Raw genomic sequence first — 56,607 nt, 5'->3', positions numbered from 1 at the left:
GACGATGGTCAGCGCGCCGAGCGGCTGGACGAGACTGAGCGGACCGTACGCCAGGGCCACGACATGGAGCACCGCCCCCACCCCGTTCAGGGTCACCGCCGCCCACCAGATGCGGTTGCGGACGAGTGCGAGAGCGCGGTCCTCACCGGCCGTGGCCACGTGCTCCTGGACGATCGCCCCGGCCGCGTAGGCGACCGCCGAGACCAGCGAGAGGAGCACGGACAGCGCAAGGGAACTCATGTGCCCCACGATGTCTCCTCGCGGCCGCCCCGTCGTCGTCCCTGAGTCGTCGATCTTCCGTACTGCCGAGGTAGTACGGGTGTGATACCCGGGGTCCGTCTTCCGAACGACCAGGAACGCACGAGTCCGAAGAGGATACGGTGAACCCCGGGCATGGGACCGGCGGCCGCACGGGGCGGCCGGCGACCGTACGGGCACGGACGACGCCCGGCGAAGCGGAGGAACACGGAACGATGGACGAGTCCGCGACGGTCGACCTCGGCGGTTTCTTCGCGTTGCGCACCACCGCCCCGCCCGAGGGGGAGCACCGCCCGCTGGCACGACTGTACGCGGGGGACACGGCACCGCTCACGGCCCGGATCGACGCGGTCGCCGCCCGGCACCGCACCCACGAGCGCAGGGTCGCCGCCTCCATCGCGCAGTTGGGGCTCGCCGCCCGGCTCTGGTCGATCGCCCTCGGACCGGCCGTGCTGACCGGACGGTTTCCCGAGCTCCGGCCCGGCGCCGTGCACTGGGACCCGCGGGCCTCCACCCCCGACGACCTGTGGCTGGACACCACGGACACGCTGCCCGCCACCGCCGACCGGATCCGTGAGGTCGTCCAGTACGGCCATCTGGCGCCCCTCGCCGAGGCGGTGCACCGGGACGGCCCGCTGTCGGACCGGCTGATGTGGGGAAACGCCGGGTCCGCGCTCGCGGGTGCCCTGAGCCAAATAGTCGACTGGTGCCGTACGCACAACCGCCCCGACGCGGCGGCACGGGCTCGGGCACTGACTGCCGAACTCTTCGACCATCCGGACCTGCGGGACACCGGCGCCCCGCACGACACCGCGTTCCGTCGCCGCAGCTGCTGCCTCTACTACCGCTGTCCCGCCGGAGGGCTGTGCGGCGACTGCGTCTTCGTGAGGTCCTGACACGCGGCGTCTTCGCGAGGTTCTGACGCGCGGCCGGGGACCGGAGGAGGCGACGTGAGCCGGTGCACGCCCCCGGACCGCGCAACGGCCGCCGCTCGCGGAGACGACGCAACCGGTGAACGGATCGGCTCCGTCGCCGGTCGCGCCCGCTGCCGCCGACGGCTCCCGGCCGTCTGGTCGTGGGGCGGGCGGCGTCCCGCCCGCCCCACAGCTCAGCCGCTGAGCTCGAACTCGGCGCGGACGCGTTTGCCCACCGGCACCCGTTCGGCGGTCAGGCGGTCGCACAGTGCCACGACGATCTCCATCCCATGGCCGGCGGGCCGGGCCGGGTCGGGGGGGCAGAACAACGGGAGCGCCGTGCTGCTGTCGTACACCGTCACGCTGATGCGTTCCGCGGTGCCCTCCAGCTCCAGCAGATACGGGCCCTGGCTGTACCGGTCCGCGTTGGTGACCAGCTCACTCACGGCCAGCATCAGATCGCCGCGGGTGCGCTCACCGAACACGGCGAGCCACTCGGCGGCCAACCGCATCAGAAAGCGGTCGGCCAGCGCCCGGGCCCTGGCGATGCAGCCGGGCTCGCCGTCGAACACCTCGGCGCTGTGCAGCACCTCCGTGTGGCGCTCCGGACAGGGGTGGTCGGCCGGTCGCGAGGTGACCTGTTCGTTCATGTGCTCCAGCCAGGGCGACGCAGGGGTGTCGGGTGACAGCTTCCGGACGTTCGCCTACCCGCGACGAACGGTCCCACACCGGGAAGAATCCCGCGGCTCCCGGACGTGGCCGGGCCGCCCCCGACACGTCCGCGACGGGCCCGTCCGCCGGCTCCCCGGCGAGTCCGCGCGGGCGGCGTCACGCGAACGGAGCAGCCCCCGGTGCATGGCAGACTTGACCGGGGCGTTCTGCCCGGCAGCAGGCACGGCGGTCTTCGCCACGAGCGACGAGTGACAGACGAGTGACAGAGGAATGGCAGTGACGGTGACAGAGGACGGTCCGGAGCTCGCTCCCGGTACCGAGGAGTTGGGCCCCGGCATCGACCCGGAGCGGCTGGCCGTCTGCCTGAGCGTGCTGGCGGAGCTCGACACCATCGAGGTGGACCACCCCGACGCCATCGCGGTGCGTCGTGCCACGGCGGGGATCTACCGGACGGTGAAGCAGCGCCGCCGTCAGGAGCGACGCGCCGCCAAGACCGCCCACGACAAGGCCGTCACCGAGGCCACCGCGACCGGCTCGGCCGACCGGATCGACGACGAGACCAATGGCGTCCTGCCGTCGTCCTCCGCCACGTCCGAGATCGCGGGAGTGCTCCAGCGCCCCCGGTCCTGCTACATCTGCAAGACCCGGTACGTCGAGGTCGACGCCTTCTACCACCAGCTCTGCCAGTCCTGCGCCAGGGAGAACCGGATGCGCCGCGACGCGCGCACCGACCTCACCGGGCGGCGGGCGCTGCTCACCGGCGGCCGCGCGAAGATCGGCATGTACATCGCGCTGCGGCTGCTGCGGGACGGCGCGCACACCACCATCACCACGCGTTTCCCCAACGACGCGATCCGCCGCTTCAAGGCCATGCCGGACAGCGACGAGTGGATCCACCGGCTGAAGATCGTCGGCATAGACCTGCGCGATCCCGGTCAGGTCGTCGCCCTCGCCGACTCCGTCGCCGCCGAGGGCCCGTTGGACATCCTGATCAACAACGCGGCGCAGACCGTGCGCCGGTCCGCCAACGCGTACAGCGAACTGGTCCACGCCGAGTCCGCGCCGCTCCCGGCGGGCGAGCTGCCCTCCGCCGAGGTCATCGGTACCTTCGGCAGTGGCACCGTCGATCGCGTGGCGGCACTGCCGGCCGCCCGCAAGGACGGCCTGACCGCCCAGGACGTCACCGAGCTCGCCCTGGTGACCGGGTCCGCCTCGCTGGAGCGGATCGCCGCCGGCCGGGCGATCGACGCGGGCGGTCTGGTGCCCGATCTGCACGACACCAACAGCTGGATCCAGACGGTCGACGAGGTCGGTCCGATCGAGCTGCTGGAGGTCCAGCTCTGCAACTCCACTGCCCCGTTCATTCTCATCAGCAGGCTCCGCCCGGCGATGGCGGCCGCCGCGGCCGGACGCGCCTACGTGGTCAACGTCTCCGCCATGGAGGGGGTCTTCAGCCGGGGCTACAAGGGCGCGGGGCACCCGCACACGAACATGGCCAAGGCCGCGCTGAACATGCTCACCCGCACCAGCGCCCAGGAGATGTTCCAGAAGGACGGCATTCTCATGACGGCCGTCGACACCGGATGGATCACCGACGAGCGCCCGCACCCCGACAAGATCCGCCTCGCCGAGGAGGGCTTCCACGCCCCGCTCGACCTGATCGACGGCGCGGCCCGCGTCTATGACCCGATCGTGCGCGGCGAAGCGGGCGAGGACCTGTACGGCTGCTTCCTCAAGGACTACGCGCCTGCCAACTGGTGAGTACGGGGCGCCGCGGATCCGCGGCGTCGTGGACCCGGTCGGGAGGGCACTCCCGGCCGGGTCTTTTTCGTTACCGGTGGCCGAAAGTGACCTATGGCACACGTTCTATCGAGCGGGAACGCGCTCATGTGGTTACTCTGATGCGAGCGGACGTCATCGGAGAGTTCACAAACCTTCCCCGACCGTCCTGGGACAGGCTCGCCAACCGGGCCGCCGTCCCACCCCGCATCCGGCGCCACCGCGACCGAAACGTTTCCTTTCCCTGCCCCTCACGGGTGGCCGACTCCCGGTGCGAGGCCGGAAACAGTCGGCGCCCCGGGCCACGCGACACGAAGGAGTGCGCGGTGACGACACCAGAACTGACGAAGCATGAGAAGCGACCGGCCGGGCAGTACGGCGAGCGGTCCCGGCAGCCCGAGAAGCTCCGGAACATCGAGGTCTGGGCCAGGTCCGCACCCATCAGGCTGGCCGGCTACGAGGACGACCTCGCCGAGCCGCACATCCTGCCGGGCATCGACTGATCGCATCGCACCGACGCTCGGGGCCCATTCCTCGCAGGGGCGGGCCCGGAGTGCCGTGCCCGGGGCATGACCTCGCGCCGGCACCGTACGGCGGACGGCGGTCCGAGGGCACGGCCGCGCGTGACGGGTGCGCTCAGACCCGTCCGGCGCGGTAGGGGCCGAGCGAGACCGGTGGCATGAAGTCTCGCACGTAGGTCCGGTGCCACCAGCGTCCGGTGGCCCGCAGCTCGCGCCAGGTCGTGTACCGGTAGCGGTACAGCCGCGCGCGGACATGCGTGGGCGGGGCGTGCGGGAACGGGTTGTGACGCAGTAGCCGCAGGGTGTCCCGGTCGTTCTCCAGCAGCCGTTCCACGAACGGGCCGAACCAGGGACCGGCATAGGCGGGGGAGAGCGCCGCGAACCACATCAGCCAGTCGAGCCGCAGATGGTAGGGGGCGAACTGCCGGGGCAGCCGGCGCGGATCGCCGGGCTTGCCGCGGAACCCGTACTCCCGCCAGACCGTTCCCTCCCGGAGCGTGGGTTCGTCCGTCCCCTCGACCACGACCTCCAGCCGGACCCGGCTGATGCTGCCGAACGCCCCATAGGTGTTGACCAGGTGCAGCGGATCGAACGACCGGTTCATCACCTGGCGCCGGGAGACCAGATTGCGGGCCGGGCGGTAGCTGAGGAACACCACCAGCGCGGCGACCGCGATCACGACGATCTCGTACCAGAGCGGCGGCGCGGCCTGCGCCGGGGGCTCGGAGAACAACGACCAGTCGACGGCGGACAGGGCGAGCGTGATCGTCAGCCAGTTCAGCCAGGCGAAGTTTCCGGAGGCGACCAGCCACAACTGGGTGACGATCATCAGGCCCGCGGCAGCGCTCGCCACCGGTTGCGGGGTGAGGAGCAGCACCGGCACCAGGAGCTGGGTGACGTGGTTGGCCGCCACCTCGGCCCGGTGCACGGGCTTCGGCAGGCGGTGGAAGAACCAGCTCAGCGGTCCCGGCATCGGTTGGGTCTCGTGGTGGAAGTACAGGCAGGTCAGCTTGCGCCAGCACGCGTCGCCGCGGATCTTGATCAGCCCGGCACCGAATTCCACCCGGAAGAGCACCCAGCGCAGCAGCCAGAGCACCAGGACCGGCGGAGCCGTGGTCGCGTTGCCGAGGAACACCGCGAGAAAACCCGTCTCCAGCAGCAAGGACTCCCAGCCGAAGCTGTACCAGGTCTGGCCGACCTGGACGATCGACAGGTACAGCGCCCAGGGCAGCGCCCAGAGGATCATCGCGGCCCAGAGCGGAACATGAGAGTCCGCGCCCGCGAGGAGGGCCGCGGCCAGCGCGCAGCCGGTCCAGGAGACCAGGGCGAAGAAGTGGTCGGAGTAGTGGAGCCGGAACAGGCCGGGCGCGTCGCGCCAGTCCGTGCGTCGCAGGAAGTCGGGAACGGGCAGCATGCCCCGTTCGCCGATCAGTGCCCGGAACTGGAGCGCGGAGGTGAGGAAGGCGAAGAGATAGACACCGGCGAGCGCGCGTTGGAAGATCAGCCGGCTGAGCCAGTACCCGTCTGCGGTGAACCAGTCCATCCCTTTCAGTATCGGCCCGTCGGCCGGGCCCCACAGTTCCGACCGGCCGCCGCCCCACCCGCCTCGTGAGTGTGCGTGCGTGCGGTCGTCGCAGGGAGCGGAGATCCCCGGCCGCCGGGGCGCAGGGCGGGGGCCGGTGTTCGTCCGTGGTTCACGGATCGTCTTTGGTCCAGACCTCTTGACGACAGGTCTGGACCAACTTACGGTGTGCGCATCGTGGCGCGGAGCTCGCGATCGGCGCCTGTCGACATTGTCAGGATCATGGCAATGCTGCCATCGTTGTTCGATTTCGTCCGGAAGGGAACGGAACATGATCGGTCGGACATCGCGCCTGCTGGGGCTGGGCCTCGCGGCGGCGTGCGCCGTGCAGATGCTGGTGGGTGCCACCTCGGGTGCCGCGCAGGAGAAGCCGGGTGCCGTGCAGGACAAGCCGGGCATCGCGCAGGAGGACACGTGCGCGGTGAAGTCGAAGCCCGCAGGCAAGGTGCTCCAGGGGTACTGGGAGAACTGGGACGGCGCCTCCAATGGCGTGCACCCGCCCCTCGGCTGGATTCCGATCACCGACAGCCGCATCACGGCGCACGGCTACAACGTGATCAACGCCGCCTTCCCCGTCATCCTCTCGGACGGCACCGTGCTGTGGGAGGACGGCATGGATGCGACGGTCAAGGTCCCCACGCCCGCCGAGATGTGCCAGGCGAAGGCGTCCGGGCTCACCACCCTGATGTCCATCGGCGGCGCCGCGGCCGGTATCGACCTCAGCTCCAGCGCCGTCGCCGACCGGTTCGTCGAGACGGTGGTGCCGATCCTGAAGAAGTACAACTTCGACGGCATCGACATCGACATCGAGACCGGCCTGTCGAGCAGCGGCAGCATCAACACGCTGTCCCCGTCGCAGGCCAACCTCATCCGCATCATCGACGGCGTGCTCGCGCAGATGCCGTCGAACTTCGGCCTGACGATGGCTCCGGAGACCGCCTATGTGACCGGCGGGAGCGTCGTCTACGGGTCGATCTGGGGTGCCTACCTGCCCATCATCAAGAAGTACGCGGACAACGGCCGCCTGTGGTGGCTGAACATGCAGTACTACAACGGCAGCATGTATGGATGTTCCGGGGACTCGTACTCGGCGGGCACCGTCGAGGGATTCACCGCCCAGACGGACTGCCTGGACAAGGGACTTGTCGTCCAGGGCACCACCATCAAGGTGCCCTACGACAAGCAGGTGCCCGGACTTCCGGCCCAGCCGGGCGCCGGTGGCGGTCACATGACGCCGAGTCAGGTGTCGCAGGCGTGGAGCCACTACGGGAACGGCCTCAAGGGTCTGATGACCTGGTCCCTCAACTGGGACGGTTCCAGGAACTGGACCTTCGGTGACAACGTCAAGGCGCTCCAGGGCCGTTGAGCGCACCATGAGCCGGGCGGCTCCGCCGAGGTGGGCGGAGCCGCCCTTCGTCGTGTCCGCGCCGCCGCGGTCCGTACGGCCCGCGGCGGCGTACGGAGGCGTCAGGCGCGGGGCTCGGAGGCGTCCAGCATGGCCTCCCGCTCCACCACCTTGATCCGCTCGCGGCCCTGCTGCGCGCCCAGCGCCTGCTCGTGCGCGTCCAGGCGGTGCCATCCCTCGCGGGTGGTGAAGCGGACGCCGCGCTCCTCCAGGAAGGCGGTGACGGCGTCCGGCTCCGGCAGGGCCGGGGCGGGCAGTCGGCCCGCGGCGTGGTCCTCCAGCAGGCAGGCGACCGTCTCGTTGGCATCGCCCTTGGTGTGGCCGATCAGGCCGACCGGGCCACGCTTGATCCACCCGGTGACGTACACCGAGGTCATCGGCTCCCCGCCCTCGACGACGCGGCCCGCGGCGTGCGGCACGGTGCCGGAGACCACGTCGAACGGGAGCTTGGGCAGTTCTCGCGAGTAGTAGCCCACGGCGCGGTAGACGCTCCGCACGTCCCAGTCGGTGAACTGCCCGGTGCCCCGGACGTTCCCGGTGCCGTCCAGCTCGGTCCGCTCGGTGCGCAGACCGACCACCCGGCCGTCCTCACCGAGGATCTCCGCCGGGGACTCGAAGAAGTGCAGGAAGAGCTTGTGCGGGCGGTCGCCCACATCGCGGATGGCCCAGTTCTCCAGCGTGGAAGCCACCATGTTGGCCTGCTTGTTGTTGCGCCGGGTCTCGATCGAGCCCTTGTCGTACTCGATGTCCTCGGGATTGACGATGACCTCGATGTTCGGCGAGTGGTCCAGCTCGCGCAGCTCCATCGGGCTGAACTTGGCCTGCGCCGGGCCGCGACGGCCGAAGACGTGTACCTCAAGGGCCTTGTTGGCCTTGAGACCGTCGTAGACGTTCGCGGGGATCTCGGTCGGCAGCAGTTCGTCCGCCGTCTTGGCGAGGATGCGCGCCACGTCCAGGGCCACGTTGCCCACCCCGAGCACGGCGACCTTCTCGGCCTCCAGGGGCCAGGTCCGCGGCACGTCCGGGTGGCCGTCGTACCAGGAGACGAAGTCGGCGGCGCCGTGGGAGCCGTCCAGGTCGCCGCCGGGGATGTCGAGCGCCCGGTCCGCGTCGGCGCCGGTGGAGAAGATCACGGCGTCGTAGAACGACCGCAGGTCGTCCAGGCCGATGTCGGAGGGGTAGTCGACATTGCCGAACAGGCGCAGCTGGGGCTTGTCGAGCACCTGGTGCAGTGCCTGCACGATGCCCTTGATCCGCGGATGGTCGGGGGCGACCCCGTAGCGGATCAGGCCGAAGGGTGCGGGCATCCGTTCGAACAGGTCGATCGAAACACCCGGGTCCTGTGCGGCCTCGGATTTCAGCAGCGCGTCGGCTGCGTAGATTCCGGCGGGGCCGGCTCCGACTATGGCGACGCGGACGGGGCGGGTCATGGGGTGCAGGTCCTTAGAACGGGCTGATGCGGGCAGTGCGGGCGCAGGGAAGAAGTAAGGCTTGACTTACCGAGCTCCATAAGACACGGTAACCGCTCCTGACCTGCGCCCTCCGGGCGGGCGGCGCTCCGCGCCGTCCGGCGCGCCGCCGGGGCGCGGTTTCCGGACACCCGTGCCGGCAGGTCCGGCCGGCGGCGGGCTCACTCGAAGAATCGGACAAATGATGGCAGAGTGATCCGCATGGATGATCGGGTAGCGGGTGCCCTGTCACTCCCGGACGACTGGCCCGCCCACCCGGATCTCAGTCTCGCCCTGAACCGTATGGGCTGTTTCGACTGGGACCTCGACCGTGGCCTCATGCACATGGACCGGCCCGCGCTCGACGTGTTCGATCTGCGGGCCCAGGAGTACGACGAACGGCCGGAGTCGCTCGGGGTGCGGGTGCCGCCGGACGAGGCGGCGCGCCTGGACGCCATGGTCGCCCGGGCGCTCAAGAGCGGGGAGAGCAACTACGGCGCGTACTTCAGGGTGCTCAGGCGTGACGGGAGCCTGCGCTGGACCCATACGCAGGGCTTCATCCGGCGCGACGGGGACGGCCGTCCGCGGCGCATCATCGGCATCGTCCGGGACGCCACCCGGGAGCTGGCCGACGCCACCGCCCGCCAGGACCTGGACCGCAGGCGCCGACGGCGCACCAGCCTCGTGGACGGCACCGCGGCCGCGCTGGCCCACGCCCGGACGGTCGGGGACGTCATCGAGGTGCTGCGGAACTCGCAGGGGCTGGCGCACCTCGGCGCCACCAGCCTGGTCGTGGGACTGATCGAGGCGGGACGCATCCACCTGGTGGCGGACGGCCCGGAGGGCTCGTTCGTCCCGGGCACCCGGTACACCCGGACGGATGAGCCGTACCCGATGAGTGAGGTGGTGAGCACGCTCGCGCCCCGTTTCATCGAATCGGCCGCGGACTTCGCCGCCTCCTACCCGATCCTGTGGCCCCACATCAGTCATCTGGGCATCACATCGGCGGCCTATCTGCCGCTGATCGCCCAGGCCCGGCCCATCGGTGCCCTCGGGCTGCTCTACAGCGACAAGGACGGCTTCACCGACGACGAGCGCAATCTGCTCGTCGCGCTCGGCAGCTCCATCGCCCAGAGTCTCCAGCGGGCCATGCTCTACGAGCAGGAGCACGATCTCGCCGAGGGCCTCCAGCAGGCCATGCTGCCGCGCCGGATTCCCGAGGTGCCGGGTGCGCAGATCGCGGTGCGCTACCGGTCGGCCCGGCTGGGCCGCGACATCGGGGGCGACTGGTACGACGTCATTCCGTTGCCCGGCGGCCGGGTCGGGGCGGTCATCGGGGATGTGCAGGGCCACGACACGCACGCGGCGGCCGTGATGGGGCAGCTGCGCATCGTGCTGAGGGCCTATGCGGCCGAGGGGCACAGCCCCGCGACGGTGATGGCCAGGGCCTCCGTCTTCCTCCACGAACTGGACACGGACCGTTTCGCGACCTGTACCTACGCCGAGGTGGACCTGACGACCGGGGTGGTGCAGGTGGTCCGGGCCGGTCACGTCGATCCGCTGGTGCGTGACGTCGACGGCGACTGCCGCAGACTTCCCGTCGAGGGCGGGCTGCCGCTGGGACTCTCCGCCGAGTTCGGGCGCCTCGAGTATCCGGTCGGCACGGTGGAGCTGGACCCCGGACAGACCCTGGTGCTGTTCACCGACGGTCTGGTGGAGCTGCCCGGCGCCGATCTCGACGAGGGCATGCAGCTGCTGACGTCGTCGGTGCGCACGGGGCCCCGGGATCTCCAGAAGCTCGCCGACCGGCTTTGCGAGGAGGTCGACGACCGCGGCGGCGAGGACGACGTCGCGGTCCTGCTGCTCGGCCGCAAGGTGGCCCACGCGCCCCAGCCCGGCGGCCGGCTCCAGCAGCACGTCGCCCAGGGGGAGCCGGAGGCGCTGAGTGCCGCGCGCCACTTGATCCGGGCGGCGGTGCGGGCCTGGGGCGCCGGGACGCGCGCCGACGAGATCGAGCTGGCCGCCGACGAGCTGATCACGAACGCGCTCATGCACACGGACGGCGGGGCGATCGTCACGATCCGGGCGCTCACCGGTCCCGAGCGGCGCCTGCGGGTCGATGTCGAGGACCGTTCCAGTGCGCTGCCGCGCCGCCGGGACGCGGGGGAGACCGGGGTCTCCGGACGGGGGCTGATGCTGGTGGACCGGCTCGCGGATCTCTGGGGAGTGGAGTCGCGCGGCACCGGAAAGTGCGTGTGGAGCGAGTTCGTCATCCCGGAACGGGACTGAGTCCCTGGACGCGATGGTCCCGGGGTGCGGCCGGGTCCCGGAGGCGAGTGGGCCACGGACCGTGACCGCCGCGCGGAACGCGACCGACCCCGGATCACCGTTATGCCCCGGGTGCGGCGGCCCCACCCTGCACCTCGCAATCATGACAGAATGTGATATGTCAGTGCTTGACCGTAATTGACCGAAAGCGATTGACTCCGAGTCGGCGGGTCCGTCCGCCGTGTCGGTGATCGTGCTTCCATCGGCGATTGCTTTCACCTTCGTCCGTCGATGACAGGGGACCCGTTGGGCACCGAACTCCTGACACCTCTGGATCTCGCCTTCTGGCACCTCGAATCCGACGCCCACCCCATGCACCTCGGCGCGCTCGCCGTCTTCTCGCCGCTCGCCGGTCCGGCGGGCGGCATGGGCGCCGAGGGCGTCGCGGCCCTGCTGGCAGCCCGTGCCGAGGCGATCCCCCGGTTGCGGATGCGGGTCAGGGACGTCCTGCTGCCGGTCGGCGGCGCGGCCTGGTCCGCGGACAAGGACTTCGACGTGCGCCACCACATCGAGCGGGTGACGACCGACCGGACCCGGGGGCGGTGCGACGGCACCGGATTCCTCGCGGACGCCGGCCGGCTCGCGGGCGAGCTGATGGAACGGCCGCTGGAACGGGGCCGGCCCCCCTGGCAGATGTACGTGATCGACGGCCCGGAGGGCGGCTCGTTCGCCGTGCTGGTCAAGCTCCATCACGCGCTCGCCGACGGCATGCGCGCGGTCGCCATCGGCGCCGGGATCTTCGACGAGATCGCCCCGCTCGGCGACCGCCCCCGGGCAGGCACCGCGGCGGCCCGGACACGGGCCGTCCCGCCCCGCTCCTGGATGCCGGGCCCGCGCCAGGTGGCGGGCCTGGCGCTGGGCCGGATCGAGGATCTCGGGCGGGCGTTCGGCGTGGGCGCGTCCATGGTCCGCGCCAGCAGGCTGGACCCGCGGGGCGTGCCCGCGCTCACCGCGCGATCCAGCGGCACCCGGCGGCTGGCCACCGCCGATCTGGACCTCGCCGCCGTCCGGCTGATCCGCCGGGCCGCGGGGGGCACGGTCAACGACGTCCTGCTCGGTGTCGTCGCCGGGGCGCTGCGCCGCTGGATGCTGGAGCGGGGGGAGCCGCTGCCCGCCGACGCCCCGCGCGCACTCGTTCCGGTCTCGCGCCGCCGCCCGGGCCGGGCCGCCGCGACCGGGAACAGGCTCTCCGGCTACCTGCTCGAACTGCCCGTCCGTGAACCCGACCCCTGGAGACGGCTCGGACGAGTCCGTGCCGCCATGGGCCGGAACAAGGCCGCGGGGCCCCTCCGCGGGGCCGGTGCGGTCGCCGTGCTCGCCGACCAACTTCCCTCGCTCGCCCATCGCTTCGGGGCGCCGATCGCCGGCGGCGCGGCCCGGCTGCTCTTCGACATCCTGGTCACCAGCGTGCCGCTGCCGCGCTCGGCACTCTCGCTCGGCGGCTGCCCGCTGCGCGCGGTCTACCCGATGGCGCCGCTGGCGCGCGGTCAGGCGCTGGCCGTCGCGCTGTCCACGTACGGCGGACAGGTGCACGTCGGACTGGTGGCCGACGGCAGGGCGCTGCCGGACCTGGAACGGTTGGCGGTCTGCGTCCACGACGAAGTGGCGGAACTGCTCAGCCTGTCGCCGCCCGGGTGAGCGGTCGGGCGACCGGCCCACGCATCCGGCAGTCTGGAACCATGCCCGAACTGCCGGAGGTCGAAGCGCTGCGGACCTTCCTCGCCGACCGCCTGGTCGGCCGGGAGATCGACCGCGTCCTGCCACTCGCCGTCAGCGTCCTCAAGACATACGATCCGCCCCTGACCGCCCTGCACGGGGCCGAGGTCACCGGCGTCGCCCGGCACGGCAAGTTCCTGGACGTCGAGGCCGGGCCGTTGCACCTGATCACCCACCTCGCCCGGGCCGGTCGGCTGCGGTGGAAGGACAGCTTCCCCGCCACCCCGCCCCGCCCCGGCAAGGGGCCCCTGGCACTGCGCACCGTGCTCACCGGCGGCGACGGCTTCGACCTCACCGAGGCGGGCACCACCAAACGCCTCGCCGTGCACCTGGTGCACGACCCGGCCGAGGTTCCCGGCATCGCCAGCCTGGGCCCCGACCCGCTCGACGACTCCTTCGACCGCGACGTCCTCGCCGCCCTGCTGGCCCGCGACAACCGCCGGATCAAGGGCGCCCTGCGCGACCAGTCCCTGATCGCGGGCATCGGCAACGCCTACAGCGACGAGATCCTGCACGCCGCCAAGATGTCCCCGTACAAACTCACCACGAGCCTCACCGACGACGAGATCACCCTCCTCCACACCGCTGTGCGCGCCACCCTCCGCGACGCGGTCGCCCGCTCCGGCCGACTGACGGCCGGGCAGCTCAAGGCCGAGAAGCGGAGCGCGATGCGCGTCCACGGGCGCGCCGGTGAGGCATGCTCCATGTGCGGGGACACCATCCGCGAGGTGTCGTTCGACGACTCCGCACTCCAGTACTGTCCGACCTGCCAGACCGGCGGCAGACCGCTGGCGGACCGCAGGCTCTCCCGGCTCCTCAAATGACCCGGCCCGGCCACCTGCTTTGCCCCCTCGGGGTCCCGACGGCCGCCGTCTCCCGCGGCCCGGCGCACGGCCCGGTCCGGCACCCCCACACACGTTCTACACTCCGCCCATGCTGCGCGTACTCGCCGTCGACGACGAAGAACCCGCACTGGAGGAACTCCTCTACCTCCTGCGCGCCGATCCCCGCATCCGCAGCGCCGAGGGCGCCTCGGGAGCCACCGAGGCGCTGCGCCGGATCGGCGGTGCCGTCGACGCGGGACCCGACGACCCGGCCGCCCTCGATGTCGTCTTCCTCGACATCCACATGGCCGGCCTCACCGGTCTCGACGTCGCCCAGTTGCTGGCCGGCTTCGCGGAGCCCCCGCTCATCGTCTTCGTCACCGCCCACGAGGGCTTCGCCGTCCAGGCCTTCGACCTCAAGGCCGTCGACTACGTCCTCAAACCCGTCCGCCGCGAACGCCTCGCCGAGGCCGTGCGCCGCGTCGCCGAACAGGTCGGCGACCGCGGCGCGCCCGTGCCCGACACGGTGGGCGACCAGATACCCGTGGAACTCGGCGGAGTGATCCGGTTCGTCCCGATCGACGACATCGCCTACGCCGAGGCCCAGGGCGACTACGCCCGGCTGCACACCGCCACCGGCAGCCATCTCGTCCGGGTCCCGCTGACCACGCTGGAGGAACGCTGGCGCTCCCGCGGTTTCGTCCGCATCCACCGCAGCCACCTCGTGGCGCTGGCCCGGATCGACGAACTCCGCCTGGACGCGGGCAGCATGAGCGTGCGCATCGGTACCGCGGAACTCGCCGTGAGCCGCCGCCACAGCCGCGCGCTGCGCGATCTGCTGATGCGCCGGACCGGCCGCTGACCAGGGCCGACCCCCTTCCCACGGCGGCCCGGTGCTGCGTACACTCCGGGCCCATGTCCGCAGAGCCCACACCCCGGCGCGAAGTGGTGACGGGGGAGCCCCGACGGGTGCGCCCGCTGCCGCGCTACCGCACCCAGTCGGAGATCGACGAGCAGACGGCGCTCGGCGGCGCGTACGTCCGTTCACTGATCCGCAGCCAACTGCGTGCCGGAATCACCGTGTTCGCGGTCCTCGCCGTCGTCGTGGGCACGCTGCCACTGGTCTTCGAGGCGCTGCGCAGCGACGCCCTGGTGTGGGCGGCGCTCGGCTTCGCCGTCCACCCGCCGCTGACCCTCGCCGCCTGGTGGTACGTGCGACGCGTCGAGCGCAACGAGAGCGACTTCGCCCGGCTCGTGGAAGGCCGCCCCGCACAGTGAGCCGTACGTACGCGGTGACGGCCGTCGCCGTCGTCGTCGCCGCGACCGTCCTCGTCGGCGGATTCGGACTGCGGATCTCCCGCACCACCTCCGACTTCTACGTCGCCTCGCGCACCGTGCGGCCCCGGCTCAACGCCGCGGCGATCAGCGGCGAATACCTCTCCGCCGCCTCCTTCCTCGGCATCGCGGGCCTGGTCCTCGTCCACGGACCCGACATGCTCTGGTACCCGGTCGGATACACCGCCGGCTATCTGGTACTGCTCGTCTTCGTCGCCGCGCCGCTGCGCCGCTCCAGGGCCTACACCCTGCCCGACTTCGCCGAGGGGCGACTGGAGTCCCGCCAGGTGCGCAGACTGGTCAGCGTCTTCGTCGTCGCCGCGGGCTGGCTGTACCTGGTGCCGCAGCTCCAGGGCGCCGGGCTGACCCTCAAAATCCTGACCGGGGCGCCGGGTTGGCTCGGCGACGTCCTCGTGGCGGCGGTCGTGGTCGCCGCCGTCGCCGCGGGCGGCATGCGGTCCATCACCTTCGTGCAGGTGTTCCAGTACTGGCTGAAGCTGACCGCCCTCCTCGTCCCCGCGATCTTCCTGGTCCTTGCCTGGCAGGGCGACGGAAGGCCCCGGGTCACCTTCGACGACCAGCTTTCCGTCTTCCGCGCCGACCACCCGCTGTACGCCACCTACGGACTGATCATCGCCACCTTCCTCGGCACCATGGGCCTGCCCCACGTCGTCGTCCGCTTCTACACAAGTCCCAACGGCCGCGACGCCCGCCGCACGACCGTCGCCGTCCTCGCCCTCATCGGCGTGTTCTACCTCCTGCCACCGGTCTACGGAGCCCTGGGCAGGCTGTACGCCCCGGAACTGATCCAGGGCGGGGACGCGGATGCCGCCGTCCTGCTGCTGCCCGAGCGACTGATCGGCGGGACCGTCGGGGACCTCCTCGGCGCGCTCATCGCGGGCGGCGCCTTCGCCGCGTTCCTGTCGACCGCCTCCGGACTCACGATGGCCGTCGCCGGAGTCATCACCCAGGACGTGCTCCCCTCCCGGGGCGTACGGCACTTCCGGCTGGCCACCGTCCTCGCCATGTGCGTGCCCCTCGCCGGTTCGCTGCTGGTCAGCCGGATACCGGTGGCCGACTCGGTGGCCATGGCGTTCGCCGTGTCCGCGTCCTCGTTCTGCCCGCTGCTGGTCCTCGGCATCTGGTGGCGGCGCCTCACCCCGCCCGGCGCGATCGCCGGACTGCTCCTCGGCGGCGGCTCCGCCTTCCTGTCCGTCGCCATCACCGTCAGCGGCGCGGTGCGCCCGCCCGGTTGGACGCACGCCCTGCTCGCCTGGCCCGCCGTCTGGTCGGTGCCCGTCGGCTTCCTCGCCATGATCCTGGTGTCCCTGGCCACACCTGCCCGGATACCGCCCGGCACGAACGCCGCCATGACCCGCTTCCACCTGCCGGAGGCACTCACCTCGGGAAAACCGCGATGACCGGGGCCGGATACGCGGCACTTGCCGTGCTCGTCCTGCTGCTGCCCGCCGCCGGCTTCCTGCTCGGGCGCCGCGCCGCCCGCACGGCGCGCCCGAGCGACATCGGCACTCCCGTCGAACACGCCACCTTCGAGACGCTGCACACCGCCTCCCTCGCCGCGCCCCCGCTGCGCGCCGGGCTCACCGAGGAGAGCGCCCGCAAGGCCGCCCGCCGACTCCGCTCCCTGCTCGGCACCGACGCCCTCTGCCTCACCGACCGCGACCGCGTGCTGGTCTGGGACGGCGAGGGCGAACACCACGGCCGACGGGTCATGGAGCGGGTGCGCGGCCTTCTCGACAGCGCTCGCGGCACCGCCTTCACCAGCGAGTGCGACGACATCGACTGCCCGCTGCGCTGGGCCGTCGCCGTCCCCCTCACCGTCGACCACCGGGTCCTCGGCACCCTCGTCGCCTACGCCCCGCGCGAGTCCGCGGTCCTGGCGAGGGCGGCCGGCGAAGTCGCCCGCTGGGTCTGTGTCCAGCTCGAACTCGCCGAACTGGACCGCTCCCGCACCCGGCTCATCGAGGCCGAGATCCGGGCACTGCGGGCACAGATCTCCCCGCACTTCATCTTCAACTCACTCGCCGCCATCGCCTCGTTCGTCCGTACCGACCCCCAGAAGGCCCGCGAACTCCTGTTGGAATTCGCCGACTTCACCCGCTACTCGTTCCGGAGCAACGGCGACTTCACCACCCTCGCCGACGAGCTCCACTCCATCGACCAGTACCTCGCCCTCGTCCGGGCCCGGTTCGGTGAACGCCTCTCGGTCACCCTTCAGGTCGCCCCCGAGGTACTGCCCGTCGCGCTGCCGTTCCTCTGCCTCCAGCCCCTGGTCGAGAACGCCGTCAAGCACGGCCTCGAAGGAGCGGTCACCCCTCCCCGGACCGCCGGTCCCGGCAGGCCGGCCCGGACCTCGACCCGCATCACCATCCGCGCACTCGACGCCGGCTCCGAGGCCGAGGTCGTCATCGAGGACGACGGCGCCGGCATGGACCCCGAACGCCTGCGCCACATCCTCCGCGGCGAGGGCGGCCGGTCCGCCGGCATCGGCCTGCTGAACGTCGACGAACGGCTGCGCCAGGTGTACGGGGACGACTACGGACTCGTCATCGAGACGGGCATCGGCGCCGGAATGAAGATCACGGTGCGGCTGCCGAAGTACCGCGCGGGGGTGCACGGTTCCTGATCCCGGCACCGGGCTCCGGGGAGCATTGAACCGAGGGAGCACGGCGTGCGTGGCCAGGAGGACAGGGTCCGTGACGAACCGATCCGCCCACGACACGAGGATGCGATGACCGCCGATCCCCGGAACGGCCCGCACGTGCGGCAGTCGCTCGGTGCCTATGTCCTCGACGCGCTCACAGCCGCCGAGACCCGCGCCGTCGCCCGCCACCTCGGCCGCTGCGACTCCTGCGCCGCCGACTACGTCGAGGTCGCGCAGGCCGCCCCGCTGCTCGCGCTGCTCGACGGCGACGAGTTGTTCGAGTAGCCGGGCAGGCTGCGCGAGAGCCGGCGCAGCGCGTAGTAGGACCGTGACTTGACCGTGCCCGGCGGAATGCCGAGCACCTGTGCCGTCTCGTCGACGCTCAGCCCCCGGAAGTACATCTGGACGAGGACCGCGCGGTGCTCCGGACCGAGGTCGCGCACCGCCTCCCGCACATCGAGGGCCGAGACCGTGGCCTCCGCGGGGTCCTCCTCCTCCGCGACGGTCTCCAGCACCACGTCGCCGACCTCGACGGGCCGGGCCTGCCGCGACCGGCGCGCGTCGATCGCGAGGCGCCGCGCGACGGTGAAGAGCCAGGGGCGCATCGACGCGTAGGAGGCGTCGAACGCCTCCGGGTGCTGCCAGGCCCGCACCAGCGTCTCCTGGAGCAGGTCCTCGGCGCGCTGTCGGTCGCCGAAGGTCAGGCCGAGCAGGAAGCGGAACAGGGCGGGGCCGTGCTCCCGCTGGAGATCCGCGAGGGCCCGCTCGTCCGTCCTCGTGGTGGTCATGATGAACGCCCTTCCCGCAGTGGCCCCTGCCGCTTCCCTGCCGACTTGGCGTATCCGAACCCATCGGGACGACCGGGAACAGGCGAAGGACGACCCCGTGCGACGAGCGGTCGCACAGTGCGGCGAATGGTGCGGTGAACGGGCGGACGGCAGGAGGGGCCACGAACCGCGGCGGACGGCCGACGGCCGCGCAGGTCAGTCCGTTCCCTTCCCCGGCACCCGGGCCAGCTCCGACTTCCGGTACGAATAGCCGAAATAGATCACCAGCCCCACCAGGAACCAGATCACGAACCGCACCCACGTCTGCCACTGGAGGAAGGTGATCAGCCAGATGGAGAACACCACGCCCAGGGCAGGTACGAAGGGCATGCCGGGCGTGCGGAACGTGCGGGGCAGTTCGGGCTGCTTGTACCGCAGCACGATCACCGCGATGCACACCACGACGAATGCCAGCAGGATGCCGATGTTCGTCAGTTCCGCGGCCTCGCCGATCGGCAGGAACCCGGCGATCACTGCGGACGCCCCGCCGACGATCCAGGTCACCCGGGTCGGTACGTGCCGGGTCGGGTGGGTCTTGGCGAACCACTTCGGCAGCAGTCCGTCACGGCTCATCGAGAACCACACCCGGGTCACCCCGAGCATGAAGGTGAACATCACCGTGAGGATGCCGATGATCGCGCCGATCGCGATCACATCGGCGAGACTGCTGAGTCCCACCGATTTGAAGGCCGTGGAGAAGCCGGACTCCGGGTCGATGTACTTGTAGCTCTGCATCCCCGTCAGCACCAGGCAGGCCGCCACGTAGAGGACCATGGAGATCGCGAGCGAGTACAGGATCGCCCTCGGCATGTGCCGCTGGGCGTCCTTGGACTCCTCGGCGGCGGTCGACATCGCGTCGTAGCCGAACACGGCGAAGAAGACCGTGGCCGCGCCGGTGAAGACACCGCTCACCCCGAAGGGGAAGAACGGGTGGTAGTTGTCCGTGTTGATGTGGAACACGCCGACGCCGATGACCAGCAGCACGACCAGGACCTTCAGCGCGACCACGACGGTCTCGAAACGTGCCGCGTTCTTGATGCCGAGGGTCAGGAGGTAGGCCACGAAGAGGCAGAGCAGCGCGGCGAACAGGTCCACCCGGTGGCCGTCCCCGGTGCCCGGAGCGCCCAGCATCCATTTCGGCAGATCCAGCCCGACCTCGCCGAGCAGGAAGCCGAAGTAGCCGGAGATGCCGATCGCGACCACCGAGACGATCGCCGTGTACTCCAGCAGCAGGTCCCAGCCGATGAACCAGCCGACCAGCTCGCCGAGCACCGCGTACCCGTAGGTGTAGGCGGATCCGGCCTTGGGGATCAGGCCCGCGAACTCCGCGTAGCTGAACGCCGCCGCGGCACTCGCCACCCCCGCGATCAGGAAGGAGATCAGGACCGCCGGCCCGGCGGTGCCGTTCGCGACCGTGCCGGCGAGGGTGAAGATGCCCGCGCCGATGATGCCGCCCACCCCGATCGCCGTGAGCTGCCACAGGCCGAGCGTCCGGGTGAGCTGAGTGGTGGTGTCGCCCGTCGGCCCCTTCTCGTCGATCTGCTCGATCGGCTTGCGGCGCAGCACACCCTCGCCCACTCGAAGCCTGGCCATGAGTCACCTCTCCGCTGACGGCTGTCGCTGACGGGCGCTCATGATGGCTCAGGCGGTGCCGGTACGAAAGACGGCGTGCCGTCCGGCGGGAGGTGAGGATTCCGCGACGGCTACGGGACCACCGTGACGGGCCAACGGCCCGCCTTCACCAGCCGGACCGCCACCGAGCCGATGAACCGGTGGCCCGCCGACTCCGAGGCACCCACGACGACCGCGTCGGCCTTCAGTTCGTCCGCCGCCGTCACGAGCCCGTTGTACGGGTCACCGCGGAAGGTGTGGAACTCCCAGCGCACGTTCCATATGTCCTTGATCCGCTCCGTCGCCGCCCGGATCTCGTTCACCAGGCCCTCTGCGACCTCCCCGGTCGCGTCGGCGACCGGGGCCCCGAGGGCCGCACCGGCCGGCATCATGGGCTGGACGTAGACGAGGGCCAGCACAGCCCCCTGCCGACGGGCGAGCCCCGCCGCGTACGCAGCCGCACGCATGGAGGAATCGGATCCGTCCAGTCCAGCGACGATCACTTTCGGTCCATCCGTGCCACGTTCGAACTCACGGCGCTGCTGATCTGTCACGGCAGTGAGGCTATCCGCTCGGGGAACCGACCCCGACGGGGGCACGACGGTGGCGTGGGGCGTCCACGGCCACGGCCGGGACACCGGGTCCGGCGGCGGCCCGGGCCGGGAGCCGGGAGTGGCCCGGCCCGCGTGCCGATTGCCCCGTGGGCAGTACCTCCATGGGGTGCAAAACGACCCGCCGACGGTGTCGTTGTTCCGCCCGGGACGACGGACGTGCGAGCTGTTGGTCATGACGAACGATCAGAGGCTGCCGGGGCGCAGAACGCTGTTGCGGCTGGCCGCCGGCCTCGGCACGGCCGGTGCCGTGCGGGTGATCGCGGCGGATCCGGCCGGAACGCCGTTCCGGCGGCCCGCAACGCCTCCGGAGGGGTCCGCGGGCCCGCCCGCGGACCTCCCGGCACGTCCCTTCTCGTACCGGCTGAGTCCCATGACGGGCAGTACCGCGCCCCGCTACCGGCCCTCGGCACCACCGGTCCGCTCCCGGCCCTTCGAGGCGCTGCCCGAGATCGGGCGCGCCATGGTGCTGACCTTCGACGACGGCCCCGACCCGCGCCACACCCCGCAGATCCTCGCGACACTGCGCGAACACGACGTGCGCGCGATGTTCTTCGTCTGCGGCGAAATGGCCGACGACAACCGGGACCTGGTGCGGGCGATCGCCGCGGACGGTCACACCATCGGGAATCACTCCTGGAACCATCCGCTGGTCACCAGGCTCTCCCGGGCCGGGGTGCGCGACGAGCTCGGCCGCACCAGCGACGTCGTCGAGCGGGTCACCGGCACTCCGCCGCTCTGGTACCGGGCGCCGTACGGGGCGTGGAACCGGTACTCCTTCGAGATCGGCGCCGAACTCGGCATGGAACCGATGGCCTGGACCGTCGACACCCTGGACTGGACCCGGCCCGGTGCCGGAACCATCGTCCGCCGGGTCCGGGCCGGGGCGGCGCCCGGCGTCGTGGTGCTGTCGCACGATGCCGGGGGCGACCGTTCGCAGAGTGTGGCGGCACTGCGCCGGTACCTGCCGGAACTGCTCGACGACGGCTACCGGATCACCGTGCCCCGGCGCCGGTGACCCGGCCCGTGGGGTGCCGAGCGCGCGGGACGTCGCCCGGCGGACGGCGGTGCGAGGCCCCGGCCCGGCCCGGGGCCCGGTGGGGCCCCGGGGCGAGCGGCGTGGCGGACCGCACCGTCCTGCCCCCGGTGCGGGCGCACCCCGTGGACGGCGGCCATGGCGGTGCCGCCGCGGTGCGTGGCGACCCCGTCGCCCACTCCGGAGCCTGCCGTTGCTGTTGCGGAGCACCCCCGGGTGGCCAGGACGGGCTGGCTCCCCGGCGCGATCACCGACGGAGTTGCGGTGTATCCGGTCGCGACGGACGCGCCTCCCGGCCCCTGGGCGCACGCGGTCGCGGCGCGAGCGGTGGGGGTGTGGGCGGCGCCCGGCAGGGCGACGGGTGCGACATCTATCGCGTGCATGGGTGAACCCTCCGAGTCCCCGAGGAGCAGTCGCGGAACGGGTTTCCACGGAGCGTCGGACATGCACCTCGACGCACCGAACGCTAGGAGCCGTGCCCACCACCGTCGATCGCGGTGCGCCGCACGGGGCACCGATGTCCCCCGGGCGGCGCACCGCGGCCCGGCCCCGGCCGGACGTCGCACGTCGGCCGACACCCGGCCCGGGAGATGTCCGGCACCCCCCGCGGGGAGCACCGGCGGCACGTCCCGGGGCCCGGCACCGGGCCGATCGGCGGCGACCGCTTACGCCAGGGGTCGGGGACGCGCATCCGTCGCGACGCGGGCCCGGGGAGGGCCCCGGCTCGTGTCCGGCGGATCAGGGCCGGGGCCGCAACGCCCGGCACGGCGCCTGGCCGCGTTGCCGGAATGCCCGAACAGCTCCGCCGGCAAGGCGTCCCGGCGCCCTGCCGCGCACCGCACCGGACGCCGCGGCCCGTCCTACCCCGATCCGCCGGGCACGACCTAACCGCCCGCCGCGTCCGGGAACAGGTCCAGGAACGGTGCCGCGGTGGCCGAGATGCCCCGGCCGAAGGGCGTGTCGAAATCCCAGATGAGGAAGAGGAGGAAAGCGATCAGGACACTGAAGAGTCCGGCCAGCAGCAGTTCGCGGAAAGATCTGCGAATCTGGAGGGCGAAGATCAGCCCCACGGTCACCAGCGCCCCGATGATCAGGCCGAACCAGACGACACCCGGCATGGTCGCCCCGGCGCTCTGCCCGCGTGCGCTGCGGGCGTTGTCGGCCGCGGCGACCTGGTCGACCAGCGGCTGGTACGCCTCCGCCTCGTAGTCGTCCTTCGGCCGGTAGTCGGTGACGTCGGCGCGCACCCGGGCGAGAAGCCGGGCCCCCTCGTCGTCGAGCGAACCGTGCTCGGCCATCGTCCGCCATTCCTGATGGACGACGTGGCTCACATAGGCGTTGACATCGGCATGGATGCGCGCACGCACATCGGCCGGATATACGGAGGAGCGGGCGCTGACCTCGTGCAGGGCCTGGGCCTCCTGGCGTACGTATTCCTGGGCGGAACTGCGCCCCTCCCAGACGCCGGCGATCGCGAGCCCCAGGACAATGGCATAGACCACGCCGATCATCATCGTCATGTACTCGATGACATCAGGGGTCTGGGACGGATCGTCGTCCTCGCCGACCCGGCGATTGTTCAGTAGGGCGATCGTCAGGACCACAGCAGTGACCGCGACCATCGCGAGGGCGAGAACGAGCCATTCCGACATGATTTTCTCCGGAGCTCATCGGGAGCGGGGACGCAGGACGGCGACGGCGAACACTGCGGGGGCAGTGATCAGCAGCGTGAGCGTGACCAGGGAGGGGCCGTGCCGCGGGACCTTGCGGACCGGTCGCCGGTAGTGGGGGAGGGCCACCGGCCGGGGCACGGGCGGCGCGGAGCGTACGGCGGGGGCGGGTGACGACGCCGGTACCGGCCGGGGCGGTGGCTGTGGCCGTGCGGGGGGTGGCGGGGGTGCCGAGGGCGGGCGCGCCGGTGGCGACGACGCCGGTGGTGGGGGCGGCGGGAGTCGCGGGGGCGGGGACAACGGCGGTGGGGGTGTGGCCGCCGGGGTCGTACCGGGCTCCGGGGTCGGCCGGCAAGGACCGCCTCCCGCCCACGCGACCGCCGAACTCCCGCCGCCGTCACCGACGATGGCGTACGCGCAACTGTCCGCCGCGGCCGGTGACGGCGCGGCCGACAGCCAGAGGAGCACCACGGCCGCCGCGAGCCGCGCAACGAGGGATCCGTACACGCCGGGGATCATGGTCCAGTCGGTCGCGCGCCACGCCGGGGACGGGTCGGATTCCCCTGATGGTGGGACGTCGCGTCGAGCGGCTTGCGATCGTCGGGATTCTTTGAACGCACCCTCGTGGAAGGGGACTTGTCGCCGTGGGGCGTCGGTGCGGGGTGTGCGTCGGTACTCCCCGTCTCCCGGTCCTTCGTCAACCCGGTTCATTTCTCCGGGACTTCGCCGGTACCGGGTCGCCCTGAGGCGTGTGTCGCGGATCTCGGGGCGGGTCGGTCCCGTGCGGCGGACGAGGGGTGAGGTCCGGCCGATGACGTCGAATCGGCGGTGGCCGCCGCGGCGAAGTGCGCGGTGGCGAACGGTGATGTGGTGGGGCGATACGAAGCGCGGAATCAACGGCATTCCGGTTCGGCCCGCATGATACGCAGCATCTTTCGTTCTCCCGTCGGCGGGGCCCGATTGTCCGTCCGCGGAGCGGCGTCGACGGATCCGCCGGAGAATGTCACAGGCAGCGACGGGCCGGTTGCACATGCCACTGGTGTGTGACCAATAACGGACGGCTAATTTCCGTTTCCGCTCGCTCTCTTGGCGGTCGATCAGTAGCCTCTGGTTCACACTGACCATGAACATGGCCGGACCGCCGTGGCGACTTGTTGGAGACATCGATGGAGCGTCCCGCCTGGGCACCGCTAGGTATAGACATTTCGATGCCGAGCGTGTCCCGCATGTACGACTTCTATCTGGGCGGATCGCATAATTTCGAGGTGGACCGGGAAGCGGCTCGCAAGGCCATGGAGTTCATGCCGGGGCTCCCCAAGATCATGCAGGCGAATCGCGCCTTTATGCGCAGGGCCGTGCGATACGCGGTGAGCGAGGGCATCACCCAGTTCATGGACATCGGTTCCGGAATACCGACTTTCGGCAATGTGCATGAAGTCGCCCAGGCAGCGGACCCCGAGGCCCGGGTGGCGTATGTCGATCACGATCCCGTTGCGGTCGCGCACAGCCAGGCCGTACTCGACGGAAACGAGCGAGCGGTGGTCGCCGCCGCGGATCTGCGCCGCCCGCAGGAGATCGTGAACTCCCCGGAGATCTCCCGGCTGCTGGACTTCGACCGTCCGGTGGCGCTGCTGCTCGTCGCCGTGCTCCACTTCATCGAGGATTCCGACGAGCCGCAGGCCGCGGTCGCCGCACTGCGCGAGGCACTTGCCCCCGGCAGTCTCGTCGTCATCACCCACGCCTCGTACGAGGGAATCCCGCTCAGCCAGGAGAGGGTGGGTGCTGCGGTGGGTGTGTACCAGGACATCCGCAACCCCCTGGTCATGCGGTCCCGCGACGAGGTGGCCCGCTTCTTCGAGGGGTACGAGATGGTCGAGCCCGGGCTCGTGTCGATGCCGTACTGGCGTCCCGACACCCCGGCGGCCCCGGAGCAGGAGGACCCGTTCGCCTTCTCGGGCTTCGCCGGAGTGGGACGCAAGGCGTGAGCATCCCCGCCCAGTCGTCCGGAACGACAGAAACGGAGCCCGACGGTCCCGAGGACCGGCTCCGGAGATTCGCCACGATCTGGAGCCGGGCCATCTTCCCGTCGACGGCCACCTCCATGACGCGTACGGAATTCGAACAGCATCTGTTGCCGCTGGCCCGCAGGCTCAGCGAGATCCTTCATGCCCGGCCCTTCGACGCCGCACCCGCGGGCAAGGTGGGCGACGCCCTCGTCGCGGCGCACTGCACGGACCCGGAAGCGCTGAGCAGCACCCTCGGAGTCATCGACTCCTACCTCGTGCTCTACTGCGGCGGCAATGGCGCGTCCGTGCTGTCGACCGAGGACGGCAGGGCCCGCTGCGCCCGGATCCAGCACGCCCTCGCAGGCGGCTTCACCCAGGCGCTGCGCGAGCGGACCCTCGCCGAACAGGAGGCGATCGCCCGCTCGGCGCTCGCCGCCCGTTCCAGCGCCGAGCAGGCCCTGCACGCCACGGAGACACGCTTCCGGGCGGTCTTCGAGGACGCCGCCATCGGCATCGGGATCGCCGACCTGGACGGCAACGTGCTGGAGGTCAACGACACCCTGACCCGGATGTTCGGCGGGCTCGAACACCATGTGCGCAGCCATCGGGTCGACGAGTGGGTCCACCCCGAGGACTCGCCGCAGGTCTGGAAGTACTACGACGAGCTGGTGCGCGGCGAACGAGACCATTTCCGGGTCGAGAAGCCGTTCTACCGGAACGACGGCACGGTGCTGTGGACCAATCTGACGGTGTCGTTGCTGCGCGACTCCGAGGGCAGGCCCGAATACCAGCTCGCGCTGATGGAGGACACCACGGAGCGCCGGCTGCTGAACCTGCGCCTGCGGTACGAGGCCACCCATGACGCCCTCACCGGCCTGCCCAATCGCACCCTGTTCTTCGAGCGGCTGGAGAAGGCACTCTCCGCCGAGGACGGCAGTCGTTTCGGGCTGTGCTACCTCGACCTCGACGGCTTCAAGGCGATCAACGACAGCCTGGGCCACGCGGCGGGGGACCGGCTGCTGGTCGAGGTGGCCGACCGGCTGCAGAGCTGCGCGACCGCGCCCGGCGAGATGGTGGCCAGGCTCGGCGGCGACGAGTTCGTGGCCCTGACCACCGGCCCCGGCACCGAGAAGGAGGTCGACGAACTCGCCTGCCGCATCCTCGGCGCGCTCGCCGCCCCGATCCGCCTGGAGGGCCGCGAGCTGACGGTCCGGGGATCCGTCGGGATCGTCGAGGGCCCGGCGGGTGAGCGCAGCGCCGCCGAGGTGCTGCGCAGCGCGGACATCACGATGTACCGGGCCAAGTCGTCCGGCGGCAATCGCTTCGAGTTCGCCGACGCCGAGGCGGACGCCCGCGCGATCACCCGGCACGGGCTGACCACCGCCCTGCCCGCGGCCCTGGAGCGCGGCGAGTTCTTCATCGAGTACCAGCCGCTCGTGCACCTGGGGGACGGCACGGTGCACGGTGCGGAGGCGCTGGTGCGCTGGTGCCACCCGCAGCACGGGGTGCTCGGGCCGGACCGGTTCATCCCGCTCGCCGAACACACCGGACTGATCGTGCCGCTCGGCCGGTGGGTCCTGGAGGAGTCGGTGCGCCAGGCACACTTCTGGCAGGAACGGCACAGCGACGGCGGTCCGCTGCGGATCAACGTCAACGTCTCCCCGGCCCAGCTGCACCACCCGCGGCTGGTCGCCGAGACCGTGGACGTGCTGGAGCGACTGGGGCTGGATCCCGGGGCCCTGTGCCTGGAGGTCACCGAGTCCGCGCTCATCGGCGCCGACGAGGACCTGCTGAAGCCGCTGCGCCAACTTGCCGAGATGGGTGTCGACATAGCGCTCGACGACTTCGGCACGGGCTACTCCAACCTGGCGAACCTGCGCAGGCTCCCGGTGAGCGTCCTCAAGCTGGACCGTTCCTTCACCCAGGGCATGCAGCGCCATCCGGTGGACCCCGTCGATCTGAAGATCGTCGAGGGCATCGTCTCGCTGGCTCACAGCCTGGGCCTCGCGGTCACCGTCGAGGGCGTGGAGACCGGGGCGCAGGCCGAGCAGTTGCGGAACCTGGGCTGCGACACCGCCCAGGGCTGGTACTACGCCAGACCGGGGGCGCCCGACCGGATCCACTCGCTGTTGCTGGCCGACGCCGTGTGAACGGTCCGGCCGGGGCGCGACCCCGTCCCATCGGCCGGCGGGCGGCCCGGTCGACGGGACGGGGGACGAGCGAGTCGGCTCAGTCGGACGGCCCCGGTCCGACCGCCCGGCTGGCCAGCAGCACCTTCTGCAACTCGCGGGCCGCCCGCGGCGGTGCCACGTCGCTGCGGTGCGCGAGCGCGATGGTGCGCCGCAGACCCGGACGGGCCAGCGGAGTGGTCCGCAGGTCGTGACCGGCCCGGTCGGCGACCATGCTCGGCACCACCGCGATGCCCAGCCCCGCCCGGACGAAGCCGAGCACCGCGTCCATCTCCCCGCCCTCCACGGTGAACGACGGCTCGAAGCCCTCCGCCCGGCACGCGGCCACCGTCATGTCGCGCAGGTCGTAGCCGTGCCGGAACATCACCAGGGGCGCGTTCTGCAGATCGCCGACGGCCACGATCCCGCCCCGGCCCGGACGCGGGGCGTGCGCCGACGACACCACCACCAGATCCTCCCGGAGCAGCTCGACCGTGGTGAGCGAGGGCGAGGCGGCCGGCAGCGGCAGCACCACCAGCGCGAGATCGAGGGCGCCGCGCGCCAACTCCCGCACGAGGTCCTGCGACCCGCCCTCCTCCAGCAGCAGCCGGATCCCCGGGTGACGGTCGTGGAAGGCGCGCAGGACGTCGGGCAGCAGCCCCGTGCAGAGGCTCGGCGTCGCCCCGAGCCGCACCCGGCCGCGCCGCAGCTGCGCGAGCTCCTGCACCTCGTGGCGTGCGGTGTCGGCGTCCGCCAGGATGCGCCGGGCCAGTGGCAGCAGGGCCTCACCGGCGTCGGTGAGCGTGATGTTCCCGCGGGCCCGGCTGAACAGCTCCGCCCCCAGCTCGGTCTCCAGGGCCCGGATCTGCTGGGAGAGCGAGGGCTGCGAGACATGGACCTCCTCGGCGGCGCGGGTGAAGTGCCGGGCCTCGGCGACGGCCACGAAATACGTCAGCTGCTGGAACTGCATGCACACCAGCCTATCGGCTGCGATAGCCGGAGCCTATGAACATGAGCCGCTTCATGTCTTGGACTGATGAGGTCGTTCGGCCCTAGCGTCGTGTCCATGGCATTGGCAACGCGGACGGACCGACGGCCGTCCATGACGCGCACGCTCTGGGACTCGACCGTCGGCAAGAAGACGATCATGGCCGTGAGCGGCCTGGTCATGCTCCTCTACCTGGTCGCGCACATGGTGGGCAACCTGAAGATCTTCTTCGGGTCCGGCGAGTTCAACCACTACGCGCACTGGCTGCGGACCATGGGCGAGCCCGTCCTGCACTACGAGTGGGCCCTGTGGCTGGTGCGCGTGGTGCTGGTCGCCGCCGTGGTGCTGCACGCCGTCTCCGCGTACCAGCTGAGCCGACGCGACATCCGGGCCCGACCCACCGCCTACGTGCACCGCAGGCCGCGTGCCAGTTACGCCACCCGGACCATGCGCTGGGGCGGGATCATCCTCGGCCTCTTCATCGTCTGGCACATCCTCGACCTGACGACCGGCACGGTGCACTCCGGCGGATTCCAGGCCGGGCACCCGTACCAGAACGTCATCGACACCTTCTCCACCTGGTACGGCAACGTCATCTACATCGTCGCCGTGCTCGCCCTCGGACTCCACGTCCGGCACGGCTTCTGGAGCGCCGCCCAGACCCTCGGCGCGGGCAACGCGACCCGCGACCGCCTCCTGAAGACCCTCGCCGACGTCCTCGCCCTGGCGCTGACGGTGGGCTTCGTCTCCGTACCCGTCGCCGTCATGACCGGAGTCGTGAACTGACATGACCGACTACTCGCACTACGCGACGGGCACGCCCGTCGTCGACACCAAGGCCCCCGACGGCCCGGTCGCCGAGCGCTGGGACACCCGCCGCTTCCAGGCCAAGCTGGTCAACCCGGCCAACCGCCGCAAGCACACCGTCATCGTCGTCGGCACCGGCCTCGCCGGTGGCTCGGCCGGCGCGACCCTCGCCGAACAGGGCTACCACGTCGTCCAGTTCTGCTTCCAGGACTCGCCCCGCCGCGCCCACTCCGTCGCCGCCCAGGGCGGCATCAACGCCGCGAAGAACTACCGCAACGACGGCGACTCCATCCACCGCCTCTTCTACGACACGGTCAAGGGCGGCGACTTCCGCGCCCGCGAGTCCAACGTGCACCGGCTCGCCCAGATCTCCGTCGAGATCATCGACCAGTGCGTCGCCCAGGGCGTCCCGTTCGCCCGCGAGTACGGCGGCCTCCTCGACAACCGTTCCTTCGGCGGCGTCCAGGTCTCCCGCACCTTCTACGCCCGCGGCCAGACCGGACAGCAACTCCTCCTCGGTGCCTACCAGGCGCTGTCGCGGCAGATCGCCGCAGGCAACGTCGAACTCCATGCCCGCACCGAGATGCTCGACCTGATCGTCGTCGACGGCAGGGCGCGCGGCATCGTCGCCCGCGACCTGGTGACCGGGAAGATCGACACCTACTTCGCCGACGCGGTCGTGCTGGCCAGCGGCGGCTACGGCAACGTCTTCTACCTGTCGACGAACGCCATGAACTCCAACGCCACGGCCATCTGGCGAGCCCACCGCCGCGGCGCGTACTTCGCCAACCCCTGCTTCACCCAGATCCACCCCACCTGCATCCCGCGCACCGGCGACCACCAGTCCAAGCTGACGCTGATGAGCGAGTCCTTGCGCAACGACGGCCGGATCTGGGTGCCGAAGGCCAAGGGCGACGACCGCCCCGCGAACGAGATCCCCGAGGACGAGCGCGACTACTACCTGGAGCGCATCTACCCCTCCTTCGGCAACCTCGTGCCCCGCGACATCGCCTCCCGCGCCGCGAAGAACGTCTGCGACGAGGGGCGCGGCGTCGGCCCCGGCGGGCAGGGCGTGTACCTGGACTTCGCCGAGGCCATCCGGCGGATGGGCCGGGACAAGGTCGAGGAGAAGTACGGCAACCTCTTCGACATGTACGCGCGGATCACCGCGGAGAACCCGTACGAGACCCCGATGCGGATCTACCCGGCCGTGCACTACACGATGGGCGGACTCTGGGTCGACTACGACCTCCAGACCACCGTCCCCGGCCTCTTCGCCATCGGCGAGGCCAACTTCTCCGACCACGGCGCCAACCGGCTGGGCGCCTCCGCGCTGATGCAGGGCCTCGCCGACGGCTACTTCGTCCTGCCCTCCACCATCAACGACTACCTGGCCCGCAACCCGCACCGCGACGAGATCGACGCCTCGCACCCCGCGGTGGAGGAGGCCCTCGCCGAGACCGAGGACCGGCTGAACCTGCTGCTCGCCGTCGACGGGGACCGCACCCCGGACTCCTTCCACCGCGAGATCGGCGAACTCATGTGGGAGTACTGCGGGATGGCCCGCACCGCGGACGGGCTGCGCACGGCCCTCGAACGCATCCCGCGGATCCGCGAGGAGTTCTGGCGCCGGATCAAGGTGCCCGGTACCGGCGACGAGTTCAACCAGTCGCTGGAGAAGGCCAACCGCATCGTCGACTACCTGGAGCTCGCCGAGCTCATGTGCCTCGACGCCCTGCACCGCGCGGAGTCCTGCGGCGGCCACTTCCGCGAGGAGTCCCAGACCCCGGACGGCGAGGCCGCCCGACGGGACGAGGAGTTCTCCTACGCCGCCGCCTGGGAGTTCTCCGGCACCGGCGAGGCACCCGTCCTGCACAAGGAAGACCTGGTCTTCGAGTACGTCCACCCCACCCAGCGGAGCTACGCATGAAGCTCACCCTGCGCGTCTGGCGCCAGAAGAGTGCCGATGCCTCCGGCGCCATGTCCACCTACGAGGTGGACGGCATCTCGCAGGACATGTCGTTCCTCGAAATGCTCGACACCCTCAACGAGGAGCTCATCCTCGCCGGCGACGACCCCGTCGCCTTCGACCACGACTGCCGCGAGGGCATCTGCGGAGCGTGCAGTCTCGTCATCAACGGCGATGCGCACGGCCCCGAGCGCACCACCACCTGCCAGCTCCACATGCGGTCCTTCCGGGACGGCGACACCATCGACATCGAGCCCTGGCGCGCCGCCGCCTTCCCGGTCGTCAAGGACCTGGTGGTGGACCGTTCGGCCTTCGACCGGATCATCCAGGCGGGCGGCTACATCTCCGCCCCGACCGGCACCGCACCCGAGGCGCACGCCACCCCGGTGCCGAAGCCGGACGCCGACTTCGCCTTCGAACACGCCGAGTGCATCGGCTGCGGCGCCTGCGTCGCGGCCTGCCCCAACGGTTCGGCGATGCTCTTCACCTCGGCGAAGATCAACCACCTGAACGTCCTGCCGCAGGGCGCACCCGAGCGCGAGACCCGCGTCCTCGACATGGTCGGCCAGATGGACAGCGAGGGCTTCGGCGGCTGCACCCTCACCGGGGAATGTGCGACGGCCTGCCCGAAGGGCATCCCGCTGCCGTCGATCGCCGCCATGAACAAGGAATGGCTGCGTGCGACCCGGAAGGTGCGTCGCTGACCGGCGCGAACAGCAGGTTCCCGGTCCCGGGGGCCGCCCACCCCCGGGACCGGGAAGTCTCGTCCGGACGGATCAGGACGTCACGGAGAGGTCGTCCGCGTAGACCGTGCCCTGCCCGAACCAGCCGTGCAGGTAGACGGTGACCGCGCCGGTCGAACCGGTGGTGAAGGTCACCGACTGCTTCGCGTAGCCGTTCGACGAACCCCAGGTGTCGGCCGAGGCATCACCCCGCACCCCGAGGTAGCTGTAGCTGCCCTGCACCCAACCGCTCAGCGTGTACGTGGTGTTCGGGGCCAGGGTCAGCGCCTGCGTGCACTCGCCCGTCTGCGATGCGGTGGCCGCGACGGACAGCGCGTGCGAACCGCCGTGCACCGGCGTCGACACGACAGCGCCGCCCGGCTGGCAGGTCCAGGGATTCAGCGCACCCGACTCGAAGTCACCGTTCACCAGGGAGCCGGTGCCGCCACCCGGGCCCGACACCGTCAGGGTGAAGGCCGCCGCGTGGCCGAGCGTTCCCGAGGCGCCCGTCACCGTGATCCGGTACGTTCCCGGCGCGGCGGATTCCGATGTGGCCAACGTCAGTTTCGACGTTCCCCCCGCCGTGACGGAGGTGGGGTCGAGCACCGCCTTCACACCGGCCGGCGCCCCGCTCACCGTCAGGTCCACGGTCTTCGCGCTGCCGGAGGTGACCGCCGTGTTCACGGTCGCCGTGGTGGACTCGCCCGGGGCGACCGTGGCCGAACCGGGGGAGAGGGCCACCGAGTAGTCGTCCGTCGCCGGACCGGAGCCGCTGGTGAAGGGCGCGAAGGTGCGGCTGAAGTACCACGTGTCCTGGGGGATGCCGGAACAGGTGTCGTTGCCCCCGGTGCCGGGGCAGCCCCCGTTGTCGCGCTGGAGCGCCCAGAACGAGAGGGTGCTGAGGCCCTTGGACACGGCCCAGTCGTAGACCACCGGGGCGTCCGCCGTGGTGAAGGTCTCGGCGGGACCGTAGTCGTCGATGCCCGGCATCTCGATGATGCCGGTCATTCCCCACAGCTGTGCTTCGGTCTTCGACGGGTACAGATCGGCGAGCTGGTCCTTGAGACCGCTGATCGCCGTCTTGGTGTCCTGCGCCATGTTGTGCGAGGCGCCGTCGTAGTAGTCGAACGTCATCAGGTTCACGACGTCGACCTGCGTGCCGTTGGACACGGCGTTCTCCAGCACCGCCAGTCCGCTGTCGGCGAGGCCGCTCGTGGTCGTGGGCAGGGTGTAGGAGATCTGCAACGGGCGGCCGTTCGCGGCGGCCCAGTCCTGCACCTTCTTGATCGCCTTGTTGCGGCGGTCGATCCCGGCGCTGTTCTCCAGCGAGTTGTCCTCGATGTCCATGTCGAGGCGGGACACGTCGTAGGTCGTGATGACCTTCTCGTACGCCGCGGCGATCGAGTCGACGCTGGAACAGCTGTCGGCGATCTCGGTGCCGCCGTTGTCGGCCGTGTAGCCGCCGAACGACGGGATCACGTCGCCGCCGCGCGACCGGATGGTGGTGAAGTCGGCGCCGAACTCGGACGGCGCGATGGGCTGGCTCGAATCGCCGTTCCAGTACGGCGTGCACGAACCGCGGGCCTCCGTCTGGATGAAGGCCATGGTCAGGTACTTCGCGCCGGACTGCTGCGAGAGCGCGGCCGGGCTGTCGCCGTTCCACGACTCGAAGTACGGGGCGAAGACATGGGCGGGCATGGGAGTGGCGGCGGTCGCGGCGGCCTGCGCGCCGGCGCCCGATCCGAGGACCAGGCCGGCGGACGCGACGGTCGTCGCCAGGACACTCAGGACTGCGCCGAGTGTTCTTGGACGTCTCATGGGGTGCTCCCAGCGGGGTGAGACAACGGGCGGATTGCACGGTTTGGCCGCGCCCGGGGAGGGGCGCGGCCCGTTCCTGTGGATCCCGGCCGGGGGTCACATGCCGCGCGGCGAGGAGCGGCCGCGAGGCATGCCCATAGTTGGTCTGGACCAACTCGTGGTCAATGTTCTTTGCCGTTTCATGTCCGATTGCTTGCCTGAAGCGGCAACTCGCCGTGACAGCAGATGAGTTGAAAGGCGTCGAAATTCAGTCGTTCCCGAGGGCGGCCCGGAGGAAGGGGGCCGTGCGGCTGCCGTCCGCGCGGGCGACCTCCGCGGGCGTCCCCGCCGCCACGATCCGGCCGCCCCGGTCGCCGCCGCCGGGACCGAGATCGATCACCCGGTCGGCGCCCGCCACCACGGCCATGTCGTGCTCCACGACCACCACCGTGTCGCCCGCGTCCACCAGACCGTGCAACTGCCGCATCAGCACCTCGACATCGGCGGGGTGGAGCCCGGTCGTCGGCTCGTCGAGCAGATAGACGGTATGGCCCCGGCGGGTGCGCTGGAGCTCGGCGGCGAGCTTGATCCGCTGGGCCTCGCCGCCCGACAGTTCCGTGGCGGGCTGGCCGAGCCGCAGATAGCCGAGCCCGACATCGAGCAGCGTCCGCAGACTGCGCTCGGCGGCCGGCGTGCCCGCGAAGAAATCGGCCGCCGCCTCCACCGTCAGGTCCAGCACCTGCGCGATGTCGAGGCCGCGATGGGTCACCTCCAGGGTCTCCGGGTTGTACCGGGCGCCGTGGCAGTCGGGGCAGGGCGAGTACGTGCTGGGCAGGAAGAGCAGTTCCACGGAGACGAACCCCTCGCCCTGGCAGGTCTCGCACCTCCCGCCCGCCACGTTGAAGGAGAACCGCCCCGCCCGGTAGCCGCGCTCCCGTGCCATGTCCGTACCTGCGAACAACTTCCGTACCGCATCGAAGAGTCCGGTGTACGTGGCCAGATTGGACCGGGGGGTGCGGCCGATCGGCTTCTGGTCGACCTGGACGAGCCGGTCCACCGCCTCCACGCCCTCGACCGACGCGCATCCCGCGCCGCCGTCCGGAGCCGGACCGTCGGTGGCGGAGGACTGCCGGTCGGCGAGGACCCCGGCCAGCACCTGACCCACGAGGGTCGACTTCCCGGATCCGGACACGCCGGTCACCGCCGTGAACACACCCAGCGGGAACGCGACATCGACGCCCCGGACGTTGTGTCGGTTCACCCCGTTCAGCCGCAGCCAGCCCGTCGGGGTGCGCACCGGCCGCTCCGGCGCGGGGGCATCGGCGAACAGGAAGCGACGGGTCGCCGACTCCGTCACCTCGGCCAGCCCCGCCGGAGGCCCGCTGTGCAGCACCCGCCCCCCGTGCTCGCCCGCCAGCGGCCCCACGTCCACGAGCCAGTCGGCCCGGCGCACCACGTCCATCTGGTGCTCGACGACGAACACCGAGTTCCCGGCCTCCTTCAGCCGCCTCAGGACCGTCAGCAGCGACTCGGTGTCCGCCGGGTGCAGACCGGCCGACGGCTCGTCCAGAACATAGACGACACCGAACAGGCCGGACCTCAACTGAGTGGCGAGACGCAGCCGTTGGAGCTCGCCGGACGACAGCGTCGGAGCCGTCCGGTCCAGGCTGAGGTAGCCGAGGCCGAGTTCGGTGACCGTCTCGATCCGGGCCAGCAGCTCCGTCGTCAGCACCCGGGCCGTGTCACCGCCGCCCGCCGTGCGCAGCACCTCGGCGAGCGAACCGAGCGGAAGCGCAGCGAGGTCGGCGATGGTGCGCCCGGCGAAGGTGACGGCCATCGCCTCCGGCCGCAGTCGGCTGCCGCCGCACACTGAGCAGGGGGCACTGGTCAGGAAGCGCTCGGCCCGGGCACGCAGGGTGCGGCTCCTGGAGTCCGCGAAGGTGTGCATCACATAGCGCCGCGCACTCATGTAGGTGCCCCGGTAAGGGCGTTGGATGCGCCCCGCCTCCCGGACCGGATGAACCGTCACCACCGGCTGATCCTCGGTGAACAGGATCCACTCGCGGTCCCCGGCATCCAGCTCGCACCACGGCCGGTCGACGTCGTACCCGAGTGCGTCCAGCACGTCGCGCAGATTCTTGCCCTGCCACGCCCCCGGCCAGGCGGCGATCGCACCGGCCCGGATCGACAGCGAGGGGTCGGGGACGAGCAACTCCTCACTGGTGCGGTGGACGCGGCCCAGTCCGTGGCACTCGGGGCAGGCCCCCGCGGCCGTGTTCGGCGAGAACGCGTCGGAGTCCAGCCGTTCGGCACCGACCGGGTAGTCCCCGGCGCGCGAGAACAGCATGCGCAGGGAGTTGGACAGCGTGGTGACCGTGCCGACGGAGGAGCGGGCGCCGGGCGTCGACCGGCGCTGCTCCAGCGAGACGGCCGGCGGCAGCCCGGTGACCTCGCCGACCGCCGGTGCGCCGACCTGATGGATCAGCCGGCGGGCGTACGGTGCGACGGACTCGAAGTAGCGGCGCTGCGCCTCCGCGTAGAGGGTGCCGAACGCGAGCGAGGACTTCCCGGATCCCGAGACACCGGTGAAGACGGTGAGGGTGTCGCGCGGGATGTCGACCGAGACGTCCTGGAGGTTGTGCTCACGCGCGCCGCGCACCCGGACGTACGGATCGTGGGGGGAGGGCATGGCGGGACTCCGTGCGGCTCGGGGTGGGGCGAATGGTGGCAAACACTCCGATTCTAGTGCCGGGAGCGGCGAGCACTGCCGGGAGCGGCACCCGACATCCCCGAGATGCCGCGGTCCCGCTCGTGGGGCTCGCGCGGCATCTCCGCACGATGTGCGCGAACGCCCGACGGGTCCGCGGGGCCGTCAGCGCGACGGACGCAGTGCGCGTTTGATGGGCCGTCCGACGGCGCTGCGGGCCCGCTGGTACGTGGACCGTTGGGCGGGCACTGCGGCCTTCTTCGCGAGCTGCCGCTTGAGCTGGGTGTTCTGGGCGGAGAGGTCCGCCAGCTGCGACCGGAGCCAGTTGAGTCGGTCGCCCATTGTGGCGGCTTCGGTGCCGGTCCACGGGCGGACGCCCGGAGGGAAGGCCAGGGCGCTCATCCGCGCCTCGAACGCCGCGCCGCCGTCGCCGTGCGCGAAGGTGTTCTCCAGGCCGTTCTTGTCGAGGAAGCCCATGAACCGGTCGAACCGCTCCTGGTGACCGCGCTGCAGCGGCCCGAAATCGGCCTCCGCGCAGAGTTCGGCGGGGTCGGTGTCGGCGGGCGTCTTCGACAGCATTCGGTGCGGGATGTCGAAGTAGCGGCACAGTTCCAGGGTGCGTGAGTCGCCGCAGAGCACGGTGGCGGGCGTGCCGGCCAGCAGCGCCGCGATGTTGCCGTGGATGCGGGAGCCGAAGGAGAAGTCGAAGCCCCGAAGATCGTCCATCCAGGTGACCGGGTCGATGTAGACCCGGACCTTGCCCTCCCCGTACATCGGGTGGTCGGGGTGGGTGGGGATGCCGGTGATGGAGGCGTTCGGGTGGGACAGGTCGCGCCAGTGGAGCTGACGCGCGTCGGAGAGGTTCTGGCCGACGAACCGCAGATGCGGGTACCGGGCGTGGGCGTGGTCGATGATCCGCCCCAGCCCCTGCTTCCGCACCGCTTCGTGCGATCCGTTGACGGCGATCCGCGACTCGGGGCCGAGGCTGCCGGTCTCCCGGATGTCGAGCCTGCTGCCATGGAGGAACATCGACGGACAGCCGATGACATCCACGTCCCGGAATCCCATGTCCCGCAGGTAGCGTTCGGTGAACTCGCCGCGCACTCCGATGGAGGCGCTGTGGTCGAGTACGGCCGACACGAACGCTTGGACCGTGGGCTGCATGGGGCGCAACCGTTCCGCGGAGTAGTCCACGCCGGTCTGCGCGCCGACGCCCGGGACGACGACGGGTATGCGCAGCTTCGTGATGAGCTGGGTCAGGCGCTCCAACTGCCGCTCGAAGGACGGGCGGAAGGCGTTGGCGAGCGGGACGACGAACACGTCGTACTCGCTGTTGATGCGGTCGGCGTCGGCGACGCGGGTGGCGATGCCGTTCGACGTCACCTCGGCCCGAGGGGTTTCGAGGATCTTGTGCGCGGCGTCGCTGAAGACCAGGTTGCCCGCATTGGTGGCGAACACGTCCTCATGCAGGGCCCGCTCGACGGGGACGACGTCGTACGGACTCTTCCCGGAGCGCAGGAGTATTCGTTTCGCCTGATGATCGTTGGATGCCACAAACATGAATATAGCTTTACGAATGTGTAGGAATCCACACGCGTCATGCGCAAATTTTTGCCAACCGGATGGAACGTAAGTACAGGATCGTACATCCGTGCGCGGGCGCACGCAGTAGGAGAGGGGGCGGGAGCGCCCTTCTGATGGGATGGGGGCGTGAAGGACGACCACCGGCCCCTGGCCGTATTCGACTTGGACGGCACGCTCGCCGACACCGGGCACCGGCAGCACTGCCTGGAGGGGGTCCGGCGGGACTGGAGCGGCTTCTTCGCCGCCGCCGTCGACGATCCGCCGCTGCCCGAGGGGGTGGGGCTCGTCCTGAGCAGTGCCGGGGAGTGCGAGATCCGGTACCTCACCGGGCGGCCCGAGCGATGCCGTCGCGACACCCTGGCCTGGCTCGCCGAGCAGGGGCTGCCCGAGGGTCGGTTGTACATGCGGCGCAACGGCGACCGCAGGCCGGCACGGCACACCAAGCCCGACATCCTGAAACGGTTGGGCCGGGAGCGTGAGGTGCGCATGCTGGTCGACGACGACGAACTCGTCTGCGATGCGGCGGAGCGGGCCGGATTCGCCGTGGTGCGGGCCCGCTGGGCCGCGGTGTCGTCCGCGCTCGCGGATGCGCAGGAACGCGAGGGCCGCACCTGAGTCCCGGTACGCCGGGTCTCGCGTGTCATGACGCGCCGCCGCTGTGTGCGTCGAGGTGTGCCGGGCCTCGACACGCACAACACGGCGGCACGCCCTCGCCGGCGCCGGGTGCGCGGAACGGACCGCCGTTTCGCGCGAAGCGGCCCCGCGAGACCGGCCCCGTGAAGCAGGTGCCGCGAAACCTTTCGCCCCGGCTCAGCTCGGCTCGTCGAGTCGGAAGCCGACCTTCAGGCCTACCTGATAGTGCGCGATCCGGCCATCTTTGATCTCTCCGCGAACCTCGGTCATCTCGAACCAGTCGAGATTGTGCAACGTTTCCGATGCCCGGCCGATGGCCACGCGGATGGCGTCGTCGATGCCGTCGTGGGAGGTTCCTACGATCTCGGTGACCCGATAGGTGTGTTTTGACATGGTGTGTCCCCTCTCGCTCCTCCTACGGTGCCTCACCCGAGCCCGGTACGCGAGGGGTCGTTGTGCAGAATGCCCCGTGAACGGAACTTGACCGATTCAGTGGTCCATACCAAAATCCAGCCACACCCGTGCGAGCACAGCCCGCAGTCCCCCACACCGGGTTCTTGGATTCGTCGTGCCGTTTCGCAGAAGGTGAACCTGGTGAAGAATCGCATGATCGTCGGAGCCGTCGCGCTCGTCTCCACTGTCGCCCTGGGCGGATGCGGGGTCGTTGGCGGTTCGGAGGCGTCCGGCAACAAAAAAGTCACGATCTGGCTGATGAAGAACAGCGTGTCCAACGATTTCCTCAAGCGGTTCACGAAGGCATATGAGGACGAGCACCCCTCCATTCGGCTGGAGTTCAAGATCCAGAGTTGGAGCGGAATCGGTCCGAAGGTCATGGACGCGCTCAAGGGGAAGGACACACCGGACGTCATCGAGGTCGGCAACACCCAGGTTTCCCAGTACGCGGACAGCGGTGGCCTGCGCGACCTCACGCTGGAGTCCGTGCGCGACCTCGGCAGCGAGGACTGGCTGCCCGGTCTCGCGGTTCCGGGGAGCATCGACGGTGTCCAGTACGGAATCCCCTGGTACGCGGCGAACAGAGTGGTCATCTACAACAAGGACCTCTTCGCGCAGGCCGGAATCACCTCCCTTCCCAAGACCCGCGACGAGTGGATCGAGGCCGGCGAGCAGCTCAATCGGGACGGCAATCAGGGCATCTACCTCGCCGGCCAGAACTGGTACGTGCTCGCCGGATTCATCTGGGACGAGGGCGGCGAACTCGCCGAGGACAGGACCGGCGAGTGGAAAGGCACTCTCGACAGTCCCGAGGCACTTCGGGGCATGAATTTCTACAAGAAACTCCAGGCGCTCGGCGACGGCCCCAAGAATGCGGACGAGGAAAAGCCCCCGCAGGCCGAGGTGTTCGCCGAGGGAGATGTCGCACAGATCATCGCGGTGCCCGGTGACGCCGCGCGGATCGAGCAGCTGAACCCCGAACTCAAGGGGAAACTCGGCTACTTCCCGATTCCGGGCAAGACCGCGAATGCACCCGGTTCCGTATTCACCGGCGGATCCGACCTGATCGTTCCGCAGCGGGCGGATCAGCGGGCCGCGGGCATCGACGTGGTCAAGGCGCTGGCGAGCAGCAAGTGGCAGGAGGAACTCGCCAAGACCATGAGCTACGTGCCCAACAAGCCGAGCCTCGCCCATGTCGTCGTCGGGCAGGAGGGCACGGCGGCGATGGCCCGCGGGGCGACGCAGGGACGGGCGACCCCTAACTCGCCGCAGTGGGCAGCGGTCGAGTCCGCCAACCCGATCAAGCCGTACATGACCACCGTTCTGGAGGGCGGTGACCCGCGCAAGGCGGCCAAGGCGGCATCGGAGAAGATCACGGCCCAGCTCGCGGGCAACTGACCCGCGGGCCGACGGCCCGCACGGGTCGGGGCACTGCCGCCCGCACCCGGCTTCGGGCCGCACCCGGGATTCAGCCTCCGCACATCCCGGCTCTCCCGGCCGGTCATGTCGAATCCAGCCGGTCACGGAAGAAGTAGGGGGCCGGGCCTTCGCAGCGGTGCGACGGCCCGGCGGCCGCCCTTGCCGATCCGTCATCGGAGACCGTCATGAACGCGCTGCCTGTCACCTCCCTCCCCGCCATCCCCGTCGTTCCGACGCAACCCGGCCCCGCCACCCCCTTGCGCTACCGGGTGTCCCTCGCCGCCGACCAGGAGGAGGTGCGCGCGGCCCAACGCCTGCGGCACCTGGTCTTCGCGGGTGAACTCGGCGCCCGGCTGGAGGGGGCCGAACCCGGCCTGGACAGCGACGCCTTCGACGCCTACTGCGACCACCTGCTGGTTCGGGAACAGAACACCGGGGACATCGTCGCCACCTACCGCGTGCTGCCGCCCGACCGGGCACGGATCGCCGGACGGCTCTACGCGGAGGGCGAGTTCGACCTCGCACGGCTCGCCCCGATCCGGGACGACCTGGTCGAGGTCGGACGGTCCTGCGTCCACCCGGCCCACCGGGACGGCGCCGTCATCGCGCTGATCTGGGCCGGACTCGCCCACTACATGGAGCGCACCGGCCACAACTGGCTGGCGGGCTGCTGTTCGGTGTCCCTCGCCGACGGCGGCCTGACGGCGGCGGGAGCCTGGGAGACCGTTCGTGCGAAATACCTGGCACCCGAGGACCACTGGGTGACGCCCCACCGCCTGTGGCGGGCCGACGCGGCGGTTGCCGGACGCGCGGACCTGCCCACCGGGCTCGCCACGCTCCCCCCGCTGCTGCGCGGGTACCTGCGGCTGGGGGCGAGGGTCTGCGGGGCACCGGCACACGACCCCGACTTCAACGTCGCCGACCTGTACGTGCTGCTGTCGCTGAGCAGCACCGACCCCCGCTACCTGCGCCACTTCCTCTCGCTCGCCCCCCTGCGATGAACCCCTGGCTGCCCACCGCGCCCTGCACACCGCGCACCTGCGCCGGACACGACGGCCCCACCCGGCCGCGTCCCCTCGCCGCGGCGCTGTTGTGCGCCGGCTGTGCACTCGTCCTGGCCGGGGCCCTGGGCGCCCCCTTCGTGCTGATGCTCGGCCCGACCCGGCGGGAACGGCTGATCCGCCGCTGGGCGCGCGGGGTCGTGCGGGCCTTCGGCGTACGCGTGCGGATCACCGGGGGACAGGCGCCGGACAACGCGCCGCGCACCGCGCCGGGCACCCTGGTCGTCGCCAACCACATCTCCTGGCTGGACATCCCGCTCGTCGCCGCCGTGTACCCCGGCCGGATGCTGGCCAAGCGGGAGATAGCGGCCTGGCCGGTGCTCGGACCGCTCGCCACCGCGGGCGGCACCCTGTTCGTCGAACGCGACCGGCTGCGCGCACTGCCCACGACCGTGCGCGAGATCGGCGCTGCGCTGCGCGAGGGGTCCCGGGTGATCGCGTTCCCGGAGGGTACGACCCGGTGCGGGCGCGGCGGCGGTCGTTACGGACCCGCCGTGTTCCAGGCCGCGATCGACGCGGACGCCGAGATCCGGCCGGTGCGCATCAGCTACCGGATCCGGCCGCCGCGCGGAACCGGGCGCGGCGGCCGGGCATCCGGTCCGGCCTGCTGTGCTCCGGCCGAACCACAAGGCCCGGCCGGTGCGGCCGCGTTCGTCGGCGACGACCCGCTCACCGCCTCGCTGTGGCGCGTGGTGACGGCAGCCGGGCTGACCGCCGACATCCGCGTCCTGCCACCGATCCGGGCCGGTGACCGGCCGGACCGCCGAGCACTGGCCCGGTTCGCTCAGACCGCCGTGGCCAACGACAGCGCGAACCGGTCGGCGGAATCCGTCCACCACTGATCCAACCTGAGCCCGGCAGCGGCGAGTTCGTCCCGGACGCCCTCCTCGCGGAACTTGGCCGACACCTCCGTGCGGACCTCCTCGCCGGCCTCGAACGGCACCACCAGATCCAGACCCCGGATCTTCACGGTCAGCGCCTCACGGGCCCGCAGCCGCATCTCGATCCACTCGTGCTGCGGGTCCCACAGCGCCACGTGCTCGAAGGCCGCCGGGTCGAAGTCCGCGCCCAGCTCCCGGTTCAGGACGTGCAGGACGTTCTTGTCGAACTCGGCGGTGACCCCCGCGGCGTCGTCGTACGCGGCGACCAGCACCTCCTCGTCCTTCACCAGGTCCGTACCGAGCAGCAGCGCGTCGCCGGGGGAGAGCAGCGACCGCACCGATCTCAGGAACGCCGCCCGCTCGTCGGGCAGCAGATTGCCGATCGTGCCGCCGAGGAACGCCACAAGCCGGGGCCCCGGGGTCCCCGGCAGCGCGAGACCGCCCGTGAAGTCGGCCACCAGGGCGTGCACGGAGAGCCCGGGGCGCTGCGCCAGCAGGGCCTCGGCGGCACCGCGCAGCGCGCTCTCGCTGACGTCGACCGGCACGTAGCTGTGCAGTGCGGGCAGTGCGTCCAGCAGGTGCCGGGTCTTGTCCGACGAGCCGGAGCCAAGCTCCACCAGCGTCCGTGCCTCCGAGACCGCGGCGATCTTTGCCGCGCGCCCGATGAGGATCTCGCGCTCGGCACGGGTCGGGTAGTACTCCGGGAGCCGGGTGATCTCCTCGAACAGTTCGCTGCCGCGAGCGTCGTAGAACCACTTCGGCGGCAGCGTCTTGGGCCGGCGGGTCAGACCGTGCAGCACATCGGCGCGCAGCGCCGCGTCCGTCGCGTCCGCCCGCAGGGTGCGGGTCAGCAGGAAGGGACTCACTGGGCGGGCTCCTTGAGCGGGGTCAGCAGAACGTCGTCGCGGGTGGCGGTCAGCAGCGTCCGGTCGGGTACCGCGCGCCAGCGCGGGTCGTCGTCGTACGGCTCCGAGGCCACGACCGTGCACGGGCCGGGACCGGTGAGGTACCACAGGGTGTCGCCCCATGCCGTCGCCACGATCCCGGTGCCATCGGTGATCAGCAGGTTCAGCCGCGATCCGGGAGCGGCCGACGCCACGTCGAGCACGGTGTCGGCGACAGCCTGCGCCGGTGCGTCGCCCTCGGCCAGCCGGTGCCGGACCAGGGCCCAGATCAGGGCCGAGTCGCACCGGGCGGTGAGGGACAGCAGCGCGGCCGGGGGCAGCGCGTGGGCGAGCGGGGCCAGGGAATCGGGCCAGCCCACCACCGCGCCGTTGTGGCTGAACAGCAGCGTGCCGTCGGCGAACGGTGCGGCTGCGGCCTCGCCGTCGTCGCTCGCCTCGGTCGCGTCGCGCACCGCGGCGAGCAGCGCGGTGCTGCGCACCACCCGGGCCAGATCGGAGAACGTCCGGTCGCCCCAGACCGGGCCCGCGCGCCGGTACCGTCCCGGCACCGCGTCGCCGTCCGCGTACCAGCCCACACCGAATCCGTCGGCGTTGACGGTCCCGTGCCGCTGGTGTCGCGGCGCCCACGACTGACGCACCAGGCCGTGCGGGGGCAGCACGAGCACCTCGCCCAGGGCCACTGCAGGCCCCAGGTAGGCGATATGACGGCACATCAGGCATCCCTCGCGGTGCGGAACCCGGAGAAGATCTGGCGCCGCACCGGCAGGTCCCAGTTGCGGAACGTCGCCCGGCAGGCCACAGGGTCCACGGCGAACGAACCGCCGCGCAGCACCTTGTGGGCCGGCCCGAAGAACACCTCCGAGTACTCGCGGTACGGGAACGCCGCGAAGCCCGGGTGGGGGAGGAAGTCGCTCGACGTCCACTCCCACACGTCACCGATCAACTGCCGTACGCCGAAGGGAGACTGGCCAGCGCCATAGGCTCCTGCCCGGGCCGGCCGCAGGTGGCGCTGCCCCAGGTTGGCCCGCTCGGGCGTCGGGTCCTCGTCGCCCCACGGATAGCGTGTGGAACGTCCCGACACCGGGTCGTGGCGTGCCGCCTTCTCCCACTCCGCCTCCGAGGGCAGTCGGCGTCCCGCCCAGCGGGCGTACGCGTCCGCCTCGTACCAGCTGACGTGCAGCACCGGCTCGTCCTCGGGCACCGTCTCGGTCACTCCGAAGCGGCGGCGCAGCCACCGGCCGCCGTCCCGGTGCCAGAACAGCGGGGCGGCGAGTTCGTGCTCGCGGACCATCGTCCAGCCCTCCGGGGCCCACCAGCGCCGTTGGGCGTACCCGCCGTCCTCGACGAAGCGCAGATAGGCGCCGCAGGTCACCGGGGTGGTGTCGAGGAAGAACGCGGGTACGTCGCGCACATGGGCGGGCCGTTCGTTGTCGAGGGCCCACGGTTCGGTCGACGTCCCCATCGTGAACGGTCCGCCGGGGACGAGCACCTCGGCGGCGAGGGTGTCCGCGTCGGTGGGGCCGGGCGGTACCGGCGCGGACAGCACCGCGGGTCCGGCCCGCAACTGATGGGTGATCAGCATCGTTTCGTCGTGCTGCTGCTCGTGCTGCGCGATCATGCCGAACGCGAAGCCGTCCCGCAGCAGCGGCCGGTCCTCGCGCAACGCCGTCCCGTCCAGGACGTCCAGCACGCGCCCCCGTACCTCCGATGCGTACGCGCGGGCCTCGGTGGGCGGCAGCAGCGGCAGTGCGGGGCGGGTCTCCCGGGGGTGCTCGAAGGCGTCGTACAGCCCGTCGATCTCCGGGCGCATCGCGTCCTGCCCGGCCACCGCGCGCAGCAGCCACAGTTCTTCCTGATTGCCGATGTGCGCGAGGTCCCAGACCAGGGGGGACATCAACGGCGAATGCTGGGCGGTCAGTTCGTGGTCGTCCACGCTGTCGGTCAGCAGCGCGGTGCGTTCCCGGGCGGCGAGCAGAGCGGCACGTGCGTGCTGCCGGAGCGCCTCGGGGTCCGTCCGGTCGGGGCCGGACGGCACACCGGCCCCTGCCGCGTCGGGTGCGGGGGAGTGAGTCATGAGTGGGGTCCCTCGTTGTGGCCGGAGTCGTTCGCCGGGTCCGGTGCGAACAGTCCGGGAAGGTCGTCGGCGGGGCACCGGCCGCGGGCGACGAAGCGGTCGTCGAACTCCGCGACCGTCTGCTGCACGGCCGCGCTCGCCCCCACCCGGGGCAGTGCCTCCAGCGCGGCCCGGAAACAGGTAGCGGCGGCAGCCCGCAGGTCCGGGTCGCCGAGCCCGTCGCGGGCGGCGCCCACCCACAACGGGTTGCGCGGCGCGGGGCCCGGCCCCGCCGTCTCGGCAAGCGGCTTGACGGCGCGGTACACGGTCTCGGCGGCCTCCGGGTCGTCGAACAGGGCGGTGACGACGGCCAGCGGCACCAGCCACCCGTCCGGGCCGTGCTGCGCGTCGATCATGCGGAATTCGAGGTGTCCGCGCGGACGCACGGGCGGAAAGAGGGTGCTGATGTGGTAGTCGAGGTCGTCGCGCACCGGTGGTCGTGGCAGGCCGGTGCGGATCCAGTCGCGAAAGGTCAGACCCTCCGGCACGGCCCACGGCCCGCGCTCCTCCCGGATGCACATCACCGGCGTGTCCAGGACGTGCGCGGCCCAGGCGTCGCGGGGTGGCAGCGGGCCGGCCGGTGCCAGGGCCCGCCGCGGATCGAGGTCGTTCCAGAGCGACTGCCGGGTGGACCGCCACGCGGTCGGACGGCCTTGGCGCAGGGGGGAATTGGCGAAGACCGCCACCAGCACCGCGCCCAGCAGATGGGCAAGTTGCCAGCGCCGCCCGTAGCCGAGCGGTCCGGGTTCCTCCTCTCCGGCGTCCAGGCACACCTGGACGGATGCCGAGGTGCACATCATGGCGCGGCCGGCCGGACCCGACCGGTCCAACGCGCTCTCCATGGCGTCGTAACGGGGCTCGCGCAGCCGACGGTGCGGAGCGTGCCACGGATCGACACCGAACCCCACCGGAGCGAGGTCCAGTCGGTCCAGGGCGCCGCGTACGGCGGCGAGATCGGCGGCCGTGGCATCGATGCAGGCCATCAGGGAGTCGGCGGGGCGCGAGCTGAGCTCCAGCTGGCCGCCGGGTTCGAAGGTGAGCGCCGCGCTCAGGGGCAGCTGCCGCAGGGCGGCGACGGCGTCGTCGAGCAGGTCGTGCGGGACCGGGACGCGGGGCCGGTCCCGGTGGTGAATGAGCCATTCGAGCTCCACACCGACCGCGGTGGGCGGCCCGGTCTTGAAACAGATGCAGCGCAGTAAGTCCTCCGCCCCGCTCTCGTCCAGGGGCGGGGCCTGGCCGGGCGGACCGTGGTCGCCGGATGCTTCGGATGACATGGCGGGCCTCCTTCCGGTCGGTTCGTCCTCCCACCCAAACTCCTGCCGGGGGATCGCACAAGAGCGCCCCGGCGGGTCGGAAATTCGCTTGCGCGCATGCTGTCGGACCATCGAGCATGCCCCGTATGCACCACATGGGGGAGTATCGATGAGCGCAAGGCTGCGCGCCATCGCGCGCGAGACCGAGGACATCGTGGCGGCCGGCCGCTACCGCACCCCGCAGGGCCGCGAGGTGAACATCGAACGGGCCCTCGCCGCCGCGCTCTCGGGCACCCGGATGTACGGTCCCGCTCCGGTCCCGGTCGCGGCCCTCGATGCGGACCGCACACCCGCCGTCGAGGTGACCGACGAGAGCAGCCTGCGGGCCGCGCACCGCATGACCGGCGAGGCACCCGGCAGGATCGCGGTCCTCAACTACGCCTCCGCCCGCAACCCGGGCGGCGGATACCTCAACGGCGCACAGGCCCAGGAAGAAGCCCTCTGCCGGAGTTCGGCGCTGCACGCCACACTGCTGCGCGCGCCCGAGTACTACGCCCACCACCGCGCCGAACGCAGCGTCCTCTACACCGACCGGGTGATTCACTCACCGGGCGTTCCGGTCTTCCGCGACGACCGGGGGCGACTGCTCGACACCCCGTTCACCGTCGGATTCCTCACTTCTCCGGCGCCCAACGCCTCGGCCGTCCGCAGCCGAACCCCCGAGGACGCCCACCGCATCCCCGCCGCCCTGGCCTCGCGCGCCGAACGGGTGCTGGAGGTCGCCGCGGTGCGCGGTTACCGCAGACTGGTCCTGGGTGCCTGGGGTTGCGGCGTGTTCGGCAACGATCCGGCACAGGTGGCCCGTACGTTCCGGGCCCTGCTCCTGGACGGCGGCAGGTTCGCCGGACACTTCGAGCAGATCGTCTTCGGCATCCTCGACCGCGGCCCCGATGCCCCCACCCGGTCCGCCTTCAGCCGGGTGTTCGGCGGTCAGCCCCAGCCGTAGCGTTCCCGCAGCCGCCCGACGACCCGATCGAACCGGTCGCGGTCGAGGGCGCATGCCTCACGCCGCATCCCGCCCTCGTGGACGCGCAGCACCCGGTCCAGATCGACCCAGGACGGACGGCCCGAGCTGTCCCACGGCCCGGCCCCGAGCGCCACCCATTCGCGGTCCCGGTCGTGCTGCTTGCTGGACAACCGCACGGCCAGGAGCGTGCCCGCCGACTCCCGGGCCACCACCAGCACCGGACGGTCCTTGCCGCGTCCGTCGTTCTCCTCGAACGGCACCCACGTCCAGACGATCTCGCCCGGATCGGGGTCGCCGTCCCGGTCGGGGGCGTACGAGGTACGGACCGGACCCACGTCGCGCGGATCGGCCTCACGAGTCGCGCCGGGCCCGGTGCGACCGGGGAAGGAGGCAGGGCCCTCGGCGTCGTGGTCATGGTGCTGCGTGTTCATCCCCTCACCGTAGAGCCCGCGTCGCCCGGCCCGGCGGGCGGGGCGGGGGAGCGTACGCGGGCCGGTGCGGCACCGGCCCGGCGATCCGTTTCCCGGCGATCGTCCACCGCTGTCCCGATGATGCGTCATATCGGCCTGAACGAGGCGCTCATGGCGTCCGGTCTGCAAGACTGCCCGTCGCCATGAGCCAGTTACCGAACCAGCCCACCGAGGGCCCCGTCCCGACCAGCGCCGATGTCGCACGAGTCGCCGGCGTCTCCCGGGCCACCGTGTCGTACGTGCTGAACGACAACAGCGCCGTACGCATCAGCGAACCCACCCGGCGCCGGGTCAGGGAGGCCGCCGCCGAACTCGGCTACGTCCCGCACGCGGCGGCCCGCAGCCTGCGCGCCGGACACACCCGCACGGTGGTCCTGCCCACCGTCGACCTCCCGTCCGGTCCGCTCCACCACCGCTTCGTCCACGACCTGGAGGCCGGGCTGCGCCGCCTCGACTACACCGTGGTCCAGTACGGCAGCTCCGGCCTGGGCGCCGACGACGCCGCCCGGGCCTGGGCCGAACTGCGCCCCGTCGCCGTCGTCGCACCCGGCACCATCGCCCTCACCCCGCAGGGCATATCCGTGCTCAGACGATCGGGGGCCAGGGCCGTCATCACCCTGGGGCCCCGCCCGGTGGCCGGGGCCCACGCGCTGATCATGGACCAGCAGGAGGTGGGCGGCAGCGCCGTCGGGCATCTGCTGGGACGCGGCCGTCGCCGCATCGGCGTGGTCATGCCGCAGGAGGACGGCCTCGGTCCGATCGCGGAACCCAGGCTGGCCGGGGCCCGGCATGCCGCGCGGGGCCACGGGGCCCACATCGAACCACTGCCGCTGCGCTACGAGGAGGAATCGGCCGCCCGGTTGGCCTCCGGCTGGCGTGCCCTGGGCCTGGACGCCGTGTTCGCGTACAACGACGAGTACGCGATGCTCCTGATGAGAGCGTTCCAGGACGTGGGCGTCGACGTGCCCCGCGAGACGGCCGTGGTCGGTGCCGACGATCTGATGCTCGGCAGACTGCTGCGGCCCCGGCTCAGCACCGTGCGGATGGAACCCGTCACGGCCCGGCCGCTCGCGGACCTCGTCGACCGACTGGTGCGCCACCCGAAAGGCGCACCCGAGCACCACGACCTGCTGCGGGTCGACGTGGTCCACCGCGAATCCAGCTGACCCCGGTATCCGCTCCCGGCCCGCCGGGCGGGCCCGGGTGCGCCGCGAGGCGCGTTCCGGGCCCCGTGCCCGAGGCCGTCCCGCACCCCCGGCGGACCCACGAGGAAGGCCGGGGGCATCTTTCTCCGCCGCGGACAGCGGGGCACCGGACTCCGCCGCGTGCTCCACTGCCGATCGTGGGCGAGGTCGTTAGCGTCTTGCCCATGAGCCACCCGCAGAGTTTCGAGATCCTGATCGTCCCCGAATTCACCGAGGGCACCACCGACGCCACCCGGACGGGCGCTGCCATCCGCTCCGCGGTGGTGACGGCGACCGGCGAGACCGGGGCATCGGGCTACCCCCGGTACGCGGGCGAAGGGGTCGTGGCGGACATCGACCCGGCGACGCACGCCGTCGAAGCCCTCCTCGTCGACGGGGCCGAGCTGGACTACGGGCTCTCCGTCCGGATCAGGGAGACGAACAACGACGACGGCTCCGGCGTCCGTGCCGACGGCTGACGCCGGACCGCCGGGGCCCGCCCGGGACCGCTGCCCCGGGCGGGCCCCGACGCCCACTGCCGGTGCTACTGCTGCTGCTCCTTCTGCCCGCTCTCGATGGACTTGCGGACCTCGTCCATGTCCAGCTTCCGGGCCTGCCCGATGACATCCTCCAGCGCCGCCTCCGGCAGCGCCCCGGGCTGCGCGAAGACCGCCACGTTCTCCCGGACGATCATCAGCGTGGGGATGGAACGGATGTCGAACGCCGCCGCCAGCTCCTGCTGCGCCTCCGTGTCGACCTTGGCGAAGACCAGGTCCTCGTGGCGTTCCGACGCCGCGTCGTACACCGGCGCGAACTGCCGGCAGGGGCCGCACCAGGAAGCCCAGAAGTCGATCAGGACGAAGTCGTTGTCACTGACGACCTGATCGAAGTTTTCCTTGGTGAGCTCGATGGTGCTCATGCCTCTTACCTCTTCCCTCGGCGGCGCGGATCTGTCCGGCACAACGGCGCCGTGCACCCGCGGTATTCCGCCTGCCCATGTGGCCGTCGCTCACACCCGCCACCAGACTGTTCCCCATGACGAATCCCTCCCTGAACGCCGAGTACGACGTCGTGGTGATCGGAGCGGGGCCGGTGGGCGAGAACGTCGCCGACCGGGCCCGCGCCGCCGGCCTGAGCACGGCGGTCGTCGAGTCGGAACTCATCGGCGGCGAATGCTCGTACTGGGCCTGCATGCCCAGCAAGGCACTGCTGCGTCCGGTCGTCGCCCGGGCAGATGCCCGCAGGGTCCCCGGCCTCGCCGACGCCGTGCGGGGGCCGCTGGACACCGCCGCGGTCCTCGCGCACCGGGACGACTACGCCTCGCACTGGAAGGACGACGGACAGGCCGCCTGGCTGGACGGCATCGGGGCGGACATCTTCCGCGGCCCGGGCAGACTGACCGGCGAGCGATCGGTCTCGGTCACCGCGCCCGACGGGACCGAACACCACCTCACCGCCCGGCACGCCGTCGCGGTCTGCACCGGCAGCCGCGCCGTCGTACCCGACCTGCCCGGCATCGACGAGGCCCGTCCCTGGACCAGCCGGGAGGCGACCAGCGCCAAGAAGGTGCCCGGCCGTCTCGTGATCGTCGGAGGCGGCGTCGTCGGAACGGAGATGGCCACCGTCTGGCAGGCACTCGGCTCCCGCGTGACGATGCTGATCCGCGGCAAGGGACTGCTGCCGAGGATGGAACCCTTCGCGGGTGAACTCGTCGCGCGGGCACTGGTGGAGGCGGGCGCCGACATCCGCACCGGAACGTCGGCGACCGCCGTACGGCGCCCGGTGCCCGACGGCCCGGTGACCGTCGAACTCGACGACGGCGGGCACATCGAGGCCGATGAGATCCTCTTCGCCACCGGCCGCGCCCCGCGCACCGACGACCTGGGACTCGAAACGGTCGGCCTGGCTCCGGGCTCCTGGCTCACCGTCGACGACAGTTGCCGCGTCGACGGCAGCACCTGGCTGTATGCCGTCGGCGACGTCAACCACCGGGCGCTCCTCACCCATCAGGGCAAGTACCAGGCGCGCGTCGCCGGGGACGCGATCGCCGCCCGCGCCCACGGCGCGCCGCTGGAGACCGGGTCCTGGGGCGCCCATGCCGCCACTGCCGACCACGGAGCCGTGCCCCAGGTCGTCTTCACCGATCCGGAGGCCGCCTCGGTCGGTCTCACCCTCGCGGAGGCGGAACGAGCCGGTCACCGCGTACGCGTCGTCGACGCCGATCTCGCCTCGGCGGCAGGCGCCGGCCTGTACGCGGACGGCTACCGGGGCCGCGCCCGCATGGTCGTGGACCTCGACCGGCAGATCCTGCTGGGGGTCACCTTCGTCGGCCCCGGCATCGGTGAACTGCTCCACTCGGCGACGATCGCCGTCGCGGGCGAGGTCCCCCTGCACCGACTGTGGCATGCCGTCCCCTCCTACCCGACCATCAGCGAGATCTGGCTGCGCCTGCTGGAGGCGTACCGGGACGCGTAGGCGGTGCGGCGACCGGGCGGCCGCACCCTCGCCACCGGCCCCGCCCCCACCCACGGCCCCTTCGCGTCGCGACGGCGTGCCGCTGCGGACCGCGGGACCCCGGGGCGGGGCACCCGTCGACCTGCTTCCCGGACCGCTACCGTGCCCCGGCGGGGGACAGCGGATGACCGCAGCTCAGGTTCCACCGCCCCGACCGGCCGCTGAGCCCGGTCAGCGTCAGCGGCGCGACATCCAGCCGCCAGAACGCGGCCGTCGGCAGGGCGAGAGCCCGCACGACCGATGCCCGCACCACCGCGGGCTCGACGACCGCCACCGTCCGGACACGGTCGCCGCCGTCCGGGTCCGGCACCGACTCCAGCCACGCACCGATCCGCCCGCAGAACGCCAGGAGCGACTCCCCGCCGTGCGGAGCCGCCGAGGGATCGGCCAGCCACGCCGACACCGCGTCCGGTTCGTCCGCGCCCACGTCCGCCAGCCGCCGTCCGGCCCATCGGCCCATGTCCCAGCCGCGCAGCACGGGTTCGGTGACGGCTCGCAGCCCCAGCGCCTCGGCGGTGCCGGTGCACCGCCCCGACGGGCCGCACACGTACCGGTCGGCGGACGGCACCGCCGAGGCGGCCTTTCGGGCGTGCCGGTGCCCGGCCGGGTCGAGCGGGGCGTCACCGTCGAATCGCGCCTCGCGCAGCGCCGCGTTGAGCGCGGGTGAGATCATCATCACGTGTTCCGTCATGGGCAGGTCAATCCCCCTCGAACCATGGGCACCGGGAGCGCCCACCCTTCCATGCCGGTGCGCAGCGGTACGCGGGGGCCATGGCCGTGCTCACGCCCAGGCGGTATCGTCCGCAGCACATGACGAAGGTGTGACGGAAGCCCGGTGAGACTCCGGCACGGTCGCGCCACTGTGTACCCGTACCCGTACGGGAAGTCAGACCCAGCACCTTCGTTTCGGCACCACGATCGGGACGCGTGTTCCCCCAGGAGGTTCTGCCATGGCACAGTCCGCTGCCCCCGCCGCCGTACCGGCGATCACCCCCATCTCCCTGAAGACTCTTGCCCCTTGGGCTGTCTTCTTCGGCATCCTCATGCTCGTCCTGCTGTACTTCGTCGGCGCCGAGCAGGGCGCCACCTCCGTCATCTCCGGCGCCGGAGTGCACGAGTGGGTCCACGACGGGCGCCACCTCCTCGGTTTCCCCTGCCACTGACGTACTGTCCGAACCAGGGGAAGACCCATGAACTCCATATCCGTCAGAGCCCTTCTCGTCCGCGGCATGCTGGCCGGACTCGTAGCGGGCGTGCTCGCCCTGGCCGTCGCGTACTTCCTGGGCGAGTCCCGGGTGGACGCGGCCATCGCGCTCGAAGAGGCGCACAGCCATGACCACGGCGGCGAGGAACTCGTCAGCCGCACCATGCAGTCCACCGCCGGTCTCGCCACCGGTGTGCTGGTCTTCGGCGTGGCGATCGGCGGCATCGCCGCCCTCGTCTTCTGCTACGCCCTCGGCAGGATCGGCAGGTTCGGCCCGCGAGCCACCGCGGCGCTTATCGCGGGCGCGGCACTGCTCACCGTGTACGTGGTGCCCTTCCTGAAGTACCCGGCCAACCCGCCGGCCGTCGGCAACCCCGACACCATCGGCCGGCGCACCGGACTGTTCTTCCTGATGGTCGCCCTGAGCGTGCTGCTGGCCGTCGCCGCCGTGATCCTCGGCCGACGGCTCGCTCCCCGCCTGGGCAACTGGAACGCGACGATCACCGCAGCCGGCGGGTACATCGTCGTGATCGGCCTCGCCTACGCGTTCCTGCCCTCGTTCAACGAGGTGGGCGAGGACTTCCCGGCCTCCCTGCTGTGGGAGTTCCGGCTGGCCACCCTCGCCGTCCAGGTCACCCTCTGGGCCGTCTTCGGCGTCGTCTTCGGTCACCTGACGGAACGGCTCCTCCTGCCCGGCGCCACCGCGACGGGTTCCTCGTCCGCCGCGTCGGACCGGACCGCCGCGGCGGCCGGCTGACCGGCGCGTCACTCACCACGCGCGGACATCGGGGCCCGCCGGGAACCACCCGGCGGGCCCCGCCGTCGCCGCGCGCCGTTCACCCTCGACCGGTGCGGCCCGCATCGAAGTCCCCGGAGAAGGCCGCCGCCATGCGCAGGTGGCCGCTCGCCTCCGCACTCCGCCCCTGGCGCTCCAGCGTGCGGCCGAGCATCAGCCGGGCGTAGGGCTCCACCGGGTCACGCTCCAGAATGACCCGCAGCTGCGTCTCGGCCCTGCCGAGACGGGCCGAGTGGTAGTACGCGCGGGCCAGCAGCAGGCGCGGGGACACCTGCTCCGGCACCTCCTCGACCAGCCCTTCGAGGATCCGGGCGGCGCTCATGTATTCCTTCGCCTCGAAGAACATCCGGGCACGGTCCCAGCGGTCGGCCGCCGTGCCGAACTCGAAGTAGCTGTCGCTCATGTGGCCTCCTCGCTCAAGGACCGCGCGCCGGATTCCCGCCCGCGCGGCTCCGACCCGCCCATGCGTCCGGATCATTGCGTCTGCGGCAACACGACATGTTGGTTGAATATTCCACTAAGTGCTCGGCGTGGGTACCGGTGCCTCCGGGCTCCCGCGGGAATAGGTTGAGCGCCATGAACAACATCGTTCCCTGAGCTGTAGCAGGTCAGAGGAGTGAACACCCCCTGACCTGCAACGCAGCATGCATGTACGAGTAGTTCGTCGCATCTTCGCGCAGCACGTTGCAGCGATCTGCGTGATCGATTTCCCATCGGTTTCCCAGTTTCCCACCTGACCGAGAGGGTAGAATCCGGGCGAAATCGCCACAGGGGGCCGGAGGCCAGTGATGGGACGCTGTTGGCGAATTCCGGTTCTCGCGTGACGTCGGCTCCCAAGACCCTGTTGTGGTCTGGGGAGCCGACGTTGTCGTATGGGGAGGATGCCGATGTCGATGCAGCCGAGGGAGCCGGGGGAGATCCCGGTGGAGACGGTGCGGGTGGCACGCGCGGCCTTCCCGAAGGGCAGTCTGGCGATCCGGGTCCGTGATGAGCTGGGTGTCCTGTTCACCGATGAGCAGTTCGAGGGTCTGTTCCCGGTGAGAGGGAAGCCTGCCTGGTCACCGGGGCGGCTGGCGATGGTGCTGGTGTTGCAGTTCGTGGAGGGGCTGACCGACCGGCAGGCCGCTGAGGCGGTGCGGGCCCGGATCGACTGGAAGTTCGCGTTGGGACTGGAGCTGGCCGATCCCGGCTTCGACTTCTCGGTGCTCTCAGAGTTCAGGGACCGTCTGGTGGGCGGGGATGCGGGGCGGGTGGTGCTGGACGCGATCCTGGTCGCGGCCAAGGACCGGGGGCTGCTCGCGTCGGGTGGGAGGGCGCGGACCGACTCCACGCATGTGCTCTCCTCGGCGCGTGAGCTGAACTGGCTGGAGCTGGTCGGCGAGACGTTACGGGCAGCGATGAACGCGGTGGCCGACGCCGAGCCGGACTGGCTCAGGGCCCGTGCGCTGCCGGACTGGTTCAAGCACTACGCGACCCGGATCGAGGACTCCCGCTTCCCTAAAGCCCACACCAAGCGGGTTGAGGTGGGCCGGCGGATCGGAGCCGACGGCATGCGTCTGCTGCGCATGGTCTGGTCGGACGACGCGCCACCGGCGCTTCGGGAACTGCCGGAAGTCGGCATTCTGCGGCAGGTATGGGTCCAGCACTTCCACGTGGTGGAGGGCGAGGTGGCACGGAGGGACCCAAAAGACCGCCCGCCGGGCGCGAAGCGCCTGGTCACCCCGTATGACATCGAGGCCCGCGGCAGCGTCAAACGCGACACGATGTGGGACGGCTACAAGGTCCACCTCACCGAGACGTGCGAGCCGGACGCGGTGCATCTGGTCACGGAGGTGACCACCACCGTCGCCACTGTCCCCGACGACCGGATGGCCGCCGTCGTCCACACAGGTCTCGCGAGGCGGGGCCTGCTGCCGGACGAACACTGGGTCGACGCCGGTTACGCCAACTCCAGCGCCCTGGCAGCCTCCCGCATCGACCATGATGTCGACCTGCACGGGCCACTGGTGCCGGTGACCGTCGCCCAGGCCCGTGGCGAGGGCACCTACGGACAGGACGCCTTCACCATCGACTGGGACAACCAGCACGTGACCTGCCCGAACGGAATTACCAGCACCCAGTGGCACCACCGCCGCTCCGAAGAACAACTCCCTCTGATCCGGGTCCGGTTCTCCCCGGCGGACTGCCGCACCTGCCCCAGCCTCCGGGACTGTGTCAGCTCGCCGAAGGCCCAGCGCCGGGAGATCACCCTGCGGCCCCGCCACGAATACGAAGCCCTCCACCAGGCACGGCAGCTCCAGGCAACCGACGAGTGGAAGGACCGCTACAAGATCCGTGCCGGGGTCGAAGGGACCATCTCCCAAGGAGTGCAAGCCTGCGGCCTGCGCAGATCCCGCTACCGCGGACTCGGAAAGACCAGCCTCCAGCACCAGCTCACCGGCGCCGCGATCAACCTCATCCGCATCAACGCCTGGCTCACCGACACACCCCGCGCCCGCACCCGGACCAGCCCCCTGGCAGCACTTCGCCCCGCCGCATAACGACGGGGCGAAGCATCAGGGCCCGGAATTACTGACTTCGGCGTATTAGGGTCTGTCCGGTCTGTCGAGAGCGAGGCCCGTCCCGGCAAGGAATCCGCCGAGGATGCCGTGCCGGTACTGCAGCGCTTTGAGCCGCCTGCGGAGCAGAGTCTCCAGCTCGTTGAGGGTGCGGGCGGCCAGGTTGGCCAGGCTCCGCTTGATGTG

The 56,607-nt window shown here is 71.3% G+C and carries 50 protein-coding genes (1 of these 50 only partly in view); 29 read left to right on the top strand and 21 right to left on the bottom strand.

Features of this window, described 5'->3' with window-relative positions; genetic code table 11:
• On the bottom strand, positions 1 to 240 hold the beginning of the coding sequence (locus ACFC79_RS31135) for a DMT family transporter (RefSeq protein WP_376247046.1). Its footprint begins 801 nt before the window's first position; only the first 240 of its 1,041 coding nucleotides appear in the window; it begins with the start codon at positions 238 to 240; the stop codon falls past the left edge of the window.
• A gap of 233 nt (positions 241 to 473) precedes the next feature.
• Here ACFC79_RS31135 and ACFC79_RS31130 point away from each other — a divergent pair, with 233 nt between their 5' ends.
• Entirely contained in the window at positions 474 to 1,154 is a 681-nt protein-coding gene (locus ACFC79_RS31130) for a (2Fe-2S)-binding protein (protein ID WP_376247043.1), read from the top strand.
• Between the two features lie 212 nt (positions 1,155 to 1,366).
• On the opposite strand, the gene ACFC79_RS31125 is transcribed toward ACFC79_RS31130, so the two are convergent.
• Positions 1,367 to 1,822 carry an ATP-binding protein gene (locus tag ACFC79_RS31125; RefSeq protein ID WP_376247041.1) on the bottom strand — a complete coding sequence of 152 codons (456 nt, stop codon included), beginning with the start codon at positions 1,820 to 1,822 and terminating at the stop codon, positions 1,367 to 1,369.
• 298 nt (positions 1,823 to 2,120) lie between these two features.
• On the opposite strand from ACFC79_RS31125, the gene ACFC79_RS31120 reads away from it, so the two are divergent.
• Positions 2,121 to 3,605 (top strand): SDR family NAD(P)-dependent oxidoreductase, encoded by a 1,485-nt coding sequence (locus ACFC79_RS31120; protein WP_376247039.1) that lies wholly within the window; start codon positions 2,121 to 2,123, stop codon positions 3,603 to 3,605.
• A gap of 344 nt (positions 3,606 to 3,949) precedes the next feature.
• Positions 3,950 to 4,126 (top strand): hypothetical protein, encoded by a 177-nt coding sequence (locus tag ACFC79_RS31115; RefSeq protein ID WP_376247036.1) that lies wholly within the window; start codon positions 3,950 to 3,952, stop codon positions 4,124 to 4,126.
• Between the two features lie 133 nt (positions 4,127 to 4,259).
• On the opposite strand, the gene ACFC79_RS31110 is transcribed toward ACFC79_RS31115, so the two are convergent.
• Positions 4,260 to 5,687: a lipase maturation factor family protein gene (locus ACFC79_RS31110; RefSeq protein WP_376247033.1), complete on the bottom strand. Its 1,428-nt coding sequence runs from the start codon at positions 5,685 to 5,687 to the stop codon at positions 4,260 to 4,262.
• A gap of 310 nt (positions 5,688 to 5,997) precedes the next feature.
• Here ACFC79_RS31110 and ACFC79_RS31105 point away from each other — a divergent pair, with 310 nt between their 5' ends.
• Positions 5,998 to 7,092 carry a chitinase gene (locus ACFC79_RS31105; RefSeq protein WP_376247030.1) on the top strand — a complete coding sequence of 365 codons (1,095 nt, stop codon included), beginning with the start codon at positions 5,998 to 6,000 and terminating at the stop codon, positions 7,090 to 7,092.
• A gap of 101 nt (positions 7,093 to 7,193) precedes the next feature.
• Here the strand turns inward: ACFC79_RS31105 and ACFC79_RS31100 are convergent, their stop codons facing one another.
• The gene (locus ACFC79_RS31100; protein WP_376247027.1) at positions 7,194 to 8,561 is read right to left on the bottom strand and encodes an FAD-dependent oxidoreductase; all 1,368 of its coding nucleotides are present in this window, start codon (positions 8,559 to 8,561) and stop codon (positions 7,194 to 7,196) included.
• Between the two features lie 240 nt (positions 8,562 to 8,801).
• On the opposite strand from ACFC79_RS31100, the gene ACFC79_RS31095 reads away from it, so the two are divergent.
• The 8 genes from ACFC79_RS31095 (at position 8,802) to ACFC79_RS31060 (ending at position 17,732) form a co-directional block, all read left to right on the top strand.
• Complete coding sequence (locus ACFC79_RS31095) at positions 8,802 to 10,868, top strand: SpoIIE family protein phosphatase (RefSeq protein ID WP_376247024.1); 2,067 nt, start codon at positions 8,802 to 8,804, stop codon at positions 10,866 to 10,868.
• A 285-nt stretch (positions 10,869 to 11,153) separates the two neighbouring features.
• A complete protein-coding gene (locus ACFC79_RS31090) occupies positions 11,154 to 12,545 on the top strand; it encodes a wax ester/triacylglycerol synthase family O-acyltransferase (protein ID WP_376247022.1) in 1,392 nt (463 codons plus the stop codon).
• Between the two features lie 41 nt (positions 12,546 to 12,586).
• Positions 12,587 to 13,447 carry an Fpg/Nei family DNA glycosylase gene (locus tag ACFC79_RS31085; protein ID WP_376247020.1) on the top strand — a complete coding sequence of 287 codons (861 nt, stop codon included), beginning with the start codon at positions 12,587 to 12,589 and terminating at the stop codon, positions 13,445 to 13,447.
• A gap of 109 nt (positions 13,448 to 13,556) precedes the next feature.
• Positions 13,557 to 14,309 (top strand): LytR/AlgR family response regulator transcription factor, encoded by a 753-nt coding sequence (locus ACFC79_RS31080; protein WP_376247018.1) that lies wholly within the window; start codon positions 13,557 to 13,559, stop codon positions 14,307 to 14,309.
• 53 nt (positions 14,310 to 14,362) lie between these two features.
• Positions 14,363 to 14,725, top strand: a complete 363-nt coding sequence (locus tag ACFC79_RS31075; RefSeq protein ID WP_376247015.1) for a hypothetical protein — start codon at positions 14,363 to 14,365, stop codon at positions 14,723 to 14,725.
• Positions 14,722 to 16,203, top strand: coding sequence for a cation acetate symporter (locus ACFC79_RS31070; RefSeq protein ID WP_376247014.1), 1,482 nt, complete (start codon positions 14,722 to 14,724; stop codon positions 16,201 to 16,203). The genes ACFC79_RS31075 and ACFC79_RS31070 overlap by 4 nt, the downstream gene beginning before the upstream one ends.
• Complete coding sequence (locus ACFC79_RS31065; RefSeq protein WP_376247011.1) at positions 16,200 to 17,429, top strand: sensor histidine kinase; 1,230 nt, start codon at positions 16,200 to 16,202, stop codon at positions 17,427 to 17,429. Before ACFC79_RS31070 ends, ACFC79_RS31065 begins: the two co-directional genes overlap by 4 nt.
• A gap of 105 nt (positions 17,430 to 17,534) precedes the next feature.
• Positions 17,535 to 17,732, top strand: a complete 198-nt coding sequence (locus ACFC79_RS31060) for a zf-HC2 domain-containing protein (protein ID WP_376247009.1) — start codon at positions 17,535 to 17,537, stop codon at positions 17,730 to 17,732.
• On the opposite strand, the gene ACFC79_RS31055 is transcribed toward ACFC79_RS31060, so the two are convergent.
• The 3 genes from ACFC79_RS31055 to ACFC79_RS31045 form a co-directional block, all read right to left on the bottom strand.
• Entirely contained in the window at positions 17,666 to 18,235 is a 570-nt protein-coding gene (locus ACFC79_RS31055) for a sigma-70 family RNA polymerase sigma factor (RefSeq protein ID WP_376247006.1), read from the bottom strand. The two genes, ACFC79_RS31060 and ACFC79_RS31055, sit on opposite strands and share 67 nt — an antisense overlap.
• 195 nt (positions 18,236 to 18,430) lie before the next feature.
• A complete protein-coding gene (locus ACFC79_RS31050; protein ID WP_376247003.1) occupies positions 18,431 to 19,867 on the bottom strand; it encodes an amino acid permease in 1,437 nt (478 codons plus the stop codon).
• 110 nt (positions 19,868 to 19,977) lie between these two features.
• Entirely contained in the window at positions 19,978 to 20,439 is a 462-nt protein-coding gene (locus ACFC79_RS31045; protein WP_376247001.1) for a universal stress protein, read from the bottom strand.
• Positions 20,440 to 20,671: 232 nt separating this feature from the next.
• On the opposite strand from ACFC79_RS31045, the gene ACFC79_RS31040 reads away from it, so the two are divergent.
• On the top strand, positions 20,672 to 21,514 hold the full coding sequence (locus tag ACFC79_RS31040; protein ID WP_376246998.1) for a polysaccharide deacetylase family protein: 843 nt from the start codon (positions 20,672 to 20,674) through the stop codon (positions 21,512 to 21,514).
• 902 nt (positions 21,515 to 22,416) lie between these two features.
• Here ACFC79_RS31040 and ACFC79_RS31035 read toward each other — a convergent pair.
• Positions 22,417 to 23,184, bottom strand: coding sequence for a hypothetical protein (locus ACFC79_RS31035; protein WP_376246996.1), 768 nt, complete (start codon positions 23,182 to 23,184; stop codon positions 22,417 to 22,419).
• Between the two features lie 1,184 nt (positions 23,185 to 24,368).
• On the opposite strand from ACFC79_RS31035, the gene ACFC79_RS31030 reads away from it, so the two are divergent.
• A complete protein-coding gene (locus tag ACFC79_RS31030; RefSeq protein WP_376246993.1) occupies positions 24,369 to 25,187 on the top strand; it encodes an SAM-dependent methyltransferase in 819 nt (272 codons plus the stop codon).
• On the top strand, positions 25,184 to 27,358 hold the full coding sequence (locus ACFC79_RS31025; protein ID WP_376246990.1) for a putative bifunctional diguanylate cyclase/phosphodiesterase: 2,175 nt from the start codon (positions 25,184 to 25,186) through the stop codon (positions 27,356 to 27,358). Before ACFC79_RS31030 ends, ACFC79_RS31025 begins: the two co-directional genes overlap by 4 nt.
• A 79-nt stretch (positions 27,359 to 27,437) precedes the next feature.
• Here the strand turns inward: ACFC79_RS31025 and ACFC79_RS31020 are convergent, their stop codons facing one another.
• The gene (locus ACFC79_RS31020; RefSeq protein ID WP_376246988.1) at positions 27,438 to 28,346 is read right to left on the bottom strand and encodes a LysR family transcriptional regulator; all 909 of its coding nucleotides are present in this window, start codon (positions 28,344 to 28,346) and stop codon (positions 27,438 to 27,440) included.
• 96 nt (positions 28,347 to 28,442) lie between these two features.
• Between ACFC79_RS31020 and ACFC79_RS31015 the strand changes: the two genes are divergently transcribed.
• Genes ACFC79_RS31015 through ACFC79_RS31005 form a run of 3 tightly spaced genes read left to right on the top strand, consistent with a single transcriptional unit; the run spans position 28,443 to position 31,844 of the window.
• A complete protein-coding gene (locus ACFC79_RS31015; RefSeq protein ID WP_376246986.1) occupies positions 28,443 to 29,150 on the top strand; it encodes a succinate dehydrogenase in 708 nt (235 codons plus the stop codon).
• A 1-nt stretch (position 29,151) separates the two neighbouring features.
• Positions 29,152 to 31,101: a fumarate reductase/succinate dehydrogenase flavoprotein subunit gene (locus ACFC79_RS31010; RefSeq protein WP_376246983.1), complete on the top strand. Its 1,950-nt coding sequence runs from the start codon at positions 29,152 to 29,154 to the stop codon at positions 31,099 to 31,101.
• The gene (locus tag ACFC79_RS31005; protein ID WP_376246980.1) at positions 31,098 to 31,844 is read left to right on the top strand and encodes a succinate dehydrogenase/fumarate reductase iron-sulfur subunit; all 747 of its coding nucleotides are present in this window, start codon (positions 31,098 to 31,100) and stop codon (positions 31,842 to 31,844) included. Before ACFC79_RS31010 ends, ACFC79_RS31005 begins: the two co-directional genes overlap by 4 nt.
• A 72-nt stretch (positions 31,845 to 31,916) precedes the next feature.
• Here the strand turns inward: ACFC79_RS31005 and ACFC79_RS31000 are convergent, their stop codons facing one another.
• The 3 genes from ACFC79_RS31000 to ACFC79_RS30990 form a co-directional block, all read right to left on the bottom strand.
• Positions 31,917 to 33,680 (bottom strand): glycosyl hydrolase family 18 protein, encoded by a 1,764-nt coding sequence (locus ACFC79_RS31000; RefSeq protein ID WP_376246978.1) that lies wholly within the window; start codon positions 33,678 to 33,680, stop codon positions 31,917 to 31,919.
• Between the two features lie 247 nt (positions 33,681 to 33,927).
• A complete protein-coding gene (uvrA, locus tag ACFC79_RS30995; RefSeq protein ID WP_376246974.1) occupies positions 33,928 to 36,348 on the bottom strand; it encodes an excinuclease ABC subunit UvrA in 2,421 nt (806 codons plus the stop codon).
• Positions 36,349 to 36,531: 183 nt separating this feature from the next.
• A complete protein-coding gene (locus ACFC79_RS30990; RefSeq protein ID WP_376246973.1) occupies positions 36,532 to 37,926 on the bottom strand; it encodes a polysaccharide pyruvyl transferase family protein in 1,395 nt (464 codons plus the stop codon).
• A gap of 150 nt (positions 37,927 to 38,076) precedes the next feature.
• On the opposite strand from ACFC79_RS30990, the gene ACFC79_RS30985 reads away from it, so the two are divergent.
• Complete coding sequence (locus tag ACFC79_RS30985) at positions 38,077 to 38,565, top strand: hypothetical protein (protein WP_376246971.1); 489 nt, start codon at positions 38,077 to 38,079, stop codon at positions 38,563 to 38,565.
• 195 nt (positions 38,566 to 38,760) lie between these two features.
• Here ACFC79_RS30985 and ACFC79_RS30980 read toward each other — a convergent pair whose 3' ends face one another.
• Entirely contained in the window at positions 38,761 to 38,976 is a 216-nt protein-coding gene (locus ACFC79_RS30980; protein ID WP_376246968.1) for a dodecin, read from the bottom strand.
• A gap of 201 nt (positions 38,977 to 39,177) precedes the next feature.
• On the opposite strand from ACFC79_RS30980, the gene ACFC79_RS30975 reads away from it, so the two are divergent.
• The 3 genes from ACFC79_RS30975 to ACFC79_RS30965 all read left to right on the top strand — a co-directional run bounded on the left by ACFC79_RS30975 (position 39,178) and on the right by ACFC79_RS30965 (position 42,358).
• Positions 39,178 to 40,434, top strand: coding sequence for an extracellular solute-binding protein (locus tag ACFC79_RS30975; RefSeq protein ID WP_376246965.1), 1,257 nt, complete (start codon positions 39,178 to 39,180; stop codon positions 40,432 to 40,434).
• A gap of 206 nt (positions 40,435 to 40,640) precedes the next feature.
• Complete coding sequence (locus ACFC79_RS30970) at positions 40,641 to 41,456, top strand: GNAT family N-acetyltransferase (RefSeq protein WP_376246962.1); 816 nt, start codon at positions 40,641 to 40,643, stop codon at positions 41,454 to 41,456.
• Positions 41,453 to 42,358, top strand: coding sequence for a lysophospholipid acyltransferase family protein (locus ACFC79_RS30965; RefSeq protein WP_376246959.1), 906 nt, complete (start codon positions 41,453 to 41,455; stop codon positions 42,356 to 42,358). Before ACFC79_RS30970 ends, ACFC79_RS30965 begins: the two co-directional genes overlap by 4 nt.
• Here ACFC79_RS30965 and egtD read toward each other — a convergent pair.
• From egtD to egtA, 4 genes are read right to left on the bottom strand one after another with little or no spacing between them, the layout of a single operon-like run.
• On the bottom strand, positions 42,301 to 43,263 hold the full coding sequence (egtD, locus tag ACFC79_RS30960; protein ID WP_376246956.1) for an L-histidine N(alpha)-methyltransferase: 963 nt from the start codon (positions 43,261 to 43,263) through the stop codon (positions 42,301 to 42,303). The two genes, ACFC79_RS30965 and egtD, sit on opposite strands and share 58 nt — an antisense overlap.
• Positions 43,260 to 44,015: an ergothioneine biosynthesis protein EgtC gene (gene egtC / locus ACFC79_RS30955; protein WP_376246953.1), complete on the bottom strand. Its 756-nt coding sequence runs from the start codon at positions 44,013 to 44,015 to the stop codon at positions 43,260 to 43,262. The genes egtD and egtC overlap by 4 nt, the downstream gene beginning before the upstream one ends.
• Positions 44,015 to 45,376, bottom strand: a complete 1,362-nt coding sequence (gene egtB / locus ACFC79_RS30950) for an ergothioneine biosynthesis protein EgtB (RefSeq protein ID WP_376246951.1) — start codon at positions 45,374 to 45,376, stop codon at positions 44,015 to 44,017. The genes egtC and egtB overlap by 1 nt, the downstream gene beginning before the upstream one ends.
• Complete coding sequence (egtA, locus tag ACFC79_RS30945) at positions 45,373 to 46,689, bottom strand: ergothioneine biosynthesis glutamate--cysteine ligase EgtA (protein WP_376246948.1); 1,317 nt, start codon at positions 46,687 to 46,689, stop codon at positions 45,373 to 45,375. Before egtA ends, egtB begins: the two co-directional genes overlap by 4 nt.
• A 148-nt stretch (positions 46,690 to 46,837) precedes the next feature.
• Between egtA and ACFC79_RS30940 the strand changes: the two genes are divergently transcribed.
• Entirely contained in the window at positions 46,838 to 47,674 is an 837-nt protein-coding gene (locus tag ACFC79_RS30940; RefSeq protein WP_376246945.1) for a TIGR02452 family protein, read from the top strand.
• On the opposite strand, the gene ACFC79_RS30935 is transcribed toward ACFC79_RS30940, so the two are convergent.
• Positions 47,659 to 48,126 (bottom strand): type II toxin-antitoxin system PemK/MazF family toxin, encoded by a 468-nt coding sequence (locus ACFC79_RS30935; RefSeq protein ID WP_376246944.1) that lies wholly within the window; start codon positions 48,124 to 48,126, stop codon positions 47,659 to 47,661. The genes ACFC79_RS30940 and ACFC79_RS30935 overlap by 16 nt on opposite strands.
• A gap of 182 nt (positions 48,127 to 48,308) precedes the next feature.
• On the opposite strand from ACFC79_RS30935, the gene ACFC79_RS30930 reads away from it, so the two are divergent.
• Both ACFC79_RS30930 and ACFC79_RS30925 read left to right on the top strand, forming a co-directional pair.
• Positions 48,309 to 49,331, top strand: coding sequence for a LacI family DNA-binding transcriptional regulator (locus ACFC79_RS30930; RefSeq protein WP_376246941.1), 1,023 nt, complete (start codon positions 48,309 to 48,311; stop codon positions 49,329 to 49,331).
• Between the two features lie 203 nt (positions 49,332 to 49,534).
• The gene (locus ACFC79_RS30925) at positions 49,535 to 49,828 is read left to right on the top strand and encodes a hypothetical protein (RefSeq protein ID WP_376246938.1); all 294 of its coding nucleotides are present in this window, start codon (positions 49,535 to 49,537) and stop codon (positions 49,826 to 49,828) included.
• 65 nt (positions 49,829 to 49,893) lie between these two features.
• Here the strand turns inward: ACFC79_RS30925 and trxA are convergent, their stop codons facing one another.
• A complete protein-coding gene (gene trxA, locus ACFC79_RS30920; protein ID WP_376246935.1) occupies positions 49,894 to 50,268 on the bottom strand; it encodes a thioredoxin in 375 nt (124 codons plus the stop codon).
• A gap of 116 nt (positions 50,269 to 50,384) precedes the next feature.
• Between trxA and ACFC79_RS30915 the strand changes: the two genes are divergently transcribed.
• Complete coding sequence (locus ACFC79_RS30915) at positions 50,385 to 51,824, top strand: dihydrolipoyl dehydrogenase family protein (protein WP_376246933.1); 1,440 nt, start codon at positions 50,385 to 50,387, stop codon at positions 51,822 to 51,824.
• A gap of 136 nt (positions 51,825 to 51,960) precedes the next feature.
• On the opposite strand, the gene ACFC79_RS30910 is transcribed toward ACFC79_RS30915, so the two are convergent.
• Positions 51,961 to 52,554, bottom strand: a complete 594-nt coding sequence (locus ACFC79_RS30910) for a histidine phosphatase family protein (RefSeq protein WP_376246931.1) — start codon at positions 52,552 to 52,554, stop codon at positions 51,961 to 51,963.
• A 259-nt stretch (positions 52,555 to 52,813) separates the two neighbouring features.
• Between ACFC79_RS30910 and ACFC79_RS30905 the strand changes: the two genes are divergently transcribed.
• Together ACFC79_RS30905 and ACFC79_RS30900 are read left to right on the top strand one after the other, a co-directional pair.
• Positions 52,814 to 53,026 (top strand): CbtB-domain containing protein, encoded by a 213-nt coding sequence (locus ACFC79_RS30905; protein ID WP_376246929.1) that lies wholly within the window; start codon positions 52,814 to 52,816, stop codon positions 53,024 to 53,026.
• Positions 53,027 to 53,053: 27 nt separating this feature from the next.
• On the top strand, positions 53,054 to 53,824 hold the full coding sequence (locus ACFC79_RS30900; RefSeq protein WP_376246926.1) for a CbtA family protein: 771 nt from the start codon (positions 53,054 to 53,056) through the stop codon (positions 53,822 to 53,824).
• A gap of 79 nt (positions 53,825 to 53,903) precedes the next feature.
• Here the strand turns inward: ACFC79_RS30900 and ACFC79_RS30895 are convergent, their stop codons facing one another.
• Entirely contained in the window at positions 53,904 to 54,266 is a 363-nt protein-coding gene (locus ACFC79_RS30895; protein ID WP_376246924.1) for a tetratricopeptide repeat protein, read from the bottom strand.
• A gap of 484 nt (positions 54,267 to 54,750) precedes the next feature.
• On the opposite strand from ACFC79_RS30895, the gene ACFC79_RS30890 reads away from it, so the two are divergent.
• Positions 54,751 to 56,403, top strand: a complete 1,653-nt coding sequence (locus ACFC79_RS30890) for an IS1182 family transposase (RefSeq protein ID WP_376246922.1) — start codon at positions 54,751 to 54,753, stop codon at positions 56,401 to 56,403.
• Positions 56,404 to 56,607 lie beyond the last annotated feature (204 nt).

Source organism: Streptomyces sp. NPDC056061 (genome assembly GCF_042266885.1).
GTDB lineage: Bacteria > Actinomycetota > Actinomycetes > Streptomycetales > Streptomycetaceae > Streptomyces.
The sequence above is the reverse complement of the archived record's forward strand: the minus strand, read 5'-3'. Positions and strand labels throughout refer to the sequence as shown.

Bases quoted from the DNA above. Each gene is read 5' to 3' on its own strand.
- ACFC79_RS31130 (WP_376247043.1), top strand. From the start codon at position 474: ATGGACGAGTCCGCGACGGTCGACCTCGGCGGTTTCTTCGCGTTGCGC.
- ACFC79_RS31125 (WP_376247041.1), bottom strand. From the start codon at position 1,822: ATGAACGAACAGGTCACCTCGCGACCGGCCGACCACCCCTGTCCGGAG.
- ACFC79_RS31110 (WP_376247033.1), bottom strand. From the start codon at position 5,687: ATGGACTGGTTCACCGCAGACGGGTACTGGCTCAGCCGGCTGATCTTC.
- ACFC79_RS31105 (WP_376247030.1), top strand. From the start codon at position 5,998: ATGATCGGTCGGACATCGCGCCTGCTGGGGCTGGGCCTCGCGGCGGCG.
- ACFC79_RS31100 (WP_376247027.1), bottom strand. From the start codon at position 8,561: ATGACCCGCCCCGTCCGCGTCGCCATAGTCGGAGCCGGCCCCGCCGGA.
- ACFC79_RS31095 (WP_376247024.1), top strand. From the start codon at position 8,802: ATGGATGATCGGGTAGCGGGTGCCCTGTCACTCCCGGACGACTGGCCC.
- ACFC79_RS31085 (WP_376247020.1), top strand. From the start codon at position 12,587: ATGCCCGAACTGCCGGAGGTCGAAGCGCTGCGGACCTTCCTCGCCGAC.
- ACFC79_RS31080 (WP_376247018.1), top strand. From the start codon at position 13,557: ATGCTGCGCGTACTCGCCGTCGACGACGAAGAACCCGCACTGGAGGAA.
- ACFC79_RS31075 (WP_376247015.1), top strand. From the start codon at position 14,363: ATGTCCGCAGAGCCCACACCCCGGCGCGAAGTGGTGACGGGGGAGCCC.
- ACFC79_RS31065 (WP_376247011.1), top strand. From the start codon at position 16,200: ATGACCGGGGCCGGATACGCGGCACTTGCCGTGCTCGTCCTGCTGCTG.
- ACFC79_RS31060 (WP_376247009.1), top strand. From the start codon at position 17,535: ATGACCGCCGATCCCCGGAACGGCCCGCACGTGCGGCAGTCGCTCGGT.
- ACFC79_RS31055 (WP_376247006.1), bottom strand. From the start codon at position 18,235: ATGACCACCACGAGGACGGACGAGCGGGCCCTCGCGGATCTCCAGCGG.
- ACFC79_RS31050 (WP_376247003.1), bottom strand. From the start codon at position 19,867: ATGGCCAGGCTTCGAGTGGGCGAGGGTGTGCTGCGCCGCAAGCCGATC.
- ACFC79_RS31040 (WP_376246998.1), top strand. From the start codon at position 20,672: ATGACGAACGATCAGAGGCTGCCGGGGCGCAGAACGCTGTTGCGGCTG.
- ACFC79_RS31035 (WP_376246996.1), bottom strand. From the start codon at position 23,184: ATGTCGGAATGGCTCGTTCTCGCCCTCGCGATGGTCGCGGTCACTGCT.
- ACFC79_RS31030 (WP_376246993.1), top strand. From the start codon at position 24,369: ATGGAGCGTCCCGCCTGGGCACCGCTAGGTATAGACATTTCGATGCCG.
- ACFC79_RS31020 (WP_376246988.1), bottom strand. From the start codon at position 28,346: ATGCAGTTCCAGCAGCTGACGTATTTCGTGGCCGTCGCCGAGGCCCGG.
- ACFC79_RS31015 (WP_376246986.1), top strand. From the start codon at position 28,443: ATGGCATTGGCAACGCGGACGGACCGACGGCCGTCCATGACGCGCACG.
- ACFC79_RS31010 (WP_376246983.1), top strand. From the start codon at position 29,152: ATGACCGACTACTCGCACTACGCGACGGGCACGCCCGTCGTCGACACC.
- ACFC79_RS31005 (WP_376246980.1), top strand. From the start codon at position 31,098: ATGAAGCTCACCCTGCGCGTCTGGCGCCAGAAGAGTGCCGATGCCTCC.
- ACFC79_RS31000 (WP_376246978.1), bottom strand. From the start codon at position 33,680: ATGAGACGTCCAAGAACACTCGGCGCAGTCCTGAGTGTCCTGGCGACG.
- uvrA (WP_376246974.1), bottom strand. From the start codon at position 36,348: ATGCCCTCCCCCCACGATCCGTACGTCCGGGTGCGCGGCGCGCGTGAG.
- ACFC79_RS30990 (WP_376246973.1), bottom strand. From the start codon at position 37,926: ATGTTTGTGGCATCCAACGATCATCAGGCGAAACGAATACTCCTGCGC.
- ACFC79_RS30980 (WP_376246968.1), bottom strand. From the start codon at position 38,976: ATGTCAAAACACACCTATCGGGTCACCGAGATCGTAGGAACCTCCCAC.
- ACFC79_RS30970 (WP_376246962.1), top strand. From the start codon at position 40,641: ATGAACGCGCTGCCTGTCACCTCCCTCCCCGCCATCCCCGTCGTTCCG.
- ACFC79_RS30965 (WP_376246959.1), top strand. From the start codon at position 41,453: ATGAACCCCTGGCTGCCCACCGCGCCCTGCACACCGCGCACCTGCGCC.
- egtC (WP_376246953.1), bottom strand. From the start codon at position 44,015: ATGTGCCGTCATATCGCCTACCTGGGGCCTGCAGTGGCCCTGGGCGAG.
- egtB (WP_376246951.1), bottom strand. From the start codon at position 45,376: ATGACTCACTCCCCCGCACCCGACGCGGCAGGGGCCGGTGTGCCGTCC.
- egtA (WP_376246948.1), bottom strand. From the start codon at position 46,689: ATGTCATCCGAAGCATCCGGCGACCACGGTCCGCCCGGCCAGGCCCCG.
- ACFC79_RS30940 (WP_376246945.1), top strand. From the start codon at position 46,838: ATGAGCGCAAGGCTGCGCGCCATCGCGCGCGAGACCGAGGACATCGTG.
- ACFC79_RS30935 (WP_376246944.1), bottom strand. From the start codon at position 48,126: ATGAACACGCAGCACCATGACCACGACGCCGAGGGCCCTGCCTCCTTC.
- ACFC79_RS30930 (WP_376246941.1), top strand. From the start codon at position 48,309: ATGAGCCAGTTACCGAACCAGCCCACCGAGGGCCCCGTCCCGACCAGC.
- ACFC79_RS30925 (WP_376246938.1), top strand. From the start codon at position 49,535: ATGAGCCACCCGCAGAGTTTCGAGATCCTGATCGTCCCCGAATTCACC.
- trxA (WP_376246935.1), bottom strand. From the start codon at position 50,268: ATGAGCACCATCGAGCTCACCAAGGAAAACTTCGATCAGGTCGTCAGT.
- ACFC79_RS30915 (WP_376246933.1), top strand. From the start codon at position 50,385: ATGACGAATCCCTCCCTGAACGCCGAGTACGACGTCGTGGTGATCGGA.
- ACFC79_RS30910 (WP_376246931.1), bottom strand. From the start codon at position 52,554: ATGACGGAACACGTGATGATGATCTCACCCGCGCTCAACGCGGCGCTG.
- ACFC79_RS30905 (WP_376246929.1), top strand. From the start codon at position 52,814: ATGGCACAGTCCGCTGCCCCCGCCGCCGTACCGGCGATCACCCCCATC.
- ACFC79_RS30900 (WP_376246926.1), top strand. From the start codon at position 53,054: ATGAACTCCATATCCGTCAGAGCCCTTCTCGTCCGCGGCATGCTGGCC.
- ACFC79_RS30895 (WP_376246924.1), bottom strand. From the start codon at position 54,266: ATGAGCGACAGCTACTTCGAGTTCGGCACGGCGGCCGACCGCTGGGAC.
- ACFC79_RS30890 (WP_376246922.1), top strand. From the start codon at position 54,751: ATGTCGATGCAGCCGAGGGAGCCGGGGGAGATCCCGGTGGAGACGGTG.